This is a genomic window from Cylindrospermum stagnale PCC 7417 (genome assembly GCF_000317535.1).
Classification (GTDB): Bacteria; Cyanobacteriota; Cyanobacteriia; order Cyanobacteriales; family Nostocaceae; genus Cylindrospermum; species Cylindrospermum stagnale.
Window position 1 is genome coordinate 318,543 of record NC_020050.1, and the last position, 57,671, is coordinate 376,213.

At 41.4% G+C, this 57,671-nt stretch carries 46 protein-coding genes and 7 pseudogenes (1 of these 53 only partly in view); 14 read left to right on the plus strand and 39 right to left on the minus strand.

Features of this window, described 5'->3' with window-relative positions:
• Window positions 1-477: 477 nt before the first annotated feature.
• The 7 genes and pseudogenes from CYLST_RS30815 to CYLST_RS30840 form a co-directional block, all read right to left on the minus strand.
• A pseudogene (locus CYLST_RS30815) lies at window positions 478-1,873 on the minus strand (IS110 family RNA-guided transposase).
• A gap of 349 nt (window positions 1,874-2,222) precedes the next feature.
• Window positions 2,223-2,525 carry a tyrosine-type recombinase/integrase gene (locus CYLST_RS33900; protein ID WP_245587551.1) on the minus strand — a complete coding sequence of 101 codons (303 nt, stop codon included), beginning with the start codon at window positions 2,523-2,525 and terminating at the stop codon, window positions 2,223-2,225.
• A 97-nt stretch (window positions 2,526-2,622) separates the two neighbouring features.
• Window positions 2,623-3,123, minus strand: a complete 501-nt coding sequence (locus tag CYLST_RS30820; protein ID WP_085960646.1) for a transposase — start codon at window positions 3,121-3,123, stop codon at window positions 2,623-2,625.
• Between the two features lie 59 nt (window positions 3,124-3,182).
• A complete protein-coding gene (locus CYLST_RS30825; RefSeq protein WP_041234091.1) occupies window positions 3,183-3,569 on the minus strand; it encodes a helix-turn-helix domain-containing protein in 387 nt (128 codons plus the stop codon).
• Window positions 3,570-3,629: 60 nt separating this feature from the next.
• Window positions 3,630-3,881, minus strand: a complete 252-nt coding sequence (locus CYLST_RS30830) for a plasmid pRiA4b ORF-3 family protein (RefSeq protein ID WP_015328449.1) — start codon at window positions 3,879-3,881, stop codon at window positions 3,630-3,632.
• A 65-nt stretch (window positions 3,882-3,946) separates the two neighbouring features.
• Window positions 3,947-4,297, minus strand: a complete 351-nt coding sequence (locus CYLST_RS30835) for a hypothetical protein (protein WP_015328450.1) — start codon at window positions 4,295-4,297, stop codon at window positions 3,947-3,949.
• Window positions 4,297-4,632, minus strand: a complete 336-nt coding sequence (locus CYLST_RS30840) for a DUF5674 family protein (protein ID WP_015328451.1) — start codon at window positions 4,630-4,632, stop codon at window positions 4,297-4,299. The genes CYLST_RS30835 and CYLST_RS30840 overlap by 1 nt, the downstream gene beginning before the upstream one ends.
• Before the next feature lie 515 nt (window positions 4,633-5,147).
• Between CYLST_RS30840 and CYLST_RS30850 the strand changes: the two genes are divergently transcribed.
• Together CYLST_RS30850 and CYLST_RS35635 are read left to right on the plus strand one after the other, a co-directional pair.
• Window positions 5,148-7,538, plus strand: coding sequence for a TnsA endonuclease N-terminal domain-containing protein (locus CYLST_RS30850; protein WP_015328453.1), 2,391 nt, complete (start codon window positions 5,148-5,150; stop codon window positions 7,536-7,538).
• Window positions 7,539-7,566: 28 nt separating this feature from the next.
• Window positions 7,567-7,707 carry a hypothetical protein gene (locus CYLST_RS35635; RefSeq protein ID WP_216595265.1) on the plus strand — a complete coding sequence of 47 codons (141 nt, stop codon included), beginning with the start codon at window positions 7,567-7,569 and terminating at the stop codon, window positions 7,705-7,707.
• A gap of 9 nt (window positions 7,708-7,716) precedes the next feature.
• Here CYLST_RS35635 and CYLST_RS36900 read toward each other — a convergent pair.
• The 14 genes and pseudogenes from CYLST_RS36900 to CYLST_RS30910 form a co-directional block, all read right to left on the minus strand.
• Window positions 7,717-8,127, minus strand: a pseudogene (locus CYLST_RS36900) (hypothetical protein).
• Window positions 8,128-8,303: 176 nt separating this feature from the next.
• Window positions 8,304-8,489: a DUF4158 domain-containing protein gene (locus CYLST_RS36905; RefSeq protein ID WP_041234113.1), complete on the minus strand. Its 186-nt coding sequence runs from the start codon at window positions 8,487-8,489 to the stop codon at window positions 8,304-8,306.
• Window positions 8,490-8,491: 2 nt separating this feature from the next.
• On the minus strand, window positions 8,492-8,725 hold the full coding sequence (locus CYLST_RS35385; RefSeq protein ID WP_245587557.1) for a helix-turn-helix domain-containing protein: 234 nt from the start codon (window positions 8,723-8,725) through the stop codon (window positions 8,492-8,494).
• A 75-nt stretch (window positions 8,726-8,800) separates the two neighbouring features.
• On the minus strand, window positions 8,801-9,664 hold the full coding sequence (locus tag CYLST_RS30865) for a sulfotransferase domain-containing protein (protein ID WP_015328454.1): 864 nt from the start codon (window positions 9,662-9,664) through the stop codon (window positions 8,801-8,803).
• Between the two features lie 89 nt (window positions 9,665-9,753).
• Complete coding sequence (locus CYLST_RS30870) at window positions 9,754-10,659, minus strand: sulfotransferase domain-containing protein (RefSeq protein ID WP_051056213.1); 906 nt, start codon at window positions 10,657-10,659, stop codon at window positions 9,754-9,756.
• A 187-nt stretch (window positions 10,660-10,846) separates the two neighbouring features.
• On the minus strand, window positions 10,847-10,945 hold the full coding sequence (locus tag CYLST_RS33925) for an adenylyl-sulfate kinase (RefSeq protein ID WP_085960833.1): 99 nt from the start codon (window positions 10,943-10,945) through the stop codon (window positions 10,847-10,849).
• Window positions 10,946-11,276: 331 nt separating this feature from the next.
• Window positions 11,277-11,900: an aspartyl/asparaginyl beta-hydroxylase domain-containing protein gene (locus CYLST_RS30875; protein WP_015328456.1), complete on the minus strand. Its 624-nt coding sequence runs from the start codon at window positions 11,898-11,900 to the stop codon at window positions 11,277-11,279.
• A 101-nt stretch (window positions 11,901-12,001) separates the two neighbouring features.
• Window positions 12,002-13,126 carry an aryl-sulfate sulfotransferase gene (locus CYLST_RS30880; protein WP_015328457.1) on the minus strand — a complete coding sequence of 375 codons (1,125 nt, stop codon included), beginning with the start codon at window positions 13,124-13,126 and terminating at the stop codon, window positions 12,002-12,004.
• Between the two features lie 98 nt (window positions 13,127-13,224).
• The gene (locus CYLST_RS30885; RefSeq protein WP_015328458.1) at window positions 13,225-14,244 is read right to left on the minus strand and encodes a sulfotransferase domain-containing protein; all 1,020 of its coding nucleotides are present in this window, start codon (window positions 14,242-14,244) and stop codon (window positions 13,225-13,227) included.
• Between the two features lie 203 nt (window positions 14,245-14,447).
• On the minus strand, window positions 14,448-15,047 hold the full coding sequence (gene cysC, locus CYLST_RS30890) for an adenylyl-sulfate kinase (protein WP_015328459.1): 600 nt from the start codon (window positions 15,045-15,047) through the stop codon (window positions 14,448-14,450).
• Between the two features lie 83 nt (window positions 15,048-15,130).
• Entirely contained in the window at window positions 15,131-16,411 is a 1,281-nt protein-coding gene (locus tag CYLST_RS30895) for a pyridoxal phosphate-dependent decarboxylase family protein (RefSeq protein WP_015328460.1), read from the minus strand.
• A protein-coding gene (locus tag CYLST_RS33930) for an IS630 family transposase (protein ID WP_245587558.1) occupies window positions 16,372-17,326 on the minus strand; the annotation gives its coding sequence in 2 pieces (ribosomal slippage) (window positions 16,372-16,984 and window positions 16,983-17,326; 957 coding nt in all). Before CYLST_RS33930 ends, CYLST_RS30895 begins: the two co-directional genes overlap by 40 nt.
• A gap of 64 nt (window positions 17,327-17,390) precedes the next feature.
• The gene (locus CYLST_RS34995; protein ID WP_015328463.1) at window positions 17,391-17,552 is read right to left on the minus strand and encodes a hypothetical protein; all 162 of its coding nucleotides are present in this window, start codon (window positions 17,550-17,552) and stop codon (window positions 17,391-17,393) included.
• A 201-nt stretch (window positions 17,553-17,753) separates the two neighbouring features.
• Window positions 17,754-18,377, minus strand: a complete 624-nt coding sequence (locus CYLST_RS30910) for a GNAT family N-acetyltransferase (protein WP_015328464.1) — start codon at window positions 18,375-18,377, stop codon at window positions 17,754-17,756.
• A gap of 1,886 nt (window positions 18,378-20,263) precedes the next feature.
• Between CYLST_RS30910 and CYLST_RS30915 the strand changes: the two genes are divergently transcribed.
• Both CYLST_RS30915 and CYLST_RS30920 read left to right on the plus strand, forming a co-directional pair.
• Complete coding sequence (locus CYLST_RS30915; protein ID WP_015328465.1) at window positions 20,264-21,193, plus strand: pentapeptide repeat-containing protein; 930 nt, start codon at window positions 20,264-20,266, stop codon at window positions 21,191-21,193.
• A 15-nt stretch (window positions 21,194-21,208) separates the two neighbouring features.
• On the plus strand, window positions 21,209-22,570 hold the full coding sequence (locus tag CYLST_RS30920) for an AAA-like domain-containing protein (protein ID WP_015328466.1): 1,362 nt from the start codon (window positions 21,209-21,211) through the stop codon (window positions 22,568-22,570).
• A gap of 144 nt (window positions 22,571-22,714) precedes the next feature.
• On the opposite strand, the gene CYLST_RS30925 is transcribed toward CYLST_RS30920, so the two are convergent.
• The 12 genes and pseudogenes from CYLST_RS30925 to tnpC form a co-directional block, all read right to left on the minus strand.
• Window positions 22,715-25,798 (minus strand): TIM-barrel domain-containing protein, encoded by a 3,084-nt coding sequence (locus CYLST_RS30925; protein ID WP_015328467.1) that lies wholly within the window; start codon window positions 25,796-25,798, stop codon window positions 22,715-22,717.
• Between the two features lie 308 nt (window positions 25,799-26,106).
• Complete coding sequence (locus CYLST_RS30930; RefSeq protein ID WP_015328468.1) at window positions 26,107-26,820, minus strand: hypothetical protein; 714 nt, start codon at window positions 26,818-26,820, stop codon at window positions 26,107-26,109.
• An 805-nt stretch (window positions 26,821-27,625) separates the two neighbouring features.
• The gene (locus tag CYLST_RS30935) at window positions 27,626-32,662 is read right to left on the minus strand and encodes a TcdA/TcdB pore-forming domain-containing protein (RefSeq protein WP_015328469.1); all 5,037 of its coding nucleotides are present in this window, start codon (window positions 32,660-32,662) and stop codon (window positions 27,626-27,628) included.
• Between the two features lie 261 nt (window positions 32,663-32,923).
• The gene (locus tag CYLST_RS30940; protein ID WP_015328470.1) at window positions 32,924-36,466 is read right to left on the minus strand and encodes an AAA-like domain-containing protein; all 3,543 of its coding nucleotides are present in this window, start codon (window positions 36,464-36,466) and stop codon (window positions 32,924-32,926) included.
• A gap of 233 nt (window positions 36,467-36,699) precedes the next feature.
• Window positions 36,700-37,066 (minus strand): annotated as a pseudogene (locus CYLST_RS36910) (hypothetical protein); the annotation flags it as partial.
• Between the two features lie 16 nt (window positions 37,067-37,082).
• Complete coding sequence (locus tag CYLST_RS30945; protein ID WP_085960646.1) at window positions 37,083-37,583, minus strand: transposase; 501 nt, start codon at window positions 37,581-37,583, stop codon at window positions 37,083-37,085.
• A gap of 67 nt (window positions 37,584-37,650) precedes the next feature.
• The gene (locus CYLST_RS30950; RefSeq protein ID WP_041233187.1) at window positions 37,651-38,028 is read right to left on the minus strand and encodes a helix-turn-helix domain-containing protein; all 378 of its coding nucleotides are present in this window, start codon (window positions 38,026-38,028) and stop codon (window positions 37,651-37,653) included.
• A gap of 39 nt (window positions 38,029-38,067) precedes the next feature.
• Window positions 38,068-38,509, minus strand: a pseudogene (locus tag CYLST_RS30955) (IS110 family transposase); the annotation flags it as partial.
• A gap of 15 nt (window positions 38,510-38,524) precedes the next feature.
• A complete protein-coding gene (locus CYLST_RS30960) occupies window positions 38,525-39,643 on the minus strand; it encodes a ParB/RepB/Spo0J family partition protein (protein ID WP_015328471.1) in 1,119 nt (372 codons plus the stop codon).
• Window positions 39,643-40,428, minus strand: coding sequence for a ParA family protein (locus CYLST_RS30965; protein WP_015328472.1), 786 nt, complete (start codon window positions 40,426-40,428; stop codon window positions 39,643-39,645). The genes CYLST_RS30960 and CYLST_RS30965 overlap by 1 nt, the downstream gene beginning before the upstream one ends.
• A gap of 137 nt (window positions 40,429-40,565) precedes the next feature.
• Complete coding sequence (locus CYLST_RS30970; RefSeq protein WP_041234119.1) at window positions 40,566-42,272, minus strand: ATP-binding protein; 1,707 nt, start codon at window positions 42,270-42,272, stop codon at window positions 40,566-40,568.
• Between the two features lie 81 nt (window positions 42,273-42,353).
• Window positions 42,354-43,895 carry an IS66 family transposase gene (tnpC, locus tag CYLST_RS30975; protein WP_015328474.1) on the minus strand — a complete coding sequence of 514 codons (1,542 nt, stop codon included), beginning with the start codon at window positions 43,893-43,895 and terminating at the stop codon, window positions 42,354-42,356.
• Window positions 43,896-44,252: 357 nt separating this feature from the next.
• Here tnpC and CYLST_RS30980 point away from each other — a divergent pair, with 357 nt between their 5' ends.
• Window positions 44,253-44,996, plus strand: a complete 744-nt coding sequence (locus CYLST_RS30980; protein ID WP_015328475.1) for a tetratricopeptide repeat protein — start codon at window positions 44,253-44,255, stop codon at window positions 44,994-44,996.
• 297 nt (window positions 44,997-45,293) lie between these two features.
• The gene (locus CYLST_RS30985; RefSeq protein ID WP_015328476.1) at window positions 45,294-45,662 is read left to right on the plus strand and encodes a hypothetical protein; all 369 of its coding nucleotides are present in this window, start codon (window positions 45,294-45,296) and stop codon (window positions 45,660-45,662) included.
• Here CYLST_RS30985 and CYLST_RS30990 read toward each other — a convergent pair.
• On the minus strand, window positions 45,599-46,399 hold the full coding sequence (locus CYLST_RS30990; RefSeq protein WP_015328477.1) for an IS5 family transposase: 801 nt from the start codon (window positions 46,397-46,399) through the stop codon (window positions 45,599-45,601). The genes CYLST_RS30985 and CYLST_RS30990 overlap by 64 nt on opposite strands.
• Before the next feature lie 191 nt (window positions 46,400-46,590).
• Here CYLST_RS30990 and CYLST_RS30995 point away from each other — a divergent pair, with 191 nt between their 5' ends.
• Entirely contained in the window at window positions 46,591-47,754 is a 1,164-nt protein-coding gene (locus CYLST_RS30995; RefSeq protein ID WP_157162744.1) for an NACHT domain-containing protein, read from the plus strand.
• A pseudogene (locus tag CYLST_RS31000) lies at window positions 47,739-47,945 on the plus strand (sensor histidine kinase); the annotation flags it as partial. The gene CYLST_RS30995 and the pseudogene CYLST_RS31000, both read left to right, overlap by 16 nt.
• An 86-nt stretch (window positions 47,946-48,031) precedes the next feature.
• Here the strand turns inward: CYLST_RS31000 and CYLST_RS31005 are convergent.
• Window positions 48,032-48,256, minus strand: a complete 225-nt coding sequence (locus tag CYLST_RS31005; protein ID WP_051056216.1) for a hypothetical protein — start codon at window positions 48,254-48,256, stop codon at window positions 48,032-48,034.
• 327 nt (window positions 48,257-48,583) lie between these two features.
• A complete protein-coding gene (locus CYLST_RS31010) occupies window positions 48,584-49,456 on the minus strand; it encodes a hypothetical protein (protein WP_015328479.1) in 873 nt (290 codons plus the stop codon).
• A 132-nt stretch (window positions 49,457-49,588) separates the two neighbouring features.
• Here CYLST_RS31010 and CYLST_RS31015 point away from each other — a divergent pair, with 132 nt between their 5' ends.
• The gene (locus CYLST_RS31015) at window positions 49,589-49,807 is read left to right on the plus strand and encodes a hypothetical protein (RefSeq protein WP_015328480.1); all 219 of its coding nucleotides are present in this window, start codon (window positions 49,589-49,591) and stop codon (window positions 49,805-49,807) included.
• A gap of 644 nt (window positions 49,808-50,451) precedes the next feature.
• Window positions 50,452-50,796 (plus strand): DOPA 4,5-dioxygenase family protein, encoded by a 345-nt coding sequence (locus tag CYLST_RS31020; RefSeq protein ID WP_015328481.1) that lies wholly within the window; start codon window positions 50,452-50,454, stop codon window positions 50,794-50,796.
• Between the two features lie 194 nt (window positions 50,797-50,990).
• Here the strand turns inward: CYLST_RS31020 and CYLST_RS31025 are convergent, their stop codons facing one another.
• Window positions 50,991-51,491 carry a transposase gene (locus CYLST_RS31025; protein ID WP_085960646.1) on the minus strand — a complete coding sequence of 167 codons (501 nt, stop codon included), beginning with the start codon at window positions 51,489-51,491 and terminating at the stop codon, window positions 50,991-50,993.
• Window positions 51,492-51,558: 67 nt separating this feature from the next.
• On the minus strand, window positions 51,559-51,936 hold the full coding sequence (locus tag CYLST_RS31030) for a helix-turn-helix domain-containing protein (protein WP_041233187.1): 378 nt from the start codon (window positions 51,934-51,936) through the stop codon (window positions 51,559-51,561).
• A 158-nt stretch (window positions 51,937-52,094) separates the two neighbouring features.
• Here CYLST_RS31030 and CYLST_RS31035 point away from each other — a divergent pair.
• The 4 genes and pseudogenes from CYLST_RS31035 to CYLST_RS31050 form a co-directional block, all read left to right on the plus strand.
• Window positions 52,095-54,334: pseudogene (locus tag CYLST_RS31035) on the plus strand (AAA family ATPase).
• A 227-nt stretch (window positions 54,335-54,561) separates the two neighbouring features.
• A complete protein-coding gene (locus CYLST_RS31040) occupies window positions 54,562-54,945 on the plus strand; it encodes a hypothetical protein (RefSeq protein WP_015328482.1) in 384 nt (127 codons plus the stop codon).
• Window positions 54,946-55,116: 171 nt separating this feature from the next.
• On the plus strand, window positions 55,117-56,424 hold the full coding sequence (locus CYLST_RS31045; RefSeq protein ID WP_015328483.1) for a family 10 glycosylhydrolase: 1,308 nt from the start codon (window positions 55,117-55,119) through the stop codon (window positions 56,422-56,424).
• Window positions 56,425-56,453: 29 nt separating this feature from the next.
• A pseudogene (locus CYLST_RS31050) lies at window positions 56,454-57,170 on the plus strand (aldo/keto reductase); the annotation flags it as partial.
• 93 nt (window positions 57,171-57,263) lie between these two features.
• Here the strand turns inward: CYLST_RS31050 and ltrA are convergent.
• A protein-coding gene (gene ltrA, locus CYLST_RS31055) for a group II intron reverse transcriptase/maturase (RefSeq protein WP_015328484.1) crosses the window boundary here: on the minus strand, window positions 57,264-57,671 show its 3' end. It continues 1,266 nt past the right edge of the window; 408 of the gene's 1,674 nt are visible here — the last part of the coding sequence; the start codon falls outside the window, past its right edge; the stop codon is at window positions 57,264-57,266.

A 57,671-nucleotide genomic window follows, 5' to 3' on the forward strand; every position in this document is an offset into this window, starting at 1 on the left:
CCGACATAATTTTTGACTGGTTTCGACTTTTAAAACATCCTCTCATATTCTCAAAAATGGATAAAGTCGAGCCTAGAAGTAACTTATTAAATCTGTTTGCTACTATATTGTTTCAACAGTTAAATTTCTTCTTCAGCCAAAAGTTGTACTTTTAGCTCAGACATATTATTTCTTTAGGTGTAATTGGGGTATTGCAACGATTCATGAAAAATTACGCTATAGTGAGAAAATGAGTGTCAATTAACCTTGAACAAATAAAATTGCACAAAAAATATGAATGGCCAACAAGAAGAGGTTAAGATTAAAAACTTGGATCACTTGGGAATAGTAGCCGGAATAATTGATGATATAGCGTTTCCCGGTCTGGTGAGGTACATCTTTGAACCTAAAAGCTTTAACTAGCAAAGTCTGGATGTACCTCACTAGCATAGGAAACGCTATATAGGAATTGTCGAAAAGCTCAATAATATCCCTCTTTCAAGAAACACATTCGGTGGGGAGAGAAATAGGAATAAGTTCCAAACCAAGAGCCTGAGCTTTTTGTCGGAGGTTTTTGAGAATCAGTTCCTGGTATTTTTGCTCATAATAGTCCATACCAGGATCAGAATATTCTCCCTTCTTTGTCCAGAGTCGGTAGAACAAACGAGCCAATTTGTGTGCAGTAGCAGTTATTGCTTTGGGTGCCCCCAAGCGAGAACGTAAGCGGCGATAAAATGCACCCAAAGCAGAACGACTGTGAGTCAGGGAAAAAGCCGCCATGCGAAAAGCGTTGGCAGCGCGATTGACAACAGTACGAGTTTGAGAGCTTTTAACCTTACCGCCAGTGACCTTTTGACCAGGACATAAACCCAACCAAGATGTGAAGTGCTTAACTGTAGGAAAGCGTTTTGGGTTTAATCCCACCTCAGATAAAATGGTCTGAACAGTTAAAGCATCAAGACCATCAATGAGTATAAAATCTAACTCCTGCCATCCGATAGAGATACTTATGTAAATCAAAATTTGGGTGATTTGCAGTCGGTTTTTTCCGGCGTTTTCTTCCCTTTATTGGCGGTTCATCTAAAGTCTTAGGTTCAAAAGATGCTAAACATTTTTCGATTTGTGCGTCAACAGCAGTAATCTGTTGTTGGTAAACCTCATACAAGGTCAATTCTTGCTGGAGAACAAATAAATGTTCACGGCGGTAATCACCAGTTAAAGATGCAGCAATATCTGCTGTGCTACTTTTGATGTGTGGGTCTTTGAGGGATGCTAAAACTTGTGGGTCTTGTTCGCCAGCAACGATTGCTTTGATAATCTTCATTCCAGTCAAACCAGTCACATCGCTGATGACTTTGTGGAGATGTAAATTCATCTGGATGAGTGCTTTTTGCATCCGTTGTACATGGGCACTAGCACTTTTGATTAAAGTGTCTCGTTGACGGATATAACTGCGTAGAACACAAACTTGGTCTTCCGGACGAAAAGAACTAGACAGTAATCCATAGGTGTGTAACTTTTGTAACCACTGGCAGTCTAACACATCTGTTTTGCGCCCAGGGACTGTTTTCACGTGATGAGCATTAACTAATTTGACCTCAAAACCCTTGGCTTCTAAAATCTGAAACACTGGAATCCAATAAACTCCTGTGGCTTCCATTGCCACTGTATCTACGCGGCATTCCATTAACCAATCGGCCATTGCAATTAAATCAGGAGTAAAACATCCGAATCGGCGAACATTTTTATCTGCCCTATCAGTGGGGACACAAACCCAATGTTCTCCACTACCAAGGTCTATTCCTGCTGCGTTCTGGTTAATTTCTTCTAAAGTGGATGATACTTTTTCTACAGGGACAGGCTGGTTATTCCCTTGAACGAGTGGCAATTTCATGGCTGCAACTCTCATATGGTTATTATGGATATGTCCTGACCTGGGGATGTACTCATAGATAATCTTTCAAACGGGATAGGAAACTTTGTCCTTCACCAATGTCATAGCCATAAAGCCCCAGAACCATTCTCCTAATCAGGCTCAACACACTATTGTGGGTTCGGTTTTAACTGTCAGGATAATTCTAATGTACCCGTTCATTAGTCGCCTCAAAATAGTTTCTTTCATTCATAGCGGGTGGCAGTGCCGCCTGTGCAGTTGCTTCTAAGAAACCAGATTTTCTGAGGGCTGAGGAATAAGCACAAAACCTAATTGCTGCGCTCTTTTTTGGAGATTATTAACTGTGCGTTCACGATAGCGTCCCCTTTTGGACTCGCTTCACATAAATTGTGCCACCATTCCAGTCTATTTGCTCCCATCGTAAAGATGCTGCCTCTGCCACTCGCAATCCATGACGGTAGATCAACAAAATTAGGGTCGAGTCTCGATGAGCGTGGCGACACTTAGATTTTTTGATAGCTGACCGCATCGCCTCAACTTTTTCCGGTAACAAATGCTCCCTAGTCCTGACCTCGGAATATTTGCGAGAGTTAGGTGATTGACGTTTGACGTTTAAGTTTTTCTGTTTTACCAACTTTCGGTAGTCGAACAAGTTGTTTGCTCATGACCTGGCAATTTGTTTCATCACAGTAATTCGCATTGTGATGTGAAACTAACTGTTGCTGTTTTTGATACAGCGTTTCCGGCTATTATGAGGTACAGTAGCAGCAACTAGCAAACCAGTTTCTTAATTGTTGAGGATTTATTAAGTCGAGTGCAACTGAGATTAGTTTATCAACCATTTCCGTTGTAGTTGGAGCGAAACGGCGTAGAAAAGATTTAAGTTGTGACCACCATAATTCAATTGGATTAAAATCGGGAGAGTATGAGGATAAACAAATAACTTTCGCGCCTACAGCTTCAATCATTAGCACAATTGAATCTAGTTTATGTGCGGATAAATTATCCATGACTACTACTGCTCCTGACCATAAATTTGGCACTAAAAACTTCTCAACAAATAATTCAAATGCCCTGCCATCCATTGAATTATTCATTGTCATTAATGCAACTACTTTGTTAATACTAATTGCTCCAATTACTGTAACTTTTGAACCTCTATAGAAGGGGTTAAGAGAGTAAGCTCTTGTTCCCATTTGTGAACGGGCATGAGTCCTCGTTAACCCAAGTAGAACGCCAGTTTCGTCCAAAAATACTAAATTTTCTGGCTCTATATGTTTGACCTTTTCCCAATAATCTAATCTTAAATTTAAGACTCTAAGAGTCCCGGCTTGGGTACTCCGCTTTGTTTTTTTTTACGATTTAATCCTAATTTCTGTAAGGCCCGACACATTGCACTTCGACCCACCCAATTACCAGTCTTGTCTGCCAAGAATTCACATAACTCTATCAATGTTGCATCTGGATGTGCTTCAACTAATTCCCTTAACTCTACTTCCGCATTTGTTAAATGACTAAATTGTGGTTTCCCTCGCGGCTTTGGTTGTAAATTTCCTTCAAGTTTTTGTTGCTTTACAAGCTTTTGCACTAAACTCTTTGAGACGGAAAATATGTTAGCTACTTTCCTGATTGAGATGTTTTTTTGAAGATGTGCTGCAACTATTTTTTCTCGAAACTCGACAGAGTATGACTTCATTTAAAGGTATTTATATTTTAATTTAGTGTACCTCATAACAGACGCAAGTGCTGTATAGAGCTATTTGTTGATTAACTCACAAGCACGGTCACTAAATACTGTTCCACCTGGTTGGGTAATCCCGTACTGCTTACCGTGGATGATGAAATGGTGGAGGTGAATATCCTCCCAGCCTATTGCCAACTGGAGTGTGTAATGCAAGTCTTCTATTGTGCTGTCGCTTTTGACTTTTATGCGCCGCCAAATCATGGGGCTGATACCAAGCAGCACTATCTTTAGTTGGTAAATGAGTGGTTCAGAGGAATCGGACATTCAAGCATCTTACTGTGTTATGTACCCCATCTCCCCGAAGATTTTTCGCTCTCCATTACTTGAGACTATGCACTCATAGATTCAGAAGCTAGCAAACCCGACATCTCCAATACTCGCTGTGACCAAGTAGACGCAACAGATGCAATATCTGTAATTTCCATTGATTTGTCCGAAACATTGATCCAGTTTTGTAATAAGTCTTGGAGTTGATTTAATTCAACATTATTAATTTCACTTTTTTGTTGTATTAAAGACACGTACAACAAACTTTCTGACAACAATATTGGAACTAATTCACGAATTGCACTCTTTTGTGACCAGGCGTTAAGGCGTGCCAAACTAGCTGCCAATTCTCCTAATTGTTGTGCGTGGGGTTGATGTAAAAAACTCGCTTCAATTGCACTCCAGTTAGGCATTACAATCCTCCTAGCAATTGCTTGGTAATTTGGCTAACTTGTTCTCGAATTTGATTAGACTGTATTATCATACTACGGTTATTCTGGCTTGGGCGAATGTTGATGATTGACTCAAACACGATTTCCTGAGTGAAAACAGACCAATCCACACCCCAAATATCTCGTTGTCTGCTACCGTCTTTAAGTAACTCTTGTTCACATTCGTAATGGCGAACGCCACCACCTGCAAGAATTTTGCGTTCGATGTCTACTGCTATTTTAATGAATACATCCCAAGTTTTCACCATTTCGTCTATTTCTTCACGACTAGCAGGCTCACGGATTATTAAAATCAATTGAATTTAGTCCCAAGTAGCAATCAACAAGATCATTCCATAGATTAGTGAATCACGCCAAACAATTGAACATAACCTAAGTCAGTAATTTTATCTGTGGTGTTGTGGCAAGACATGGAGAATACACTCGTAAATATGACTTGAACCATAACTTGGGCTAAAATGTGAACCATAAAATGAGCCATAAGTAACGGCAAAATAAGCCTTACGGGAAAAAGTGAAATAAAACTTTGCATCAAATAATGAGCCAGAGTTGATTTTCTGCACCATAATATGAACATGAGTTGAAAAAACCCTAAAGGACAAAACCCCAAGCAAACAGCCAGCTTTTAGCAGCACAAAAATCAACTTTTGTCCCAAAATATGATTCAAAATCACCAATATCTGCTTCATCCCCCCGTAATCAGTAATATAGACTTGTGTAGTGAAACTCCAAAACTGTCTCTAGATATAGGGTTCTGGGGGGAGTCAAGAAAAAATGAAGCCCAAACACACACCTATCATCTTCTAGTTCCATGAACTCCTCTGAATTTGACCAATGGTGTTCCCAACAGCAACTAACGGCATCTTGCCTAGACCTAATTGCCACAATCAGGTCAGCCCCACCCTCACGCCGTGTACAAGGACGCGCCAAAAACGTCAGCGGAGTTTACCCCAGCCGGAAAATGGGTCAAACCATCTCCTTTGAAAGCCACACCGTAGAACTGTGGGCAATCTACCAAATGGAACACGACCCAGAGGTATTAGAGTTTTACGACCAGCCACCCTCCTTCCTCATCCAGTACCAAAACAAAACAGGACGCAAAATAGGTCACTACCATACCCCAGACTTCTTCGTGTTGAGAACTGATGGTGCAGCCTGGGAAGAATGGAAAACTGAAACCGAACTCAAACGACTAGCCGAAAAATACCCCGGACGCTACCAAAAAACTGCCGACGGTAAATGGCACAGCCCACCGGGAACAGCCCATGCCTCTTCCTATGGACTCAAATACTACATCCGCACCGATAGCGAACTGCATCCCATCTTCACCCAAAACCTCATCTTCCTAGAAGACTACCTTCCATTCAACATCAACATCCCCCACACCATCACAGAACAAATACTCACCGCAGTCCAAGCCAACCCCGGAATCACCATAACCGCCACACTGGCCTCAAGCCCCGGAATCAGAGCCAACGACATCTACGCCATGATAGCCACAGAGCAACTCTACGTAGACCTGTATGCAGCGCCCCTAGTAGAACACTGGCGAGTACAGCTATATCTAGACCAACAAACCCATCAAGCCTACACACATCTAGCCATAACTTCACAGCATCATCAACCAATACCCCTACCCACAGCACTCCTACCAAACACAGTCCTGCTATGGGACTCCAAGCCCTGGACATTAGTAAACAAAGGCGAAACCACCACCACACTCCTACCAGAAATTGGACAACCCATCCAACTACCAACAGCATATTTCCTGCAACTATTGGAAAGCGGCAACATCAAAATTCAAAACTCTGAAAAACAAGCATCCATCAATAATGCAGTGCAGGCACTCATGGATGCAGCCTCTCCAGCCGACCTCAGCCAAGCAAATCACCGATTTCATCTAGTACAAGCCTATATTCAGCACCACGCAGATATCTACAAAGATATTCCTGCCAGTACCTTGAAAAGATGGGTAAAACAGTTTCGAGAAGCCGAAACCAAGTATGGTTGCGGTTACGTTGGTTTACTACCACGTACAAAGCGGCGAGGAAATCGTCAAACCAAAGCACCAAACCAATCAAGGGAACTACTCGATAAATTTATTACCGAGCACTTTGAGACACCAAGGCAAGCACCAGCAGCTTCGGTATATAGGTTATACGTCAAAGCTTGCAACGAATTAAATATACAACCCCTGAGTTCTCGTACCTTTTATCACCGCATCAAACAGCGACCAATCCACGAACAAACCAAAAAACGTCAGGGAGCAAAAGCCGCATACCCAACAGAACCAACAATCTTAGAACTAGCCAAAACCACACCCCGACACGGAGACAGACCCTTTGCCATCGCCCACATTGACCACACCCAACTCGACATCGAACTACGCTCACAAGCCACAGGACGGAACTTAGGACGACCTTGGCTGACATTACTCATTGATGCCTATTCCCGTCGTATCCTCGCCCTTTATCTCACCTTTGACCCACCCAGTTACAGGTCTTGTATGATGGCACTACGTTCTTGTATCCAGCGATTTGGTCGTTTTCCCCAAGCCGTAGTCGTAGACGGAGGCAAAGAATTTCATAGCCTCTACTTTGACACCCTACTAGCACGCTACCACTGCATCAAAAAAACCAGACCTGGAGGCAAACCGCGTTTTGGTTCAGTCATAAAACGATTATTCGGCACAACAAATACCGAGTTTGTATACAACCTCTTAGGTAACACCCAAGCAAGTAAACAGCCACGACAGCTGACTCCATCCGTTGACCCCAAACAACAAGCTGTGTGGACATTGGCAGATTTGTATACCTACCTCATCGAGTGGGCCTACACCATTTACGACGCAAGCGAGCACGATTCCCTGGGGGCAACACCATTACAAGTTTATACCGACGGGTTGCTGATAGCGGGGGAACGAGAACACCGGCACATCGCCTACAACGAAGACTTCCTCATGTCCACACGCCCCAGTACAACCAAAGGAACGGCTTTAGTCCAGCCGGGACAAGGAATTAAAGTCAATTATCTTTATTACTGGAACGATGCTTTTCGCAATCCATCTGTTGAAAAAACCAAAGTTCCCGTGCGTTATGACCCCTTTGATATGGGTCACGGAAACGACACAAAATACACCCAGTTCTGTTACGGAGACAGCAGAAGTGCAAATCCAGCCCAAGAAGAGGCAAACTCGCTCTAAGAAGGAATCTGCCGTAGTCTCGGAGGAAATGCCACAAGATAAACAAAGTTCTGAGGCTTTTGTAATGTCTTTCACAACTGAGCCTGACAATGTTGAAGCAGTTCCCAAGAAAAATGGGCGTAGGAGTGTCGGACAACGCAAGCCACAACGAGATAAGGTTGGGGAGTAGGGACAAAATTTACAATCTTTTGCTCAATAGAGTGATGAATTGATTCAGAGCTTTTTGGGTTGTTTTGTATCCAGGGGCTTGTTTACCTAATTTTAGTTCCTGTAATACTTGGTCACGTAAAGCTTCAAGTTCTACCATGTTCAGCAGTGTCGGTGTATGCTCTTCAGCGATGTCAGGTTGTTGATCTTGATTTTCCTCTCCCCGTGTAATATACGGAAAAGTGTCGTCTTCTTTCCATGTATTACTTGGTAGATTGTCGCTTTTTACTATTTCTTCTAAATAATCTGCTCTTGTTAATCAATAGCATTCAGCAGCAATGCCCAATGCTTTCCAGGTGTCATCTGTTAGTCTCAAAGAGCGTACTTGACGGTAATCATCATTTTTCAGGGCAAATTTCCCTTGAATATCCCGTTTCAACATAACCCTTTCCAAGTAATACACCGTTAGGTTAACAGTTTTTCCGTGTATTACATGGAAGTTAGGTTTTTACTTTGACTGCTTTTTTGAAGCATAAAATGGACATCTGCTTTGTGAAGCATAATGTGAGCTAAAAGCCCATTTTTTCATTCAAGTCACAGTAAACTACTCCCACCTGCCTAACGGCTGAGGTGGGAGCTTTCAGAAGCCCTAAAAATATGCCGATACATTGTTTTGTTTTTTTCATAACCCAAAACAATCTCAGTTAGCATTTTTAAGCATCCACGAATGTGATTGACTATTGAATTAGGAATCTCAGAAAGTTTTGGAAAATATCCTAATCGCTGAAATGCTTTTAATAACACTATTAAGTTAAATATATTGCTTTGCCCCTTGGTAGCGCTATAGGCGAGAGCTTTGTTGGTGTTTGTTGTATACGTACCTTGGGAGCAATAGTTGCTTTGTCTCGATATTGTTTCAGCAATTTTTCCACAAAACTCAGAGCTACTTGAAATCGTTTTGCGATCTGACGCTGAGATATTTTGCCTTCAAAGTAGGAATCGATGATCTTCTGACGTAAGTCGAGTGAGTATGCCTTCATTTCTATTGGATAAAATGTACAACCTATTTATCAACTGTACCTCACTAGACCGGGAACCGCTATACGCTTGATTGACTAGAATTCAAATTGCAAGCCAAATTTAAGAAATCTCGATTCATATATAGCATCAAAGAGAAGATTCTCTTCTGAAGAAAAATGGTTTTTCCAATCTCCTATAATACCCTTACGCATATGTTTAGGAATACCTTCTCGCTGAGGAACCCAATCTAGATTAGCTTTCGGATTAATTGCCATTGCAGAAAATTTACTTGCCGCAATCACAGTATCTAGTAAATCAGACGTTAAGGGGATATCTATAAAATTAGCAACATTTGTAACTACTTGAGCTAAGTTTTTTGTCATGTCTTCATATTTAACAAACATGATATTATCTGAGTCCTGACTTACTTTCCACCAGTCCAATACATGATCAAATATTGAGCCATAACCGACCTTGCCCTCAATATATAGCTTAATAAATTCACTCCAATTACCCTCGTATCCCATTTTGCTGCGGGCATGATAATAATAGGAGACAGCATTGTCCTTTGGATTGCGAGCAACATAAATATATTTGGCTTTGGTTTTGCCAAACATTGGCATTAAAGACATAGGTAAATGACTGTGAAAGTAACGGCGATCTCCACTATCTCTGATGAGTCTATCTAAACCTCCATAACAAGTTGCTGCACCTTCTAGCCAAGGAACCGCTTCACTCAATATCTTGTCACCTTGCTCTCCATTGTTAGCAAGTAGGTGAACAATTTGCTCCATCCATGTTGTACCAGATTTAGGATAGGCTACTATAAAGGTATCCCAATCGCGAACTATAAAGCTATTAAGTGCACCAATTTCCCTCTGGGTAATGAAGATAGGAAATGAAATTAATCCCTCTGGATTCTTACCGTCCTTAACCAGTACCTGTTTGTATTCTGCCATTAGTAATCCTATTTATTAAAGAATGCCGCCTCTTGGGCTTTTGAAATTCGTTCAAATTTATCGGATTGAGTTTTGCTGGATTGTCAAAGTCAATCACAAGCTATAGGTAAAGCTCCCCCATGTTTTACCCAGTTAGCGCAGGCAGTACCTAATTTTTTAGCAATCATATCATCATAGTGCTTGATCTGTTGCTGCGTTAATAAATTTTGCCAGCGTCCATTGGTGCCTTTGTAAATGAATTGGTGCTTTTGAAATATTCGAGGTTCAAATTTTTCGGAATTCTCTCGCATATACTCTAGAGAAGATTTATGTAAGATCATCTCCTGGCACTCGGCATCGACTTTGATATCTAAAAACTTGGCTATTTTTTCAACCCAATTAGGTTTATTTTGAATCAAATCAGCATAGTGGACTAGTAGGACATTCGGAAGATTTCTGACCTGCCACCAACTGTTAATAAACTCAAAAAAATCCCAGTAAGGCTTTCCTGTTTCTAGCCATCCCTCCCAAAACTCTGCAAAATTAGATGAGATGTTATAAAGTTTAAGGGGAGACGTAAGGTAGATTTCTGGAATAATCGCATGAAGGTGATTCAAAAGAGACACTGCAACATCTCTGCCGTCTCTTACCAGACAAATGTATCTCCATTCGGGATAATAGGGTAGAGCATCAAAAGGCAGGTGGCTCTTTAAAAATCTTCGATTTTGCAACTTTTCTATAAGCTCAATCTTCTCGTCTAGCGGTGCGCCCGTATACTCTAACCACGGACTTAAGTCATGGAGATACTCAAAGTTATCGTGACCGTTAACCAAGAGATTAACGATTTGTTGAGTTAAAGTAGTCCCAGACTTGGAATAAGAAGCAATGACAATATCGTCCGGACGATGTGTAATGCAATCCCAAATACTCGAATCGCGAAAGTCATCTTTGACTGTAACTCTTTTGATAGTAAACACCGATTGGTAGACCTCAAAGAAAGTGAACGATATTGCCATCCATAACCTGACTTTTCACGGTAAGTCTTCAAGCCCCGAAAAAGCGTGGCTTTTTCCACAAGCTAATTATCAATAACTCTGAGTTAATGAGAATAGTAACGGAGGAATAGGGCTTGATAAACTCTCAAAATAACCTTTTCCACATCCCGTGAAAAGTCAGATCCATAACCACTAGTAGAAGCTCGCGTTACTTTAATTCGCTTTCTAATTCTTTAGCGATCGTACTTTTGCCAGATCCACTGAGTCGGGTCAGCCAGATTATAAAACCTTTATTTTTCCTTTTCATCGTTTCTATTTTTATCTTATTTTGCCCTCAGACTGAAATTGGACGGATGTCCAAGTTTATGTACGCAATCCAGTTAATGTGAGTCCCAACTGGGCAGATTTGCTCACGTAAAGACCGATTAATCTCCTTACTTTTCACTGGATGTGGAAAACCTCTCTCTAAACCTCTCTCCAAACCTCTCTCCTACAAGGAAAGAGGCTTTGATTTTTCCCTTTTCTCTTGTAGGGAAGGGGGTTAGGTTTTTTGTGGACTTTTCCACATGAGGTGAAAAGTCAGATTACTCTCAACTAAGTTTATGCGAGTTATGCGAGAAATTTAGTGAAATAAAAATTTAACGAGAAACCCGCGAATCTGCTTTTGGGGGTGTCCCTACTTCATTAATTTCTATACCTAGCTCAGTTTTTCGCAATGCAATTAAATCGGATGTTACCCAATCCATAATGATATGAATTCGAGCTTCGTCTGATAAGTTTTGCACCCCATGTTGGCGTTGATTATTAATTTCCCAAAGCTCTCCATTTTTCAAGTTTTTAGATTCTCCCCCAACTTGAAAAATAATCGCATCATTAGTTTTAACTGGCAGATGAATCCGATGTGCATAGGGCAAGGAAGAGCCGGTATCATAATGAAGTGGAATCTCCGACTGTGGGTTCATACGAACAATAATCATTCTGATAAAATAGCCTGTTCGATCGCCGTAATACTCTTCCATAAAAGATCTCAGGCTTTTAAATTCGTCATCAATGGTGTCAATCGTAGAATGACGAGTTGGATTAATGTGGCGAAAATCGCTATCAAAAAGTATCGGAATCGTTTGAGTACAACTATGCTCCTTACCTCGTCTTTCTTTCCAGGACATTTTATGCCATTCTGTTTCATCAAACGACGATATTTTTTGTTGTAAACCTGTTACATTAAATTGTCCCAATAACTTAAAGCTTCCATCAAATTTCATAATCTTTACCTTTCAAGTTTGCTACTTGGATTGTTCTACCAAAAAGTCTTTCAAAAATACCATCAGTAATCCGTTTTTTTGCAACTACTTTGAGAAAAAACCTAAAGCCAAGGTATCTCTTCTGGAGCGTAGCGAAAGGCTCGGAAAACCGAATTATATTCCCCGCGCATCAGTGTTGTCTCTGCGCTAAGAGTTCGCCTCCCAAAATAAGGATTGACATACTCCCAAACCACTTCCCCCGCTGCCGTTACTTCAAATAGGCGGCCAAAACTTCCCTCTGCAATCAAAGTGTTCCCATTGGGAAGCCGCTGCGCTCCTGACAAGTAAGGACTATAAAAACTTTGCGCTGGATCGTCTTTGTACTCCCAAACAATCTCTTTTGTTTGCCGATCTATTTCAATGACTCGGGAATAATTTACTGCCTCGTTCTGGCGGTGCTGTCCGTTGTCGAAAATTAATAAATTCCCGTTCGGCAATTCGTTGGGAACGTGCGGCTGTGCGAGTACATTATGCCCTAGCTTCCAGACGATCTTCCCAGTTTGCCTGTCAATAATGACAACGGTAGAAATGTTACGGAAACACGCGACAATATTGCCGTCAGAAAGTTCGCCCACTGTATTGCCGTGAGTCCATTCCTGTCGGTGTTCTTGCAATAATATAATATCTGTTTCCGTGTCGAGGTGTTCCCAGGCGTGCCAAGTCCAAATAATTTCGCCCGCTGGATTTAGTTCGTAGAGTACATCAGCATACATATCGCCGTCTATTTCCGTTCCCGGAACGCCGCCTTTAACCTGGGGAACGAGCCAGCGCGGTATCTTTTCAATACATAGCACCATCGTATTGCCATTCCGCAGACGCCGCGCGTCGTGGTGGTGATCCGGATGGTAGTATTCCCAGACAATTTTTCCGCTAGGTTCGGCTTCCAGCACTACACCGCCTTGAAAAAGCGACCACAAGGGAAACCGACTGGGACTTTCTGGAATTTGACCGTTATAAAGGAGGTTCCCATTGGGCAGGAGATAACCGTACTGTGCAGGCGAATAGGGCAGTTTCCACTGATGGACTACTTCTCCTTCCATGTCGATTAAATAAACTGTGCTTTGCCCGACAAGCGGTGCAAAAAGCGTATATCCGCGAAAAGCTTTTTCCGGATTGTAAGCCCTCAAGCCCGTGCCCCGGCGGCGAATGGTATTTTGGTCAACGGCAGTTTGTGTTGTTTTAGTCATGGTAATTTTTTAGCAAAAACCAGGTTGTATCTGGTTGAAATCAAGCGGCGCGATCGCTCTTTTTCATCAATTTTTAATCAATAGATATCTTGCAAAAGTCATCGGTTGACCTCCCTGGTGTCCCCCGAATATCGGGGGCAAGCAAGAGAAATCTGGCTTTTTTCCGGCTTCCTCCTCGTGGACGGGGAGGGTTGGGGAGGAGTATAAATTATCTTTGCAAGGGTTCCCCCATTTTTGACCCAGTTGGTGCAGTCCGGCTCTATTTTTCGAGCGAGTAGATTGTCATAGCGCTTGATCTGCCGAGCGCTTAACAAATTTTGCCACCGCCCATTGGTGCCTTTGTAAATAAATCTGTGCTTTTCAAAATCTTGATGCTCAAATTTTTCAGCATTTTGCCTCATGTATTCCATCGAGGTCTTGTACAAGATCATATCTTTCTGATGGCTGTCAAGCTTTATCTTGAGAAAGCGAGCAAGTTTTTCAAGTTGAGTGGGCTTATCATTAATCAGGTCGTTATAGTGAATTAGCAGGACATTGGGAAAATGCCTGACCAGCAGCCAACTGTTGATAAATTCAAAAAAATTCCAATAAGGCTTTCCAGTTTCTATCCATTCATCCCAAAACTCCCCAAAATCCGATGAGGGTTTGTACAAATTAACGGGAGAGGTAAGCCGCGCTTCTGGAGTCAGAGCGTGAACGTGATTGAACAAAGACATTCCTACATCTCTGCCGTCTCTAACCAAACAAATATATTTCCATGTAGGATGATAGGGCAAAGCCTCAAAAGGCAGGTGAGTTTTGAAAAATCTTCGATCCGGCAATTTTGAGATTTGCTCAATTTTTTTATCCAGCGGATCGCCCGTATGCTCTACCCAGGGGCTTAAGTCGTGCAGATGATCGAAGTCGTCGTGACCGTTAATTAACAGATTAACGATTTGTTGGGTTAAAGTCGTCCCCGATTTGTAACAAGAAGCGATCGCAATATCTGTTTTACGATGAACAAATGAGTTCCAAATACTGGAATCGCGTAAATAGTCTCTTACGATTAGCCTGGGGTAAATAGTTTCTGAGTTCAAGCTAGACTTATTGGCTTGAGCAATTGAAAAACATTGATTCATTACTTTTAGTTTTCCATATTGACAAAAATGTGCTTTTCCGGATTTTTTGCTTCTGCCTTACCCCAGCCAAGATCACCAAAATCTAACAAGAACCTTAATCCTGGATCATTATGCTCCTGACAGCGGTTCCTGCTGTTATGAAGTACAGTCTCTCCGCCTCGACACTCCCTCCTTTTCGACCCTTTCAGCACTAAACACGTACCTCACGATAGCGGGAACTGCTGTATTGCAGGTCGAAGCGTTTCTTGTTGCTGGCTCCTATGCTTATTGGCAATGTAATCTCTTGACTCCAGAAAAGCGGTGATTCTGGTAACGCTTTCTTGGATCGTCTCTTCTGAGGTGTAGCAAATAATGTCAGGGGTGAGGGGAGCTTCATAAGGAGCGTCAATTCCCGTAAAGGATTTGAGTTGCCCAGCCCGTGCCATCGCATAGAGTCCTTTTACATCACGGGCTTCGCAAACTTCAAGCGGAGCATTGATATACACTTCTATAAAGTTTGTGATTGTCCTCTTTAACTCATCTCTCACGTCCCTATAGGGACTAATCATAGAAACAATTACCGGAACTTCATTTCTGCTGAGGAGATTGGCCACAAAACCCACGCGACGGACATTGGTGTCGCGGTCTTCTCTGTTAAAGCTCAATCCTTTTGAAAGGTTCATTCTGACAATATCGCCATCCAAAACCTCTACCAGAAGAGCGCGTTCCTTTAATTCGCTTTCTAATCTTTTAGCGATCGTACTTTTGCCAGATCCACTGAGTCCGGTCAGCCAGATTATGAAACCTTGATTTTTCCTTTTCATAGTTTCTATGACTAGTAGTTCGTCAACTGAACATACATTAAGAGCGATATGCTCAAATTCAAGTTTTGCCCTCAGACCCTAAATCAGCGGAATGTGGTTGCTAGGTCAGCCACAAATTGATCGACATCATCAGCAGTTACGTGCGGCATTAAATAAATAGGAAATATCTCCTCCGGACAATCGGAAGCGCTACGAGACAACCAATCAGGATAAATGCGATGTCTTCCTAGCATCTCTCGCGCTTTCGAGGCACTGCTTGCTTTGTCGAGCAAACGCAAGGTCACCAGATTAACTGGTGCAGGTGGCAACAACTCTACTTCAGGAAGATTTTCCAAGGCGTGGCGTAGGCGCTCTGCTGTTGTCATACAGTGCGATACCATCGCCTGAAACCCCTCGTAACCCATCACCTGAACAACCGCCCAGCAAGCTGCTGCCATTGCTCCCGATCGCGACCCGACTACAGTGGTATCAATTCCAGTCATGCTGTAGGCGACGGATCGCTGCACATGGGCAAGCAGATTCTTCCGGCACAGGAATGTTCCTGCTCCGTAAGGTACCAAGCCCATTTTGTGCCAGTTCAGGCACAAACTTGCAACTTCCGGCCACTCGCTCCAGTCCATAGAGTACTGACTGTTTGTACCAGAATTTTCCTGAATAAAAGGAAGTACCAAGCCTCCAAACGCCGCGTCGACGTGGAAATGGCTTTTGATTCCGTAGCGATCTTCGGCTAATCGCAGCAAGGCACACATATCTTTAATCGGATCGACCGAGCCAGTAATCGTGGTTCCTACGGTAGCGATTACCAATACATGCCGTACTCCTAAAACGCTAAGTTCTCGAAGTCGTTGCTCGAAAGCATACAGGTCAATAGCAAAGTTATCATCCACATCCACTAGCTGTAGACCACTTCCATCAGGAGCCGACACGAATTCGTGCGAATGGCCGCACTTGGGACACTGACGCCAATAACCCTCACCCAGTCCCAACAGATTGCAAACCTTCCGAACTGAGTAGTGAGCAGTGCGTGCAGCAATGACCGCTATCGGCACAGAGGGACGTAAACCGCTCTCGTCGGAGACATCGCCTAACAAAAGGTTGCGACCTATCCAAAGACCAGCCAAATTGCCTTCCGTACCGCCGTTGGTTACATATCCATCCAGCTCTGTTTTGGGTAGGTTATACAGATCGGCCAACATACCAATCAGTTCTCTTTCCAGTTGCCGCGTGGTATCCCAAGCACTGGTGCGCCCCTTGGCTAAAGGATTGGTAGTCTCTCGCGTATGAATGCCACTATTATTAGGATTAACAGTGCTTATAGCGTTTCTCAGTCTAGTGAGGTACAGTAGCAAGAATGGGTAAACCAATTATGAATCTCATTTAATGAGACTTGACTAAAAGCAGTTTCAATTGCTTTTGCTAAGTCCGGATAACTTCTAGCTCCAATAGAACGTAGTATATTTTTAATTTTTGACCAACAATTCTCAATTGGCGAAAAATCAGGAGAATATGGTGGTAAATAAATCAATTTAGCTCCAGCAGCTTCGATTAATTTCTCAATCTCTCCACTTTTATGAATTGAACAATTATCCATAATTACATAAGCACCTTTCCACAGGTTTGGAACTAATTTTTGAGAAATATAAGCCTCAAATGTCAGTCCATCAGTTGCTCCTAAAATACTATATTGACTAATCACTCCTTGAAGAGCGATCGCACCAATGATGGAGACATTTTTGCAACGTTTTTGAGGTCGTGAGCCATGCGCTCTTTTACCTTTTTTAGAACGAGCGGAGTGTCTTATTAAAGATAGATTAGCTCCTGCTTCGTCAATAAATATCAGGTTTTCCGCCGATATTCCCTGAAGTTGAAGCCAGAATTGTACTCTTAATAATTGAACTCTTTCTGTTTCTTTTTCTGAGGCGTGCAATGTTTTTTTTTAGACTTATTTCTATCCTCTGTAACATCCGGTCTACCGTAGAGATACCAATTGTTATTCCTGTTTTTTCTTTGAGTGCTGAGCGAATTTCTGATAAAGTAGCATCATTCTGAGCTTCAAGTATTTCTTCGAGAATGTTAAGTTGTTCTTTATTTAGCTTTGGAGGAGTTTGTTTCGTCCTAACTTTAGGAGCAATACTTGTTGTTTCTCTATATTGCTTTAGTAATTTCTGAATAAAACTTAAACTGACACAAAATCTTTTTGCTAATTGACGTTGTGATATTCCATCTTCCAAGTATGTATCAAATATTTTTTGGCGAAAATCTAGGGAATATGGTTTCATTTTAAACCTTTAGTAGATGCACAGCTTTAATCTTAATCAGTGTACTTCATTAGACTGGGAAACGCTATAACTGAGACCAAATGTCTATAGCTAGCTGATGCGGATAGATGTCTGGTTTTCCAGGTAATGTTCCAGCAAAATACTGCTTGATATAGTCTTGAATTAACTTAATTTCGCTTCTGATTGTTGCCTCGTCTCTGCCGCTCGAAGGAAATTTTAGACTCATCTAGCAACTCCTGCTAAAACTAAAAGAGCAATTAATTCTGATATTCAAATCTAAGATATTCAGCTATATAGCAATCCTATTTGAATGATAAACTCATGGGACTCTTGTCCTAAAGCTGTAAGGGTCGGGTATATCGATGAAGAATTTCAGTATGTACCTTGTTTGTAAGTAATTTAGGATTGCTATAGCACTACAATTGTTTTATTTTGATGTGTTTGGGCGAAACATCATGAAAGTTTCCATGTTGTTTATCTTCAACTGTGCCGTTGTGTGATAACCAAAGCGTTCGTAGAACGACACAATTCTCGGATTTCCTGTATCGAGGTATACCCCCGTTGATAGCGGATGCGCTTCTGAACGCGCATGAAGGGCTTCAAGGAGAGTACGAGCATATCCCTTCCCTTGAAAATCTGGATGTACACCCAATGGAGTTAAGTAGTAATGAGGCTCCGAAGGATGGTATCGTTCCAAAATTATTAAATTTCTCCAGATGCGCCAAGCTACAAGAGGACTGATGCCGAAAATTACTTGTAGTAAGCACCGAATCTGTTCCCAAACAGGGAAGTAACTCCCTGGTTCTTGGAACACTGCCACGCTGATCACTTGAGCATCCTTTATTACACCCAACATCGGCTGGTTAGCTGCTACTTGCATGGCGATGCGGGCTCGAAATAGTAGGTGCAGACGGCGACGAAGTTCTTTACCTTTAGCTTGGCAAATTTGGCTAAGAACGGCGCTGTTCTCAAAGGCGAGTGCAAGCAATTGTGCAATTTTATCGACTTGTGCTGCATCAGGTTTAATAATATCAACTTGTGTAGAAGACATCCCTTGTTTTTTCACGCTTTTAGTTTATTTTGGCAGTGGGCTGGACAATATTCTCTAAAGTTCAGATACTTTTACATCTTAAATAGCAATCCTAAATGAGTTACAAACGAGGTACATATTGATGCAATGGAAGGAATATCAAATTTTAAGTCCGAATGCTTCGTCAACATTCATATTAGTGATTCCATTAGAGTAGTATGCACACAGCAAGGAACGCTCTAGATTATTCTGCTCCCATTGACAAGCGGTTAAAACAAGAAGGCTTTAATGCAGATACCTCCAGGACAGAAGGACAAGGGCTGAATTCCTGTAAGCACACTTTCATCAAAAACTTCACTATCTATTATTCAGTTCTTTAGCTCAACGAGAAATAGATAAAGTTAGTATGTTTGTGTAAAGTTATATTGCCATTAAGCGCAAACCCACAATTAGCTGCTTTTGTCAATATACTAAATTGGTGAATTAATTCCCCAACTAGTACCGCCGTCAATCCAAAATTCAAAATTCAAAAAGAATACATCCTAAGTGTTTCGTTGATTTTGGATGGATGGTTTATTTACGCCGTGCTGTACTAGATATAATCCGTCAGAGTTTAAGGTAAAGCGCATTTTGTTAATTCAGTTAAAATACGCAAAACTTTACTTATGATACGAATCCCCAAAAAAATCAAAAAAACTGTATTCCAAAATACGGTTTTTGAATTCAAACAAGCTGATTGAAGTCACTACCCTAGAGCGATACCTTCTGTACGAGACGCTGCGCGTAGCTTGCTTCCCGTTCGCCCTTGGCGTCCCGTAGGGAAGGGTACGCTAACGCAGAAGTTTTCGGTCTACTGAATATAGGAAAAGTAGGAGAAGCAGAAAAAGTAGGAAAAATTACAGTTTGTACTTTGGAAGTTTTTATTAATATAAATAGGTGGGCAAGAAAAAACTAATCTATGTAAAGATAATTAAATACGAAGAATATATCTACTTACAGCACATTTCATCTAAGTGAGGTACAGCAGGGCAGGCATCTTGCCTACCCTACAAGAGTTTTATTATTTATATCCGTACCTTATTTAACTGCAATCTGCTGTATGTGAGGAATGATATGGGCGCTCGAAAATATTGCTCCCAAATGAAGCCAATTGAGTTGGACTGGCAACACCTCAAGAAAGATGAACTATGTGAGCAAATATTTGATGATGAACTCAACAAGTGCTTATGCCGTAATTGATGGCGGTGAACTACTCTGCCGTAAGACGGACAGAGCTTCCCAATTCATCGGGAATAGCCTCAAGGACTCCGTAGTTCTATTGGTCTAACATTCCCTCCAAGGGCAGGAGTCCTGGTTCCCAAGACCCAAATCTTTTTACTTGCGACACTTACCTATCAGCTTGGTTTTCGCTTACGGCATTGGTGGTCAAGGCATGAATATCTTACCAGAAAACCTGGGGATTCGTCATCCATCTGATATTTGTTTTTGCTGTGCAAAAACAAATATCAGATGCAATCCTCATCCCCCGCTCACAATCCCCACCTTATGAGTACATTGAAGGTGGGGACTTCCGCGTTCCATTAAAGCTAGGGGAGAAAGGGGAAACTACAGTGCGTAGTGTGTTAAAGTTTACTTTACTCAGTAGAGTTAACTTCTCGCCACATATTTTGAAATTTTCCTGCCCAGTTACTTAACGCTCTTCCGTCACTCTGGGGTAAAACCTTAATTTTTCGTTGGCTGAAACGGCGAAAATTCGTTAATTTTTCCAAGACTGATGGAAGAGCGTTAAATATTGGCAACGAGTGAGAATGAAGTATCAGTAGAGATAAAAAAGGTATGAATACAGATCTCACAACCAAGCTTGCTCAAAAACAATCGTTAAGCCGAGCAATGCCTCGTTAACACAGATGAACATCATTAATGCCAGTGACATTGTTAAGCATTATGCCGACCAAGAACGAAATTTTCAAAATCTTGACCTTAGTCGAGTTGACCTGAAGGGTACTAACCTAAAGTCCAGTGATTTTAGTCATGCCAACCTCAATAGTGCTGATTTGAGTTATGCAAACTTAAGCGGCACAAGTCTGATTTGGACAGATTTGAATCGAGCCAACTTAAGACAGGCAAACTTAACTCAAGCTTGTCTGCTCCGCAGCAGCCTTTTTTGGGCGGATTTACAGGAAGCCACATTAGTTAACGCCAACCTGAGTAATGCTCTCTTAAATCATGTAAATCTAACTTCTGCCTGTTTAAAGGGTGCTGATTTGAGTGAAGCGTCTTTAGAAAGCGCTTGTTTGGTTCAAGCAGTTCTTAGTCGAGCCAATTTATTCAAAGTTAGCTTGAAAGAGGCGGATTGTACGGGAGCCAACTTCGATGAAGCCAATCTGCGTCAGACAAATTGGGAAGGTGCCATCTTAAGCCAAGCCTCGTTGCAGCGAGTTGACTTGGAAAAGAGCCAGCTTAATGAGACAATTCTCAGGAGAGCTGATTTGACCGAGGCTGATTTGGTTGAGGCTGATTTGAGATATGCCGATTTGACAGAAGCAATTTTATGCCGAGTTGCCCTAGAGTTAGCTAACTTAGTCGGCGCTGACTTAAGCCGTGCAACTCTAAAACGAGCCTCTCTATTTCGAGCCGATCTAGAGGGAGCAGTTTTACAAGATACCAATCTGGTTGAGACCGATCTCAGATACGCTAACTTTAAAGATACTCAGCTAATGGGTTCTGATTTTTCTGATTCCCGTGTCAAAGGAGCCTGCTTTACAGACGCTCAAGGGTTAACTTGTCAACAAAAGCAGTGGCTTAGAGTTAATAAAGCTTTGAATATCCCAGCCTAGCAAGTTGCCACTTGAATGAAAAATATTGAGAAAATTGTTGAGTTTGCGCTCCAGTTAATTGCTACAGAAACAGGGTCTTCGCTCAACTATATTCAAAAGGTAATCCTGCGAGAATCTCTACTTGGAAACAAAAAAACTTACGCTCAACTTGCTGAAGAAAATAGGTACTCTGAAAGCTATATTAAGTTTACAGTTGCGCCTAAACTATGGCTCTTAGTTTCACAGGCTATCGGTGAAAAAGTTAATAAGACAAATCTCCCGACGCTGCTAGAACAACAGTTAGAAAAATTTGCTGCTCAGGATAATTCTCAGACGAGCGAGACAACAGCAGCAATGCCGACGGTGGGGTTGAATACGAAACGCTACGTTCTAGAATCTCCAGAAGGACAGGTTCCCCTCGCTTCTGACCTGTACATTGAGCGCTCGACTATCGAATCAACCTGTTATCAAGAAATTCTCCAACCTCGTGCGTTCATTCGCATTAAAGCACCTCGAAAGATGGGGAAAACTTCCCTAATCGCACGAATTTTGGATTATGGGAGCAGTCAGAATTACTACACAGTGCGACTCAGCTTATATCACGCTGGAACACAGGTGTTTGTTTCGAGCGATCGCTTCTTGCGCTGGTTTTGTACAAATGTCACTCGGCAGTTGGGTTTGGAATCTAGATTAAATGACTACTGGGACGAGGATATGGGAGCTTTGATTAACAGCACGATTTATTTTCAGGGCTATCTCCTCAAGGAACTCTCTAACCCTATGGTTCTAGTACTAGATGGCATTGACCAATTATTTGAGTACCCAGAAGTCGCGGGTGATTTTTTTGTCCTGTTGCGTTCCTGGTATGAGGAAACAAAAGACATTTCAGTTTGGCATAAGTTACGAGTTGTGATAGCTCATGCGGTTGAAGTTTACATTCCCTTACCCACCCATCGCTCTCCGTTTAATGTGGGATTGGTGATCGAACTCCCAACCTTTAGCCAAGAACAGGTACAAGATTTAGCCGAACGTCACGGACTTCGACTCACGAAGCTTGAACTTGAGCAGTTAATGAAGCTCACAAGTGGCTTTCCGTATTTAATTCGACTGGCATTGTATCAAAGTGCCCACTTTAAGATGCCTCTGCAAACTGTACTGCAAGATGCTACGAGGAATAGCGGAATCTATCAACAGCATCTTCAGTATCAGTTGTGGAATCTTCAACAGCATCCTAAATTAGCTCACGCCTTTCAACAGGTTGTAACGGCTCCAATCCAGTTAGAGATTGAGGTGGCGTTTAAGTTAAAAAGTTTAGGATTGGTGCATTTTATCGATAGTCAAGCAACTGTTAGCTGTGAGCTATATCGAGAGTACTTCCGCGAATGCTACGCTCATTAAGGCTTTTATCTTCCTACTTTTCTGACTTGATTTTATATTACCAAATAAGCTTTAATACTAATGAAACTTAATAGCAAAAGCCGTCCCAAAAACGGCTGTTGCAAGACTTTTATAAAAACTCAGTTTTTGAGCTTTTATGAAAATTTAGGCATTGTATTCTGCCTGGATTTTGATCGACGGATTATTATCAAATACCTTGACGAAACTGATTTTGATGTTTTCGTTGTAGTACCAGGAATTTCTGGAAGAACCACTTAGCTTATACGACCGTTCTCCAGCATCGCCGCCTGTAATTAAGCCAATCTCTTGCCCGTCTATTGTTACCCTCTTCAAGGAGCCTGAATTGCCTGTGGTTTCAGAGGGATCGTGCAGAATCGCCACAAAGAAAAAGTCTTCCTTGGGCTGATAGTTGTCATGTTTACGATCCACAATAATCTGGCGTGTTGAACCAGTTTTGTTGTGGGTAATCAGTACCTCACGATATTCGCTGTTAGCCAGGTCATCATTATCGTATATAGCCGACTCCTTGGGTTCAGAAGCACGGCTAATGCCATCATCCAAATACATGGTGTATTTCCCACTTTCACCAGGATAGATGTTTAGTGTTATCGGATTGAGCAGACCTTTGCTGTTGCGCTCTCCCACATATTGTTCAACCTCTATAGTGGGTATGATCGCACCTGCTCGCACGAAGATGGGAACAATAAAGGGAATGTGCTTCGGGTCGCCACTCAGGCTTGCATCAAAACCACGTATAGTAGTGCCACCATCGACAGTAGCATCAAGCGGCTGTTGGTTGTCTTTAAAACAATACCAATTGCTGCCTGTGGGAAGATAGATATCCCGTTTGCCGTAGCCGTTTTGATCTGACTGCGGATCTAGAAGTGGAGCAACGAGGATATCATGCCGGAGGAAGAACTGGTCGTCGAGGAAAGCGATTTTGTCATTGTAGAGCGCCTTGTCTTGTGGGTCGTTGAGAAACATGGGACGGCAGATGGGCAACCCATCAAATGTGTTCTCAAACATAGCGTCATAGAAAACCTGGAGGAGACGATACCGCAATTCAATGTAATACTTGCAAGCCGGCAAAACTGCACGGTATAAATCTTGCGGTTCCGGCAGATGGCCACCTCTATGATCCTTAAACCATTCTTCGTACATGAAGATTTCTTGGAACTCTTTCCGGCCTTTACGCATGTAGTGGTTGCGATACCAAGGCAGGAAAGCTCCCGCAGCGACCCAGCGGATCATGAGTTCTGGACCGACCCAGTGTTGCTCGTCGTTCTCTTGTTCAAAGCCGCCGACATCTTGCCCACAGATGGTAACACCGGTCATGCCGAGTGACATAACTTGGGCCACGTTCATCCTGAGGAAATCCCAGGTCGAAGAGTTGTCGCCCGTCCACAAGGCGGCAAAGCGGTGCGCCCCGGTGAAACTGCCGCGCCCGACGATGAAGTTACGATCCGTGCGCCGCTGTCCTGGTTTATCTGACTGCTCTGAGTATACAAGGTTGTTCAGACCGTGGTAGGTGGCTTTGTGGAGATTGTACGAATACAAATTCCACACCTTAATGGCCGCTGTCAGTTTGGGTTCCTCTCCCGATATAGAATCGTCGGTAACCAGTAATCGGAAGGGGAAGCCCCGCATATCCCCACGGCGGGAACGGATAGCAGGTGTCGTCATGTCCTGCCAAACCATTTCCAGACCCATATCAAAGAGATATTGATATTGCTTGCCCCACCAATCACGCACCTCTTGCCGTCCGAAATCGGGGTAATGACCGGAGGTCCCCATTTCCGCTCCTGTAATTCGGTCATTTCCGTAGTAAACTTCCCCGATATAAGCTTCACCCTTATTGGCGTTGTGTTCTGGGTCGTATGCGAAGAAAACACTTTCCTTCCCTGGAGGATCGAAATTCTGGTAGCTGTAACCCTTATTCAGGTCTTCAGGGTTGTTCGGATTGAGATCGTCGAAGAAGCGCTGATCTAGTACAAAATAGCCCTTATCCCGACCTTCTGTGTAGGTTGTGTAATAAGGCTCCTTGCGGCTAATAATTGGGGTAATGTTTGTGCTGCACTTCACACCCTGCTCTTTTAAATAAGCAAACATTCCTTTCGGATCGGGAAATTTATTTGTATTAATGGTGAAGGTGTGGTAGTTATCCTGTACGTCTACATCCACATGGAGACCGTCGAGCGGAATTTGGTACTCGCGATGTTTGCGAACAGTCCATTCCAGAGCGCCCCGATCTTCATACCCATAGCATCCTTGGTGATATCCCAAGGCGTAGCGGGGTTTTAACCTTGATCGTCCGACAATCTCAGTAAAGCTGTCTATAAGCTCTGCCGGAGTGTCTGCCATGAAGAAATAATAGTCAAGGTCGCTAAATCGCGTACCGACCATATAATAGTTGGAGTTGTAGAAGCCAATATCCATCAGGACTTGACCGCGATTGTCAACGTACATCCCGGTGACGCAATCTTTTTCAGGAACGCCGTTAAATTCAATGAAGAACGGTTCCGAGTGGTAAAGCGGTTCCCGTCCGTCTAACGGACCGTAGTTATAAACCTGCCGGTACCGCATGTTATCAAAATTGAAATAGTTTAGTTGCCCGCTATTGCGGCACAGTGACTTGCCACCTTGTTCGCCAAAGCCAATAAACTTGGCTGGTGCAGGTTTTTTTACAGCCTGGATAATGGCATAGTCGTCTTTCCCGTTCGGAGTGAATAATATGCCAGGTAATGATGTCTCCCAGACTTGAAAGCTGCTGCCGTCGGGTTCGCAATTGATCACTTCGATCTTGAATGGATCGTTAGTGACAATCACCTTCATGAGAGCTTCGTCATTCTGCTTTTTTTTCGTAGTTAGTTCGCAGCCCTGACCACCTTTGTCTTGGTAGTCTATGTAGAACTGTTCATCTCCCTGCTGCGCTTCCTTCTTTAACTCAGAGAAGGTGTCATTGACTAGCGCACGAGTATTGTTATTGGTGTAATCTTCCTTGTTTTTTTTGGGGTTGAAACGAACCCGGAAGGTGTCATTCTGGACGAACTGAAGCAGCATGGCACAGACACTACCATCGCTCTTTTTAAACTCAAGCACCAGCGTTTGTTCTTCGTGCTTGTATTGAAGAGAAGAGACTTTCTTCAGGGTCTCCCAGCTTTTGATATCGTTGAAATATTCTTCGACTGTAACGAATTTGTAGACATCGGATAAAGTTGGACCTGACATTAATAAACCTCTTGTGATATGGAATGAGTTTCTGTGCAGACTGACTGGTATTAGCGATCGCCATGTCAAAATTTGGCGTTGCTGATTAAGAGTATGATTTTGTTTCACGCAGAGGCGCAGTGAACCAGCGCTGCAGGAGGGTTAGCCCGACCCAGGCGACTGGTGTATCCCTTACGGGAGCCGGAGGCATCACCCGAAGGGAGTCACAGAGTGTAAGAGTTTGAAATCATTGATTTTTCAATTTCATACTTCAGTTCAGCAATGCCCAAAATTTAGTTGGCGATTTCCCTCAAATAGAGTTACTGAGTTTAAGCTTTAGCCAACGGGTGATACTCTATTGCCATCCAAATGCAATCTGTATCTGCGTAATATTGGTGCCACGGATAAAGATATTTGCTGTTTTCTTCAACTTGACAAAATGGCACAAAAGTTGTGAAACCCGGACTCATCAACTGATCTTCATAGATAGTGGCGTAATCTTGAGCTTTGAACTTCTGCATTCTGCCCCTACCAAATATCTGTGTGTGGGTTTCGATAAAGTCGTGCTGATTGTGGATAGCACAATCGGTATGAGAAGGAGCAAACCATAAGTTAACTTTGACGGAAAAATTTTCTTTTTGATGGTGTGTACTCGATTGTCTTGTCATCAAATAGGGATCGAGATTGACGATTCCTGCTTCATCCTGAGGAGAACGCCATAGTGGTACATCTTTGGGAAAGCCGTCAATAAGATTACCTAATAAATCCCAGTTTTGCTCAAAAATGATCTTGCCAATGTTGTTAGTTTCAACTACCTCAAGCAAAAGTAAGGATTCTGCTTTTTGGATGATGGTATCGTTAAGAATGGTGGATGAGAAAGAGGGAATAATACTGGCAGGAGCTTCGCTGAGGTGAGCATCTGAAGCTTGGGTATTGACGACGACAGTACGCTTTTGAATTGGATAGTTTTCGACGTTTTCCACGTACTTCGCATCTATGTAAACACCCGAAAAGTTCAGCCGTTTGACTTTGTTGACTTCCATCAGTTTTTGAAGTTAAGTTAAATGACTAATTGAAGAGAATTTAACTGAATTGTTTGCGCGATGGCGATGGGCTTCTCTCCGAGACGCTCCGCGAACACCCCGCCCGAAGCGATGGCGCAAAGCGCCCGCCAAAGGCGATTGCACAGTTTCAAGCTCATCTACTTTTTTACAAAATTATTGTATTAAACAACAATACCGTATCCCAAGGGTAAATTGTGAATCATTTAGTCATTTTGATTAAGTAGGTGGGCATAAATAAACATAAAGGCTACCAACATAAATGCTAAAAAACAAGCTCACTATTTATTATTCAATTCTTTAGCTCAATGAGAAATAGATAAAGTTGGTAAATTTGTGTAAAGTTATATTGCTGTAAGCCACAAAAAACACAATTAATGATTTTTGTCAATATACTAAATTGGTGAATTAATTCCCAACCAGAAGTTTAGGTTGGTTCCAAGAAGCACTTCGACTGTCGAGAGAAGCGATCGCACCCTTGATTTTCCAGCCATATCATCAAACACGGTCGCGATCGCACCCTCAAACCCAATTTATACCTGACTTTTCACGGAAAGTCCTCAAACCACGAAACTGCGTAGCTTTTTTTCACTGCTTTATTCTCAAAAATGGTGGATTAATGAAAATTATGAATGAAAAATCAGGGCTTGGAAAATCCTTAAAATGACCTTTTCCACATACCGTGAAAAGTCAGAGTCGACACTTGATGAAACTATTGATAGTTAAGGATTTCAGGTTTTTGAGGTTTTCTTAGCGTACAAATTACCCGTTTCGGCACAGTCTAGCCCTAATTTAGTAAACTAGCTACTACTGGTCTTAAAAGTTCGTGTAAAAAATCTTTTTCAGGCTTTTCTAAACTTTCAGACAGTTGTTTTAATCGTTGGAGTTTTTCTGGTTCATCATACATTAATATTTGATTAACGTCACATGACAAATCATCTAAACGTAGCTGAGATTCTTCATCCTCGTGATTTTGAACGGAAGCACTGACAACTGCATTTATATAGTCGAAAATCAGACCACTTTGTTGTCCACCAAGCCACTCCCCTAAAAGATGATAAATTCCTTCCTTTTCTTCTTCAGTTAGTGATACTTTCTCAGTATAAGGATCAGGAAGTAAATGAGCAATAAGGGGTTTTAAAAGTTCTCGTAGAAAAACTTTTTCCTGCGTTTTTAAGATCAGAGAGAGTCGTTTTAATTTCTCTAATTTTATCGGATCTTCTGCCTCGATTAATTCCCAACTAACCTGGTGTGAATCCATATCTATTTTTTCCTTGACTTGCTCTGCAAGTTGAGGGCTTTCAGCGGCTTCACAAACAAGGTTTATATACTCGTACAACGTATGAGAGTAACCATATTCTTCCTCCGTCCACTCCTTTAAAAGATCATAAATTCGGATCTTTTCTTGTAGGTTTAAGGGAACATTCTGCTCTTGGTTTAAAGAAACATTCTCTAGTTGATTTAATGAGACATTAACTTCTAGGTTTAAGGAAACATTCTCATTATCAGGTAGAAGTAAATTAACCACAGGAGTCTTTAGCAGTTTCCGTGCAAAAATTTGTTCTTGAGTGTTTAATTCCCCATAGAGTTGTCTTAATCGTTCGAGTTTTACGGGGTTATTACTTAATTGCGAACTAAAATCTTGTACAAAGTGATCTATTTCCATCTTACGTTCCCTGACAAGTTGAGGATCTTGAGAAGCGTAAAAAACAAGATGTATATATTCAGACATCAAACCATAGTCAGCAAACTCACTTTGAGTCCAATCTAATAAAAGATTATAAACTTGCCTCTTTTGCTCTTGATTTAAGGAAACACTCTCATGATCAAGTTTTATAACTTCTAAGAGTAAATTAGACACTGGAGTCCTTAAAATTTGCCGTACAAAAATCTGTTCTGGTGTGTTTAAAGCCTGATAGATTTGTTTTAAGTCATCGAGTTGTCCAGGAAGCTCTTTTAATTCTTCAGTGATCTCATGCGACTTTATCTCTATTATTTCTTTCTGTTCCTCGGCAAATTGAGGATTTTCATCAGCTTGAAAAACAAGGCGTATGTAATCATCTATGGTACGATAACCACCTCCAGTCCACTCCCGTAAAAGATCATAAATTCGTATCTTTTCCTCTAGAGTTAATGATACATTTTCCTCTGGATTTAAGGGAGGAGTAACACTAGAAGATTCAGCAAGTAAATTAGCGAGGGGACTTCTTAAAATTTCCTTGACAAAAAGTTTTTGCCGAGTTTTGAAATTTTGATACAGTTCTATTAATTTTTCGAGTTGTTCTGGTTTATCGTTTAATTTACGATTAACCTCTTGTGCATATACATCTAGGTATAGCTGATATTGATCAGTCAAATACTGAGGTTTTTGATAGCAATCAAAAATTAGTGAGATATATCTTGCTATAAAATTGCCTTGAGGATTATTATCCTCACTATACAATAAAGCCCAATCTAGTAAACGGTATTGAACTACTTGCCTTTCTTTTGGGTTTAAAGGTATATCATCCGGTATATTCTCCTCTTGATTTAAGAGTATTTCATCGATTAGATTTTCTTGTTCGTTTAAGAGAATTAGATTTTCTTGTTCGTTTAAGACAAGCTGATCTACTAAATTCACTTCAGGCACTTCAGGATTTAAGGTTAAAATTGCATTCTCGTCATAAACTTTGGGCAGTAAATTAGCTACTGGGCGTTTTAAAATCTTTCGTAACCAAAATTTTCCACAGACTTTTAAAGTCTGATCAAATTCAATGAATTCGTTCAGTTTCCTTTGTCCAGGTTCATTGATTAATCGCTGACAAGTAAGTTCTGCATAATACATTGTCTCTTCTATCCATTGCTTGTCATATCTATCATTAAGCCTAGGGCTAGTAATACGATAATGATATCGTTGTATATCAGAGAATATACCTTCCGACCAACTCCAATTGCTAACAAAGTCACTAATTAATCTTGCCGAATAAGAAAATGGCTCAGATTGATAGACATAGGCAATATTTGGTAGATTATCCGGTGGAGAAACTGATATTTGTAAAGAAATTCCTGGTCTTAAAAAAGCCTTGAGATAGTCCCTTTCGAAGTGTGTTGCTAAACTCCAATAGATTTGGTTTAATATTGCCCGTTTTTCGTTGCCGTTTTCACTATTGTTGAATTCCTGAATAACTTGTTGTGAAAGTTGTTGTATCTTTTGCTTTACTTCAGATTGTTCAGCATTATAATTGCTTTCGGAAGCCTCGATAAGAAGATTGATATAGTTAGAATATACCTCATTGCTGTCGCTACTCCACTTCAATAAAATAGCGTGAATTTCTTCCACATTACTTGCTGTTAAAAGATTTGAGCGATAATAACGAGTAAACTGAAAATTACAGTCTAGACAACGCAAGGGATCGCTATAAATATAATCTGGATGATCTGGCGTATATTCTATATTGCCCGAACCACAATTTGGACAACCATCTTTTAAGATTCCCTTCCGTGGCGATGGTATTTTACCCGTTATTAAGTAGTCTAAAGTTTGAGAATGGGGTTCGCCAGAAAATTCAATTTTAAAACTACCATCATCCTTTTTGACGTAGTAATAAAAGTCTTCGCTAGGTAAATTTGGATTATTAGTTACTTGCTGGCGAAGCATGACTTGATCTGGTAAACATTTAATAACGTTTAAACTACTTGGTAATTGGCCAGGAGCATCTAAAAACTGGATAGCATTCTTGTTCCGGAAATAAAAACCATAAGAACATCTTGTAGAAGGTTTTGTCTGGTAATGTTTGGCAGCATTTCTGATGGGAATCGTGACAGTAGAATCGATAGAAGGATGGATATTTTTCCCAGTCATCAGTTCCTTTTCAATGGACTTATTAGTAGCTTTGTGATATAACTCCGAATCAATCCAAAGAATTTCCTGAGATTTGGCAGAAAAATTAACTTTTAGGCATTTTCCTTGGTTGTCAAGAATGATAATTTGATCAATGGGCTTTTCCCCTTGTAGGGGGTTTATGGCTACCCAGTTATTATTATCAAAATTTATTTTACGTTTTTCATAATCTGGATCAAAATTATCAACTGCTGAGAAATTCAGCAATAAACTAGCATCTTTTCCTAGAGTGATTTGATACTTGGCATATTTAGATACGACAAGCATACAAGAACCTTTAGATTTCTCAATGTTATAAGTCAATAGATTTCTAATCGCACGAATAAAATTATTAGGCTCAATTGCCTCCGAAACTGCCTCCACAATAGCTGTTCCCCAACTGGCAGCATCAATTACGTCTAAGGCTTTCTCTTCTAGGGAGGGAGTTATTAAAATATCACTGCCGTCACTTCCAATAACTTTTACCGTTGTTTCCAAATATTCTATCGGTCCTCCGACACGGTTAGTAAATCCAATTTGATATCCAACACCCAAGAAGCCCCAAGAAACCTTTGGGCTACCAGAGAGCTTTGGTAATGCCATTATTTCTTTATCATGGCGGTGATACTTCGTCCCAGTTCCCATCTTCTCTATATGGATTTTATAGTGTGGAAGGATAGGCAGAATAACTTCTTCGACACCCCCATTGAACGTTTTGGTCAGAGGTAAATCTTTTCCAGTAAATTTTTTATAATTTACTTCCCATGGATCACCCTTATCAGTTCCTACACTAAATACAGTCATTGGACTTGGTGGGTAAAACTTGGGAAGCCAAGGAGTCCATAATTGCACTTTTCGAGTTTTTAAATTAACCTCACGTACAGTCACATAGCTATCAATTAGATTAAGTTCTGTTCCTTGATTTGACTTTAGAAAATCATCATAACTTCTTTCCAATTCTAAGGTATATTCCCCAAGACGCCTGCATCTTTCCCATTGCGAATCCGTTATTTGTATTAAGCCTCCCAAAGCGATGGCCAAACCTGCAAGAGGAACGGCTAAACCTCCGGCAAAAGAACTAGCCACAGATCCACCAAAGATAGAAACTAATCCTAAGCCAAGGGAAATGACATTAAAAGATAAGCTCATTACGGAGCTATTGAATCTCGGATCTTTTGGATCTAACTTAGCAAGGGCGATACTATCTATAACGATACTAAAAACTCCAGTGGCAATAGTCAATGAATTAGAGACAATTTTTCCCATTGCATTGAGGGCCGTTTTCTTTAAGCCGTCAGCGCCTTTAGCAGCAAGTAAAATTTTATTCCCTATCTTTTCACTGAGAGATATAAATTTATTTCCGGCTAGATCGCTCATTACTTGAGTAATTGAGAAAACTCCTTGTCCTAGAGTAAGACCAGATTGAAAAAGTCCATAATATGCCTGTATTTGTAAAGTTGTTGTTAAAGAAGAAATTTCTTCATCACTATTAGCGTATTCTATAAATGCTAAAATAGCTGTTCCCCAACTGGCAGAATCAATTACTTCTAAAGCTTCTATTTGTAATGATGGTCCTAAAGCTCTAGTTGAGCGAGTTGGTTTTTCATCCTGGGTTATGAGTCTAGCCTTATTTAAAGCAGTATTGAACGTCTCTTTAAATGAGTAAAAAACAGGATCATTAGTCTCAACTTTTCTAGCCACTTGTGAGCCGATTACAAAAAATTGAAGTTCATATGTATCGCCAATTTTTTTCGTATTCTCAAGAATGAGATATGACGTTTCTAAATTAATATTTTTCTCGAGTGCAAGTGTTTTAAGAGCTTGTTTAAATTTTTTGTACTCCAGTGTAAGAATTATAAAATCTTGATTAACTGTATTAATTGTATTAATTGTAGTGGCTGTTTCCGCCTGTGATTTTTCGGTTAAATCAAATTGTGTTTGGTTCGATGAATTTGACAATGACATTTTTTTTCCTCAAAAATAATTGAAAAGCAATTAACTGCTTTTCTTGAATATATGATTGTACTATGCAGTTTTTTACCTCAATGAGCAATAGATAAAGTTGGTATGTTTGTGTAAAGTTATATTGCTGTAAAGCCTTTCATTCACAATTAATGGCCTTTGTCAATATACTAAATTGGTCAATTAATGCCCCAACTAGAGCTAAAAGTTGGTTCCAAGAGGTGCGATAGCTTCGCTGCTGCCCTTTGGGCAGATCGCGAATGACTATTGACAAAGTTGCCTGTCTTTCTGTGCCAACTCTGCGTTAGTCCGCAGATAATCTCGCACCCAGTCGCAACCCGCCGCTACCACCTGATCTAGCTCAACAGACTGCTCTAAATTCCACAAAATTACTGTTTTGTCCTCAGCAGCCGAGGCCAAAGTTTTGCCGTCAGGAGCGAAAGCTAATCCCTTCACCCCACCACTATGTCCAATTAGATTTGCCAGAAATGTGCCATTACTCTTCCAGAGTTTAATCATGCCATCATTACTGCCTGTAGCGATCGTCTGGCCCTCAGGGCTAAACGCTACACTCCAAATCCCAGAATCATGTCCCTTAAAAGTATGCAGTAACTTGCCGTCACGACTCCAAAGTTTAGCCGTCCTGTCTTCACTCACCGAAGCAATCAATTCGCCATTAGGGCTGAAAGCTACGTCAATGACTGTACTATTATGACCTTGAAGAGTCTTGATTAAGCTATCCTCACTTGTGACCTCCGATCGAGAATCTAGCTCACGCTTGCGATTCAAAACCGAAGCCAAACGCCAAAGCTTAACTGTCTTGTCACCACTGGTCGATGCAAGTGTCGAACCATCGGGACTAAAAGCAACCCCCCAAGTCCCAGCCGTGTGTCCTCTAAAAGTAGCGATTTCGCTACCATCGACGCGCCAAAGTTTGATTGTGCGATCGCTACTCGAAGATGCAACCATCTTACCGTCAGGGCTAAAAGCGATTTTCCTAATACTACCCAGATGCCCTTTGAGACTATGAAGCAATGTACCGTCTTTCCTCCAAAGCTTGACCGATTGATCTGCACCAACATTAGCGATCGTTTGACTATCTGGACTGATAGCAACTGAACTCGACCGAGGGCTTGGTCCTTTTAAGCGCCGATAGCTACTCCCGTCCTTGCGCCAGAGGATTGTCTCCTTCGGACTCGATGAAGCGATTAACTGTCCGTCGGGACTAAAAGCGACTCCCCAAATTCCCTCCGTATGTCCCCGCAGAATGGTCAGCAACCGATTGCGTAATTTCCACAGTTTTACAGTGCCATCCAAAGATGCAGAGTATAGTGTGTCGCCACTGGAACTAAATGCCAGATCTAGAATGCCACTATCATGACCTTTAATGGCATTCAACAAAGTACCGTCCTTGCGCCAAAATTTTAGCATCTTGTCATCAGAGCCAGAGACGACGATCTGCCCATTCGGGCTGAACGCTAGGGCGTTAATTGCCGCGTCGTGTGCGGTGAAAGTCTTTAACAAACTGCCGTCACGCTGCCACAGTTGCAGCTTGCTGTCTCCATCGCCGGTTGCCATGGTTTTGCCGTCAGGACTAAAGGCAATTGAGAAAACAGGAGATGGAATACCTGAAAGTGTTTTCAATAACGTGCCATCTGGTTGCCAGAGTTTTAAAGTGCCGTTGTCAGCAGCCGAGACTATCAGCTTTCCATCTGGGCTAAAAACTACTGGTGTGTTGATTACGCCATGCTTCATGGTCTTAAGCAATCTGCCATCGCTGCGCCAAAGTTTTATCGTACCGTCCCCACTAGAAGAAACAATCAGTTTTCCGTCAGGACTAAACTTAACTTTGCCAGCTGCTGCTTTAAACCCTGTCAAAGTTTTTACGAGAATGCCGTCACGTTGCCAGAGTTTGACGGTTGTGTCTCCGTTTGATGAAGCAATGATCTGACCGTTGGGGCTGATGGCCACGCCTATAACTGGACCTTCATATCCTTTAAAGGTACCCAGCAACCTACCATCGCGCTGCCAAATTTGGACACTATTTCCGATTGTTGCCACAGCAATCATCTTGCCATCAGAACTGATATCTAATGCGTTTTTGACAGAGGCATCACCCGAAAAGCGGTTAGATTCAACAGCTCCATAAATTGACCGTCGCAAGGCTAACTCCACCATTGTTTCTGTCTGCGGGTCGCTTGGTGCCAAGTGTTTGAGTTCTCTTCTAGCCCTAAGCGCTTCAATTAAAGCATCTAACCTTTTATCTAAGGCAAAGAGGGCTGCCGAATATCTAGCCATTCCTTGAATTTTTTCAATTTCTTCATTGCGTTGGCTGGCGAGGGCTTTCTGGTACTGGGAAAAAGCGAAGATTCCGGCTGCGATCGCGTTCACTAAAGCGAAGGAAAGTGCAGCGATAAAATAAGCTTGGCGTTTGGCATTTTTTTTCTTGAGTTCCAGCCTAGCTTCTACTTCCTTAAGCCGTTCCGCTTCTAAAAATAATTGTAATTCTTGTCTGTCTACGTCTTGGCTAGCTGCTAAAAACTGATAGTCCAAATCGCTTAAACTTTTGCCCTGCGCCCAGGTTTGAGCGTCTTTTAAGGCTTGTCCGCGCAAGAGGCGAGATTTATCCTGCTGCCCTGAAGCTACCCAAGCATCAAACGCCTGGGAGTAAGGACGCAATGCTGCTAATCTTGTTTCAACCCATTGCTGATTAAATACTTGTTGATAGATGCGATTTTTTACCTTTAATATTCCCTCGTGTCTAACGACTAAGCCACTGAGTAACAATTCAATCTGTTCTTGACTATCATCACTTTTGATTTCAATATCTTGCAAAACTTTTTGATAAATGCCGAGAATTCTGCCAGCCCGCTGACCGTTACGTTCAATGCGATCGCGTATCGTTCTCAGGTGTTCCGGTTCATCCTGCGATTCCCAACGCTCAATGATGCGAGTTTTGAGCAAGTTCTCAATCCACAACGATTCCATACCTGGTGGAATGGGATCTAAGCCACCGTGCCCCATTGTCCCCTGACTCAATTGCACGACTAAATGACACAACTTCTGCGTCAGAAAAGGTTGTCCAGCCGTCCAGTCTAAAATCGCCCTCACAACCGACGCAGGCTGTGACACGGTCTTGTCCAGCCCTGCAATTAAAGGAGTTACTTCCTCCCACTCAAACCCTTTGAGTGCGATCGCTTGACCTATATTGAACGGTGTCTTCGTTCTGTCTCGAATTAGATCCGAGGGAGTTGCTACCCCAAAAATGGCAAAGGTAATGCGTTGATATTCTGGGTTGATTGCCCGTTGGTTATAGCAGAAGCGAATTAAGGCAAAAAAGTCATCAATCGAAAAGTTAAGGCCCAGCAGACTGTCGATTTCATCAACAAAGATAAATAACTGTTGTTGGGGAAACTGCACCAGTAGCAATTCCTCAATAAACCACCGCAGCCGTTGCAGTAAACCGAGATCGTTGCGTTCTTGCCACCAAGTTTTCAGGTTCAAGGTTTCCAGTAGCCCCAACTGTCGCCATAAGTCACCTACGAATCCCTTGTACCATTGCAGTGGAGTAATTTGTTCGCTCCCCACTACACTCAAATCCACGGCAGCGCAGTGAAAGCCTTCTTGCTCAAGACGATGCTTGGTTCGCACCAGCAGTGAGGATTTGCCCATTTGCCGGGAGTTGAGGACATAGCAGAACTCTCCTCGCTTCAGGGCTCCATACAGTTGCCAGTCGGCTTGCCGCTGTACGTAACTAGGTGCATCAATGGCTAAACTACCGCCGAGTTGATAGTTATATTGGGTCATAAAAAGTTGATTATTAAAGTCAGTTATTTTAAAGGTAGAGTAGTTTTGATTATCTCTTTTTCCGCAAGGCAAAATTTGAAACCTTTATTTTACAAGGCTTTTAGCCATTTATTAATATTTCAAAATGTTCGCCATATTTTGTTAGTAATAAAATGTTGGAACCTTTACCCTACCTATCTGAAGAGAGAAAATTAGGAAATTATTTTTGTGATTCCCAGTTTGACGAAAGAAGGTTAGTCGTCTCCAGATGTCCAAGGTCGGTAGAAAATTCGTGCCAACTTATGAGCAGTAGCAGTGATAGCTTTGGGTGTACCCAGGCGAGAACGTAAGCGACGATAAAAAGCACCATTAGCAGAATTGCTCTCGCCAGCTGTTTGTGCTGCCATTCGGAAAGCATTGGTAAGTAATCGGACAAAATTAATTACACAAACATCTGGGCTGAAATCCTTGACTGGCAAAGAATTGGTAAATAACCAATATGTAATTAATTCTGTCCAGGTACTTAGCAGGGTTGACTACAAAGCGAGTTTGAGAACTTTTAACTTTACGGCCAGTGATGCGATTGCAAGGGCAAAGACCAAGCCAAGAAGTAAACTGCTTACAGCGTTTCCGGCTATTATGAGGTACAGTAGCAGCAACTAGCAAACCAGTTTCTTAATTGTTGAGGATTTATTAAGTCGAGTGCAACTGAGATTAGTTTATCAACCATTTCCGTTGTAGTTGGAGCGAAACGGCGTAGAAAAGATTTAAGTTGTGACCACCATAATTCAATTGGATTAAAATCGGGAGAGTATGAGGATAAACAAATAACTTTCGCGCCTACAGCTTCAATCATTAGCACAATTGAATCTAGTTTATGTGCGGATAAATTATCCATGACTACTACTGCTCCTGACCATAAATTTGGCACTAAAAACTTCTCAACAAATAATTCAAATGCCCTGCCATCCATTGAATTATTCATTGTCATTAATGCAACTACTTTGTTAATACTAATTGCTCCAATTACTGTAACTTTTGAACCTCTATAGAAGGGGTTAAGAGAGTAAGCTCTTGTTCCCATTTGTGAACGGGCATGAGTCCTCGTTAACCCAAGTAGAACGCCAGTTTCGTCCAAAAATACTAAATTTTCTGGCTCTATATGTTTGACCTTTTCCCAATAATCTAATCTTAAATTTAAGACTCTAAGAGTCCCGGCTTGGGTACTCCGCTTTGTTTTTTTTACGATTTAATCCTAATTTCTGTAAGGCCCGACACATTGCACTTCGACCCACCCAATTACCAGTCTTGTCTGCCAAGAATTCACATAACTCTATCAATGTTGCATCTGGATGTGCTTCAACTAATTCCCTTAACTCTACTTCCGCATTTGTTAAATGACTAAATTGTGGTTTCCCTCGCGGCTTTGGTTGTAAATTTCCTTCAAGTTTTTGTTGCTTTACAAGCTTTTGCACTAAACTCTTTGAGACGGAAAATATGTTAGCTACTTTCCTGATTGAGATGTTTTTTTGAAGATGTGCTGCAACTATTTTTTCTCGAAACTCGACAGAGTATGACTTCATTTAAAGGTATTTATATTTTAATTTAGTGTACCTCATAACAGACGCAAGTGCTGTAACAGTTGGGAATCGGCTAGGATCTAAACCGACCTCAGAAATAATGGTTTGCACTGTCAGGATACCAAGACCATCAATGGCAGTGAAGTCCACGCCATTAATTCGGTAAAGATGAGTACGTAAATCAAAAGCAGGTTCATTGCCTTGAGGTTTATTGCGGGGGTGCTTTGGTTGAGGAAGCGGAGATTCGTTGAGATTAACTTTGTCGCTAAATTGAGCCAAGTACTCCTGTATTTGGCGGCCGCAAGCTGATATCTGAGTTTGATAAACATCGTATATCTGTAGTTCTTGTTGGAGTACAAAGACATGCTCACTACGATAATCTTCATTCAACGCTGCAGCAATTTCTGCTTCAGAACGGTTTAGCGCGGTAATGCTTTTTGGCAGCTAAAATTTGTGGGTCTCTTTCTCCAGCAGCGATCGCTCTTTTTGCCCCAAAAACTTATCTTATTAACTTACAAATTTCATTTAATTTCTGTGACAAGATTTCTTGTAAAGATTGAAGTTGTTCACGACTAGCATTAGCTAAAGTCATCTCAGATAATCCACTACTGATTTTTTGAATAATTCCTTTTATTTCTTTTGATTCCGATTGCTCTGATGTTAAATACTTAGCTTTAATGCCCTTAATTAAATCGCGTGTCTCCGGTACAGTTAAACTTTTTTTTAACACCTGCTCTGTTGCTTTTATTCGTTCTATAGCTGCCTCTTGTTCCGAAATTTTTAATGTTTTTGACGACAATGTTGCTAATGCCAATGCGTGAGCGCCTTTCAGTTCTTGATGACGAATTGCTTTTTTTAAATCTTCTGGCAAAGATAACATTGGTAAAAGATTGGACTTAACAGAAGCAGGATTCAACCCAAATTCTAAGAACACTAAAAATAAAGCTTGCTCCTCGTTCATAATACCCAATACTTCTAAACCTTGTTGTTGCTCCTCACTACTAGCAATTAATAATTTTGTTAATTCCTTGACTTGATTATTACGTTCAAGCCGCTTAAGTACAGCACCAAGAGTTGTAGCAACCTCATCAATTTCTAAACCAGTTGATTTGGTGATCTCTTTAAATATTGCTTCTGCCTTATCCAGTGGGTTTAAATCTTCAAAACCTAAAAAAGTCAATAACGATGATTGGTCTAAATCCTGTGGCTGAGGTACGATTAATGCCCGAATAGTCTCCCATCCTAATAGCTTTGCTCCTGACCAACGTAACTGTCCGTCCAAGAGCATATAACGACCGTTATCTTGAGGAACTAAAATTACTGGTGTAATCTGCCCATGTTTTTTTAGTAATCTCGCTTTTGCCTGAATAGACTCTTGTGTAATTGTTTGTCTTGGCTGGTTAGGGTTAGGGTCAATTAAACCTGTATCAATGGCAATCTCACCTGTTTGTGTTTGCAATTGTTCACGCAGTTTGGCGATTTCTGTCTCTAATTCTGGCGATCGCAATGCACGTAACCTTTCAACTTCAGCTTGCAAATCCGTAATTCTTTGCTCTTGATCGGTTTTCTGTACTGCCCCTTTAAATTTATCGCCGATCTGCGGTAATACTTTTGCCATTATTTTTCCTTAATTAATGCAATTACATCATCAACAATTAACTTGAAATCTTTGCAAGCAGGATGCTTGGGACGATACTTGTGCAATGGTAATCCATAGGCACTAGCATTTTTAAACTCGTTAGAACTCCGGATTTTTGGATACAACTTTATCCCTAATCTCTCAGCAATTGCAGGTAACTGTGCCAGGTATTGCCTGTGCATAGCTACTACTCCGTTATACATACTGGGAACAAATCCTAAAATTGGTGGACGTGGTTCCAGTTGTAACTCGTCACTTGTGGAAATACACCATTCAACTAACTCTGCCGAACCAGAAATAGCTTTCATCTCTAACTGTACTGGAACCAAAACATGAGTAGCAGCGGCTAAAGCATTGACATTTAGCATACCCAAAGTTGCAGGACAGTCCAAAATAATTAAGTTGTGAGGTAATGAATATTTATTTAGTTTGTCCGCTAGACTATATTCTCCACGTTTTCTGATAACTAGTTCATTAGCTATTTCAGCCAACAAGGGATGTCCTTGACACACCTCAACTTTGGAATCCCAAACTGGTACTAATGACCAATCACCTTTAAAATCCTTAGAAAGTAACTCTACTGTAGTTAAATTGGCTTCGGCTGGTGACAAACCACAAAACACATCCAATGACCGTTGGGGGTCTAAATCTAACATAGCTACTGTATAACCCCGCTTACTTACTTCATAGGCAATGTGTGTGCTGATGGTAGACTTACCTACTCCACCAGCATTAGCCAGGAGCGCGAGAACTATCTGTTTCATAAAAATTACTTAAGCTTAGTTTCACTATATCAATTCTTTGTCGAATTTTAAAATCCGACAAAAATAAGTTTGAGAATTTTAATAGATGTCGGATTTTAAAATCCGACAGGATATGAATCTCAAAAATCATATTCGGATCACCCAAACAACTCCTGATGCTGATAAGCAAATCGAGAAACGTCCTCACTCGACACAGGTTGAGCATAAATAGCCTGATTGCGAATAGCCTGTATCTGTTCTGATTCTCGCTCCATAGCAGGTGTAAATTCTTGTCGCTGTTTCAGCAAATTCTCAAACTCAATTACCCCTGGTCTACCTTGATAAAAAGCCTCCTCAGCACAACGACGCACAGCATTACCAATCTCAGCCGGTGTACAAATTCTATACTCAGCCAACAGCCTACGCCATTGCTCATCACTCCAAGGTGAATTATTGTCTCGAAATACTGGAAAATACTTAGCTAAATGTAGATTGAAAACTTCATATCTTGCCCCTTCATGGGGTAAATCCACAAAAAAGATATCATCAAAACGACGCACTAATTCCGCAGGGAGCATTTCTAAGCGGTTGACAGTACCAACGGTATAAACTGGCTCTTGATGCTCTTGCATCCAAGTCAACAATGCCGCAGACAACCGCCGTGCTACACCTCCATCTGCATTGGAGTCCCAGCCAGCAAAACCCTTATCAAAATCATCCCAGTAGAGTACACAGGGAGCAAGGGATGTCACCAAAGCAATAAACTCTTTTAATGCTCTGTCAGGGTTAGGGCTACCCAACAGTACACCCCAATTAGCCGCTAACAATGGCAATCCCATTTTCTTAGCAGCTAACTTAGCAGAGAGACTTTTACCCGTCCCTGGTGGCCCCCATAGCAACATTCCCGTGGGGAACTTCAAGTTATATTCTTGCGCTTCTGGTTGCAGTAGACAGGTAATAGTTGCCAACCTTTTTTCCAGTAAATCTAAACCCCCGGCTGAAGGTACATCCGGTTGTGCAATGTACTCTAAACCCCGTCCCCGCAGTTTGTTAACTTTATGAGCAAGCACTAATTGGGCGATTTCCTCAAGCTGCTCTGCAAAACCCAAACATTGCTGTAATAGCATATTTATCTCGCCTATGGGTAAACCCTGACAGGCACGAAAGAGCAATCGCAATGCTTCTGTTTTTTCTGTTGTCTTTAACCAAGAATTGCGATCAGCTGCGCTGTGCCGTAGGCGATCTGCGCTTCTGGTGCGTCCGCTACGCGAACGCAGCAGCGCTGAGTGCAAAGCACACGCTTCGCGAACGCTATCGCACTTTGCATATTGCTGAAGCTGGGGATGGCTATAGGCATCGCAAAACTGCTGTACAACCAGCTGCAGCTGCACCTGCTGTTGGTCTGGAAGTGGATTAGACAGTACAGGAATAAAAGGCTGTAATTCTAGAGGTAGTTGAACGTAAGTTTCCAGTAACACCCAGTAATTATCTTGCTGAATCCAGAGAGCTTGATGACAGGCATTAAGTAATTGATAGCTACGTTTTTGACTAATTTTGCTACCATCACCCTCATTTAGCATTCCCTCCAGTAAATAAATACCCGGTTGATATTCCTCCAGAAGATACTGAATAATGTCTTCGTCTTTACCCCTGTCCGTTGACTGTAAGATGTACTGACCTTGATGCTGAATCAATTGCTGTAGTCCAGCGTAACCAGGATTCCAGACAAAAACTGACAAAGACCGCTCCTCACCCCAATGGTAAAACTGTTGTAATATCTGCATTCTGTCAGGCGTATAATACTCCACAGCCACAATTGCCGTATTTTGGTCAGCCAGAGCAGGCCAGTCTGTCATCAATTTCATAAACGTGACTTTAACCATTTACGTAACCGTTCAGGGGGTATAAAGAAGACGAAAAACCATCCTCAAAATCAAGCAATAAAATTAGGCCGCATTCAACAAGTCAGAATCATCAGAACAAGTAGCAGTTTCTGGAAGTAAAGAAGGTGCAGTTTTAGCACCACGAGCCGCAACAACAGCCTGAGTCATAAACTCCAAAACATTGCGCTTTTGGGACTTGAGAGTTGTCAACACAGTTAACATCCGAGCCACAAAAACACTACCAGCCTGAGTTTGAGAGCCAAAACTAGTCCGTCGCCAGATTACAGCAGGACGAATAGCTCGTTCAGCAGCATTATTAGTGGGTTCGACACTAACAGTTGTCACAAATAACCACATCGCTGACTCAACTTTGAGCAGTTGACGACAAGTGCGAACTGTTTTTGCCAAGGGTGTTTTTTCCCGTGCTGTAATCTGGTATTCGTCAGCTTCAAGCAACGTGGCTCTGATGGATGAGCGAATCTCCTGAACCAACTCCACAAAATCACCACGAGATAAAGTACCATCTCGGACTCGATGCCAAAGTTCAAACAACTTCTCTTGTTGTTTCACCAGAATTGTTCCCAATTCTGCCGAGACTCCAGAACGTTCCGATATTTTGATAAATTCCCGACGCAGATGCGCCCAACACAATTGCCGTCGTTCTAAATCTACCCAGTTGTAAGCCCCATGACGGTCAGAGTTCAAAATTCCCCTGAAGTTTTCACCCAATAAATTTTTTGCCCCTTGGGTACAACGGGTCAGGGCTATTTCAAAAAATGTAACTAGGGGGGTGACTGCAACCCATAACCAGGCTCTTCGTTGTTCAGGATTAAAGCCGTCAATATTTCCTTGATTAAAGCTGGTTTCATCCGCTCCGACGATGTTTGCGTTTTGAATATATAGTTTGGCTTCATCTACACAGGTTGCCACGGCATTACTCGCTTCCAGCCGCAGTCTGTTGACGGTTCCCAATGATATTGAGATTCCAAATACTTCTTGCATGGCACTTTGTACCATTCTTTGACTATTGCGGTACACTCCACTCAGAAGTGCCACTAGTGCTACTACTCTGACTCCGTAACCACTTAGGTTCACATCTTCTGGTAATATGGCACGGGTCTTAGTGCCACATCCTATACAGGTCAATTGATGCAAACGATGCTCGATGACTATGGGACTAATGGGTGGAATTTCTACTATCTGATGCCGATAGGGGTTTGTGTCAACTCCCGTAAGGGTGGCTCCACAATTACCGCATTCTTCTGGATGATGATCTATTACTGAGCTACATTCTTCGATTGGGTACAAGTCCCGACTATTTCCTTTGTGACCGGGCTGACCCCCTCGCTTTTTACCGCTTTTTGTCTTTTGCCACTTTTTTCCAAATCCTGGTGGGTCACTTGAGGGTGGTGATGATGAGTTAACGGAAGTCCGATTGATTTTTTCTAATAATTGTTCTTGAACACTCAGGACTTCCGTTAGTTTCTTTGACTGTTGTTCTATTTGCTGCGCCATCTCCTCCACCAGTTTTTTGACACTGGTTGGAGTCTTTCCCCAATCTTCTGCGGGTATCTGCTCTACATGATTTAGGCGCTTTTGTTCCATATCTCTGAATTTATCAGATTTTGGGGTCATCTTTAACGATCGCTCTTCTAACCCCCTGAACGGTTACCCATTTACTTTCCCCTTTTACAGCAAATTGATTGCTGGCGTCTGAACCAAAAGGACAATGGTTAGTAACCACTTGGCTATATTTATCAACCTCAAATTAACGGTTGTTTCGAGTTCTGGTGCGATATCTTGTGTTATTTCTCTTTACCAAATATTATGCTAAGGTTAAGAACGACAAAATCAACACTTCTAATCAACTCTTTATAGGTACGACTTGAGAACTCAAGTTACTCAAGCAATTGACAGAGGAATGAAAGAACAAAAGCAAGTCGAGTATTTAATATTAATCTGATGAAAAAATATTACGCAACTAAAATATTAAGCTCTGTACTGATAGCGACGATTTTAAATTTGACAGATGTAACATGGCTTAATTCCAATAATTTTAGTCAAGCACAAGCACAAAGACAACAAACTCGCCAAACAGAAGCAGATAAACTTCGAGAATTAGCTAATAAATATTATGAAAATAATCAAACTCAACAAGCATTATTTACACTACAGAAAGAATTAAAACTTCGCCGTCAAATGGGCGATTCTCTAAAGGAAATATCGACCTTAAACTTTATAGGTATGGTGTATGACAAACAGGATAAATATCCCCAAGCAATGGAATATTTGCAATTAGCTCTGACAACACTTAAAAGAGCAAATATTTCTGCTGATATTAAACCTAGTATACAAAGTGAAATTCTTGTTGGTGTTGGATTTGTCTATGCAAATCAAGGAAAGTACGATCAAGCTTTAGAAATTGCAAGGCAAATTAAATTAAATAGCGCTAATCGGATTCAAAGCCTTGGGTCTGAGAAGACAAATCCTAATAATATATCAAGCCTAACACAATCAACATCAGATATTAAAGCTGACGCTGATACACTTTATAATATTGCTATTTTCCAATATCAACGTGGCAAAATAAAAGAAGCATTAGGCACTGCTGAAGCTGTTTTAAAGATGCGTGTAACAACCCAAGATAAAACAGGAGAAAGGGAAGTTTCTACTTCCATTAATGCTCTTCGTCAGCGACTAAAGTAACGCAATTGAAGAATTTAGCTATCTATTCAGTAGTAACACAATTGAAGAATTTAGCTATTAAGTTCTATTTCCAATAAGCAGACATTTAAGCAGACATTTTATCAAAAAGGTTCGAGGACTATAAAACTTATACAGCAATCACTTTAGCCCCCTTGTGACCCCCTCACCGTTGCACCATCTCTTCCATTGCATTTTTTGTAAATCATAAATTTACAAAAAGAGAAAATAGAAATGGATGTGAAAGCCGCGATTGCGGCAAGGACGTGAAAAATTCACTTGATTAAAGGAAGCTGTAAAATGGCGATTGCCAAAACTCGTGCTAATAACAATACTCGCAACGCAGCTAATAGTAAAGCATCAGCGAAAGCAAATAACACTGCCAATGCAACTAAATCAAAAGAAACTAATGCTTCACCACAACAAGAAGCATTAGCCATATTAAAGGAATTGCGGAATTTAATCTTCAAAGAATACGGGATTAAACTACAGCTACGGGACTCAAGAATTTCTACCAAGGTCGGTCATGCAGCCCGTGAAAAACTCGGACTTGATATTGCTGCCCAAGTCAAAAAGAAAGGTGGTAAGAGGCTGTTTGTAAAAGATTATGAAGCACGAGAACGGGACTTTGAAAGCCGTTTTAACATCAAACGAATCATGACGGTGTAAATGATAGACTCGCTGATTTCTGGTAAAAGCTCGTAATCTTTGCTCAAACGACGGTATTGATTCCACCATCCGAATGTACGCTCCACAATCCAACGCTTAGGTAATACCTGAAATTCAGGTGATTGACGAGAAACAACATCAACGTTGGCATCACATAACTGTTGAATTACTCGTGCGAAGTTTTCACCACTAAAACCAAGGTCTACCCAAATCACAACTAAATTTTCAGCGGTGGCTGGGTCTTCCATCACCAAGGCCGCACCTCCTAAACGCTCTGGGCAGTTAGCTTCCATCACAATAGTTGCTAACACCAATCCCAAAGTATCAACCAGGATAAAGCGTTTACGTCCTTTAATCTGTTTTCCACCGTCATAACCGTATACTTCCCCCTTTTTTTCGGCTGTCTTCACCGATTGGCTATCAATAATGGCAGCAGTAGCATCTTCTTTTTTATTCATACTTTTACGAACTTGATTTCGTAATTGTGTATGGATTTCCTGCCACACTCCTAACTGTTGCCAACGTCTAAAGTAGTTGTATACCGTTTGCCAAGGTGGTAAATCATGCGGTAATGCACGCCATGTACATCCCTCATGTAAAACATAGAAAATTCCGTTGATGATTTCTCGTAAATCTACTTGCCGGCGACGACCAATAGGTTTTGAAGCTGGAAGCAACGGCTCGATAATTCCCCACTCTGCATCATTTACATCACTGGGATATGGTTCGCGTGCCATGTTTGACACCTCCATTCTTTCGCCCCATAATCTATTTTCTTTTGTTCTTTTAATCTGATTCCCAACCCTTTACATTTCTTTAGGAACAGCCTCTGAGTGAAGCAAGTAAAATTGAACATGGCAGAGCAGAGCAAGCAGAACCGCTACGTGAAAAATTAGATGAGCCAAAGTATAAACGCATTCGAGATTTGGTGAAAAATCCGCTGAGACTATCAATGTTGTGTCAGGCTTGGTATTTTAAACCTGGCAATTTACCAGAAACGAAAGCCGCACTTTATCAACAATTTGTAGAAAATTTTTATCAGTGGAAACCAGAAATTCAACCAAGTTGGGAAGAGCGTCAGGAATTAGAGATAAAGTTAGGAAAACTAGCACTAAAGGCATTAAAGCGAGAAAAATCTAGATTTGGAATTGAGAAAAGCTTTGCTTGTGAGATTATGGGCGAACCGTTGTTTAGGTTAGCTGAAAAACTGCACTGGTTGATTTTTGTTCACAGAACTGTTGAAACTAATGAAGAGATTTATGTGTTTTTTCACCCTACTTTTCAAGAATATTTTTCAGCATACGCGATTTCAAGATGGGAATTTTTCTTGAACCACAATAATCAAGAACCCAATCCTTTTAAGGAAAATCATGGCAAAGATTGCGTCTATCGAATTTTTGACCCACATTGGAAAGAAGTAATCTTGCTATGGCTAGGGCTTCCAGAATCAAAGGTTTCGAGGAGCCAAAAAGAAGAATTTATTTGTGCATTAGTTACATTTAACGATGGGTGTAGAAATTTCTACTGGTATAGATCACTTTTTCTAGCAGCGCTTGGTCTCGCTGAATTTTCTGGCTTTAGCGCAACCTACGCAGTTATTGCATTGCTTATTTCTGAATGCTGCGTTGAACATATTAGCTTGGTTGAGGAAGAAGCTAGAGAAATTTTACTAGCTACAGACCACAATGCTGCTATTTTTAGCTTAACTATTCTTTGTGTTTTAGGAAGTAGCACTTACGTTAAGTATAAAGCTGCTTATCTCTTAGGTCAAATTGATTCAGGAAATAAAATAGCAATTTCTACTCTTACTGAGCTTATTCATGACACAGAACATGAATCTCTTAAATTGACTCTAGCTAAGAAATTGTCTGAAATTTCTTCAGATAATTTAGTATCACTCAACACTTTGCTTGATCTAAGTCAAACTGCTCAAGATAACCTGACTCGCCGTGTATCTACATACTGCCTTGAAAAATGTACTCAACACAGACAAGATATTATTTCTCACTTTATTCGGATGATTAAAACATTGGATGATAAAGCATCTCTTCTACAAGCAGTACATTTGTTAGGTGCACAGGTATTGGCATGAGTGAAGAAGAACAATTACTTTTATTTGATCGTTTTCGACAGGGCAAGCATCAGCGTCGGGGTAACGGTTTAGGATTATATTTGTCCCGTCAGATTGTAGAAGCCCATCAAGGAAATATCTCCGTTTCATCGACTGTAGGGAAAGGCAGTATCTTCACGGTTTATTTACCTGTGCAAACAACTTGCTGCTGATGTTGCTTATCTAGCCACGTCTACAGTGTACTTCAGTAAATACTCTTGCTTTAGGCACTTTATGGGTAACATAGTGTTGCTGTTGTTCAATCTAACCTACTGTTAAATCTTGCTAACAATTCCCCACAGGATAACTGTAGATACAGGCGAGTATATTCCTCTGGCGGTAACTGTAGTAGGGGTTCAATTACTCTAGACAATTCTTCATCTAAAGTACCAAATCGCACCTTCAACAAATTTTCTAAACCCAACCGCTGTCCTTGCTGTAAAGTTTTTTGTTCCCATTGCTGATAAGCTTCTGATAAAGCCATAATTAACTCCTGGTCTTTTTCGGTTAAATTTTTCTGTTCGACTGTGATGACGCGCCAATTAGCAATAATTTTTTGTATCTCTTGGCGTAACAGATTATTCTCAGGAAGTTCTAATAATTCTCTAAATATTGCTTTGCAAATTGGTCGTGAGGCTGTCTAGTCATTGTTTTTTGCTATATCTTGATAATTAAACCTATTTTTAAGCTGATTTATTTAATTTTTTTATTACTGCATTTCATAAATCCGTGGCGAATTGAAAGAGCTACCGATAGGGCGAAAGCGGCACTCAATAAGATTACGAACTTGTAAAATCCTGTACTTAAGCAATTAGATCAGCCCACACTCTTCTTCAACAATAGCCAGTAACTTTTCTTGCAGTGGAGTCAAAAATGGTTGCTGTCGCTTACCTAAACCAGCCAATAACCAACCCACAGCAGCATCAAGATTACCCACCTGATGCAACCTGACAAGACGCTGACACAATTGCTGCATATATTCGCACTCAGCATCAATACACTCCAGGGACTTGAGGTTTTCTATCTTGACCGTATACTCGCCATCCCAGGTAGTAATCGTGCAACTATAATCACCCAGATGAGTGACAATTCCCCAACAGCCACTTTTGCCCTTGAGTTCGGGATTATCTTTGGGTAAGATTTGGCAGACTTCTCCCAGACGATAGGGGTTAGGTAGCTTAGTTCTTTCGCGAATTTTGTCCACGATGCTTTTGACAATGCGTCCTGATGGTACTTTACCACCAGCCGACTCTACTGCCTCCTGCCAACAGGTAACTTGTTCCTCTGCTTCCAGCTTTGTCAGTGGTCGTACCTGTCCTTCGGCGGTTGGCAAAATGTCCACAATTTGTGGACATTCTTCCAGGTTGTCCACAACAAATGCTGCGTCGATGAGTTGGTACGAACGGGAACGGTTGTAACTAAACCTGTCTTTACAGTATTCCTCAAAAGTTTTATGAGTGTTACGATATAGCTTTCTATCTCTCAATTGTCTCAAAGCTTTACCAGCTTCGTAGAATGCCCTCTCTACTTGACGCTCTAAATGCAGGCGATCGCGCTCTTCTTCCTCAGTTAGTTCTTCAGTAGCAAATATTGCGATTGTATTAGCAGCATTACTCTTTGTAGCATCAAGAGCCAAATTTTCACTGTTGGGGGTGGCAGTCAAGTCAAGCGGCGCATTAATCATCTCACTTGCGCTCCCGGTCTGGATATACTCACCATTATAATGTAGTACCACGCAATTAAGGTTTCAGATTCAGAAATATTTGCCTGATGCCAGTTGCGATATAATTAGATTGTCGTTACAAGTGTGGAACTAATGGCGAGACCTGGTGGCAATCCCGATTTTGGAACCAAGTATCGCTTTGACTATGGCAGAGATGAGCCGCTCTCAGAACAGGTGAAGGTGCTGATGCATCCGCAAATGAAGCAGCATCTCAAAAACTTGGCCGAGCAGGAAAAATGCACAATACCCGATTTGATTCGCGAAGCGGTCGAGCAATATTTGGTTGCTAGAAAAACTACCCAAGTAAGTTAATTGCAACTTAGGTACAGGAATTATTTATTAGATAAGGTGTAGGCTGTAGTCAAAAATTCAATATTTTTCCTGGCTGAGGAGCATTTTGAGAACTTGAATTTTCCAAATGGAGTTCAATTTTCAATTGTAAATTCAATTTCCAACTGTAAATTCAATTTCCAACTGACCAGGGGATATATTTCCCCGTCCAAATCGATGATAGTAGAGGTGACAACCACTGCATAGAGGAGCAAGATTTTCCGGTCGATTATCAGATGGATTTAGGTTCCAATGATGCACTTGGAGAGTGTGAGAACGGCGCTGAGATTTTGTCCAATGAGGATTTTTTTCTCCTGGCTTTAGCAAAGGTTATCGCATTTTTGACAACGCCACCCAACTGATTCTTTGACTGTGTTGGCTATTTCTTTCCAATTAGATGAATAGCGATTCTTGCTCATTTATAGGTCAAATTATATATACAGCAAATTTCATCTGAGTGAGGTACAGAAGCGCAGGCTCTTCGTCCTACCCTACACGAGTTTTATTATTTATATTTGTACCTCATTTACCTGCAATCTGCTGTATTACAGTTGTTTAACCTCAACTAATTTTAGCGTATCCCTTGAATATGCAGTTGTAATTATTATTCAACTCAGCTACCTCTGATGAAACAAGATAACACCAAGATCACTGGTTTTCATGCTCACATCTACTTCGATACCACAAGTCGTGAAGAAGCGGCGCGTATACGCGAAGCATTAAGCGCTAGTTTTGATGTACAGCTTGGGCGTTGGCATGATTTGCCCATCGGGCCCCACCCAAAAGCGATGTATCAAGTTGCTTTTTTACCGCATCAGTTTGATAAAGTCGTCCCCTGGTTAATGCTCAATCGCGAGGGTTTGGATATTCTCGTCCACCCTGAAACAGGTGATGATGTGGCAGACCACACGGATAATGCCCTGTGGTTAGGAGATAAGTTAGAGCTTGATATTCAGCGCCTCCGACGTTAGCTTAAACCGACTGAAGCCGCACACTATAACTGATATTTAACTCTCACCAACCAAGTACAAGTTCTAGAAATCTTTTTAGGACTTACGCATCAATCACGACGAAATGTAGGGGCAATTGATGAATTGCGCCTACGGTAAATCAGGGATTTTACGTCATTTTTGCGTAAGTCCTGCCTTTACAGCGTTTCCGGCTATTATGAGGTACAGTAGCAGCAACTAGCAAACCAGTTTCTTAATTGTTGAGGATTTATTAAGTCGAGTGCAACTGAGATTAGTTTATCAACCATTTCCGTTGTAGTTGGAGCGAAACGGCGTAGAAAAGATTTAAGTTGTGACCACCATAATTCAATTGGATTAAAATCGGGAGAGTATGAGGATAAACAAATAACTTTCGCGCCTACAGCTTCAATCATTAGCACAATTGAATCTAGTTTATGTGCGGATAAATTATCCATGACTACTACTGCTCCTGACCATAAATTTGGCACTAAAAACTTCTCAACAAATAATTCAAATGCCCTGCCATCCATTGAATTATTCATTGTCATTAATGCAACTACTTTGTTAATACTAATTGCTCCAATTACTGTAACTTTTGAACCTCTATAGAAGGGGTTAAGAGAGTAAGCTCTTGTTCCCATTTGTGAACGGGCATGAGTCCTCGTTAACCCAAGTAGAACGCCAGTTTCGTCCAAAAATACTAAATTTTCTGGCTCTATATGTTTGACCTTTTCCCAATAATCTAATCTTAAATTTAAGACTCTAAGAGTCCCGGCTTGGGTACTCCGCTTTGTTTTTTTTACGATTTAATCCTAATTTCTGTAAGGCCCGACACATTGCACTTCGACCCACCCAATTACCAGTCTTGTCTGCCAAGAATTCACATAACTCTATCAATGTTGCATCTGGATGTGCTTCAACTAATTCCCTTAACTCTACTTCCGCATTTGTTAAATGACTAAATTGTGGTTTCCCTCGCGGCTTTGGTTGTAAATTTCCTTCAAGTTTTTGTTGCTTTACAAGCTTTTGCACTAAACTCTTTGAGACGGAAAATATGTTAGCTACTTTCCTGATTGAGATGTTTTTTTGAAGATGTGCTGCAACTATTTTTTCTCGAAACTCGACAGAGTATGACTTCATTTAAAGGTATTTATATTTTAATTTAGTGTACCTCATAACAGACGCAAGTGCTGTATTCAATCGGTAAAGTGATACAAGGAAATTTTGCCCATGCTTCCGAAAATAGCAATCGAGCAAAGTCTATTCATCACCTGACAAAATTTGCACCATCTCACTGTATGGATTTATTCGACCAACATTTGATTCAACTAACAGAAATGGAAGCACCACTTGCAGCGCGGATGCGTCCCCGAACCTTGGATGAATTCATGGGTCAAGACCATATCATCGGACAGGGACGACTGCTGCGACGTGCCATTAGTTTAGACCAACTATCCTCACTGATTTTCTATGGGCCACCAGGTACTGGTAAAACTACACTTGCCCGTGTAATTGCCAACACCACCCGCGCTCATTTTATTGCTATTAACGCTGTACTTTCTGGTGTTAAAGAAATTCGCGCTGCCATTGAAACTGCTCAACAACAACGCAAGTATCACAACCTGCGGACTATCCTCTTTGTGGATGAAGTCCACCGCTTCAACAAATCCCAACAAGATGCCCTACTACCTTGGGTAGAAAATGGCACAGTCATCTTAATCGGAGCCACTACAGAAAATCCTTACTTTGAAGTCAATAAAGCACTCGTCAGCCGTTCGCGTATTTTCCAACTAAAGCAACTAAACGCTCAAGACTTATACCGTGTAGTTGAGCAAACACTAACTGACAAACAACGCGGTTATGGCAAATTAACAGTACAAATTGAAGAAGACGCTTTGGCTCATTTAGTCAACGTTGCTAACGGTGATGCTCGTTCGTTATTGAATGCTTTAGAATTGGCAGTAGAAACAACAGCAGCAGATGAAACAGATGCGATTCATATCACATTAGCAGTTGCAGAAGAATCAATTCAACAGCGAGCTGTTTTATATGATAAAGAAGGTGATGCCCACTTTGATACTATCAGCGCCTTCATCAAAAGCCTACGTGGCTCTGACCCAGATGCAGCACTGTACTGGCTAGCAAAAATGGTCTATGCCGGCGAAGACCCACGTTTTATCTTCCGCCGAATGTTGATTTTAGCCAGTGAAGATGTGGGACTAGCTGACCCACAAGCAGTTGTGGTTATTAATGCCTGTGCAGAAACTTTTGACCGTGTGGGTATGCCGGAAGGACGATACCATTTAGCACAAGCGGCACTTTATTTGGCAACTGCACCCAAGTCTAACAGCGTCATGGGTTTTTTCGATGCTTTGGCAGCAGTTGAGCAAGAACGAGAGGCAGAAGTTCCCAACCACCTCAAAGATGCTAATCGAGATAAAGAAGGATTTGGGCATGGGGCTGGTTATCTCTATCCTCACGCTTACCGCGACCATTGGGTGGCGCAACAATATCTGCCAGCTAGCTTGCAGGGACAGGTATTTTACCAACCCTCAACCCAAGGTTTTGAGGGTGAAATTAATATGCAGGTGGCACGTCGTCGGGAAGCTCAACTGGCTGCTTTATTAGAAGGTGTAGGCGTTTTCCCTGTAGAAGTGCTGATCTATGGAGCTACTGACCGAGCTTCTGAGCGTTGGTTACAAAGCACACTTTCTCAAGTAGGTACGCATTTGGCAGCAGTCCGAGATCGCATTTTCACTTTAGCCCAATTACAGCGCCATCATGTCGTGTTAGATATCAATGCAGGCAGTGGTTTATTGACCTGGGAAGCAGTTCGCCATGTCCCGGAAGGCGGCGTTTATGCCTGTGTTCATAGCGAAAGCAATGCCCAAGCTTTAGTGGAACAAGCTGCGGCGCTCTCTGAGTTGAGACGGCCAATGGTGGTAAATGCAAAGATAACTGAGTTACCTGTTGTGTTAGCGTCCCAAGCGCCAGGTGTGCAATTTGACTGTATTATTGGTCGGAATGCGCTATTAAATGAGCCTGATAAAATGGCTGCTGCCCAAGTTTTAGCTCAATTATTAGCCAGTCAGGAAGACTTGTACTTGCAGAGACTGTACCACGCCATACACAAAGGCTTTACCGTTTGCTTGAAGAGCAAAAGCTTGATAGCAAGTTGTGCGATCGCCTAGTGACGGCGGAGGAAGCTATGTATACTGATTCATCAGACCCAATGCTGAATTGGGACGCTGAGGATTTGCGAACGGCTTTTGAAGTGACAGGTTTAATAGTGGAAGTAGTTTTGGAGCAAAGTTCAACACAAATGCACATTACATCGGCTTTTCTCAATCGTTTGTTTACTACGGGAGCAAAGCGACCAAGTTATGTTGACCGTTTAGCTCTTAATCTGAAACCACAGGAATTAAAAGCTATAAAGAAGATATTTACCCAGAATTTGCTCAACCAAACAGTAAATTGGGAAAGTAGTATTGCTTTTGTGCACGCTTGGGGGAAGTTTGGGCAAAACGTAACCATTTAGCCGTCAAACAATTTTAGATTTTAGACTGTCCTGGGTCACGCTACGCGTTAGCGTTTGCGGAGCGTGGCGTTAGCCATAGCCTGCGCTTACGTCGTGAGCGCTACAACGACCGGCTCAGTACAAGTCAGTCGAACGATTTTGAATCTTCAATCCAAAATTGAAAATCTAAAATTCGGTCAGCTAATACCTAACAGCAGGCACTTTCAGCTTTCGATTTGGTAAAAAATATGCAATTATCAGATTTATCACCAGAAACTTTAGAAAAAATTAAACTAGTGAGGTGGGATAGAATTATCGAGAAACATGAAGGTCCAGAAGATTGGGAATCTGTTTTGAAATATGAGGAACCGGAATTTATGGAAATTGATGGGTGTCCAGTATTATTGCCTGTGGATAAATCTCATCACCCAAATATTTCTATAATCCGTGCTATTTGGAGTGAAGGTAGAAAATCACTCACACTATTTTTATCTGATACTACCTATGATGACGACCCCTTCTTTTCTGGCTTTATGGCAGTTTGTGACCGCATGAGAGATGAAAAATTCTTTTTAGCAATTTTGTATCACGAATGGTTCATTATTGAAAGACCAGCAATTTTTGAGACATAGCTATAGCAATCCAAATTTAAAACTGAGAAAATACGGTGATTAAAAGTACATATTTCCCAGGATTTCAGCGGTTTTGTTGATCACGAATGATTTAGTAGAATTGCTATATCGCTATCTGATTTTTGAGAAATTGTATATAGATCAAGATTAACAGCCAATCATTATATTACTATGTTGCCCCAAAAGAAAGAGCCAAATGGATGTGGATGCACCAATATTCCGTTCTCTATAATCATAGCTATTTTAGGAGGTGGTTATTGGTGGTTCAGCCAGAAAGGAAATTTAGATATCAGCAAATTTTTACCTCAGTGGCAACAAATTACTATTCCTTTTTTGAATCCTACGCCGATTGCTTCTTCCCCTACTCCTTCTTTATCAAGCACTGCCAATATCGCTCCTAATCATAAACAAGCTTCAATTAAAACAATCATACCTCAAACAACACCATTATCTCAAACAACACCATTATCTCAAACAACACCATTATCTCAAACAACACCATTATCTCAAATAACACCATTACCTCAAGCAACGCCATTACCTCAAACAACGCCATTACCTCAAACAACGCCATTACCTCCAACTCCTTGGGAGAAAAAAGTCATTAGAGGAATTTATTTAAGTCGCTACCAAATCACTAATAATGCCGACGAACAAACAATTCGTCAAAGAGTTCGTTACTATCACTCTCAAGGATTTAATACAATTATTCATGGTGTTTGGGGTAATGGGTGTACGATGTACAATAGCAAGGTTATGCAGCAAATGCTAGGTTATAAAAGTTGTCCAAACCTGTTTCAAGAGCAATGGCTAAATTGGCTGATTGATGAGGCGCATAAACAGGGAATGCAAGTCCACGCTTATTTTGAGAAAGGTATTAAAATAGATAAAAATAGCCCAATTTTTGATTTAGCAATTTCTCGGAAATGGATTGTTCCTGGTGTGGATAAAACATATCCTGGCATCGATCATTATGTCCTGGATGTAGAGATTCCTGAAGTTGCTAATTTCTTTAAAAATATCTTAGTAGAGTTCGTCCAGAGGTATCCAAAGATTGATGCTGTGCAATGGGATGATTATCTAGGTTATTATGCTGAATTACCAGGCAAAGTAGATCGCACTGCTAAGTTAACTACTTTTTTGCAGCAAATCATAATTGGGATGAAACAAGCTAATTCTTCAGTTAGTTTTGATATTTGTCATCATAATCCTTATTGGGCTAAACGATATTTCGCAGCAGATTGGCAAAAATGGAATGTTGATAGAGTGTTTATTCAAGCTTATAACGATGCTAATTTCCAAGAGGAACTAAATTATGCTAAAAATTATGCGGGAGTTGCTATTACTGAGCGACAATTCCATCGATTAAAAGAATTAGTAGATAACCCTGCCATCAAGAGTATTTTAGTTTTTCCTGGGTCTGGAAAACCAGAAGAAACAGCTTCCACCTTAAACAGCTTGATGCAAAAAAACAACTAGAATGGGATGGGGTATCTCGTGGAAAAAAGATGAAAACCAGAAAACTTGGTAAGCAAGGGCTAGAAGTTTCAGCACTGGGACTGGGTTGTATGGGAATGTCAGAGTTCTACAGTGGACGTGATGAGCAAGAAGCAGTAGCCACCCTGCACCGCGCATTGGAAATCGGTGTTAATTTCCTCGACACCGCAGATATGTATGGCCCTTTCACCAATGAGCAGTTAGTTGGTAAAGCAATCAAAGACCGTCGAGATCAGGTGATACTGGCGACAAAGTTTGGTAATATGCGAAGTGAAGATGGTGGTTTTCTAGGTGTCAACGGTAAACCAGAGTATGTTCATCAGTCCTGCGATGCCTCTCTAAAACGGCTGGGGGTTGAGGTGATTGACCTCTATTATCAGCATCGGGTTGACCCCACTGTGCCGATTGAAGACACCATTGGCGCAATGGCAGAATTAGTGCAGCAGGGTAAGGTGCGTTACATCGGTATGTCAGAAGCAGCGAGCGCAACAATTCGCCGCGCAAATGCTGTTTACCCAATTACAGCATTACAAACAGAGTACTCCCTTTGGAACCGTGACCCAGAAGATGAAATTTTACCCACTGTGCGGGAATTGGGAATTGGGTTTGTTCCCTACAGTCCTCTAGGGCGTGGGTTCTTATCAGGTACTATCACCAGCCCTGATGACCTCGCATCTGATGACTATCGCAGATTTTCTCCCCGCTTTCAAGGTGAGAACTTCTACAAGGCGTCACCGTGGTCGGGTAGCAGGACTATATCGCTATAATCCCGCCCCCTCAGAACCGGACTTGCGCCTTGCAACGCATCCGGCTCAAGCAAGTCATAAACTACAAATTGTTCCAGAATGTATTTGCTGATGGCAGTACAGATGTACGAGTTGTAGGTTGCCGTAATTGTCACCACCACCCTGAGATTTTGGCTTTTTATGATGAAGATGTAACTCCTCATCATTTAATAAAGATTCCCCGCATACAGGACAGACATATTGTTGCCTTTGGGCTATCTTCTGCCTACTTTTGATTAATTCGGATTTAGTTTTAGCTTCTTGCCGTTTAATCCAATAGTCCCTTAATTTTGGGTCATCGGGTGATGATTTACCTTTAATAAGAATGTGCCTTTCAATCTTGAACCAGGCAAATTTTAACATATAGGCTCCGGTTTGTTTATTACCAAAAACCCATCGGTCAAATGGTCTATCAAGATTTAGATTTCCCCAGTATTTAGCCTT

Excerpts from the sequence above, each read along its gene's own strand:
- CYLST_RS30825 (WP_041234091.1), bottom strand. The coding sequence starts at position 3,569 with ATGAAGTCATACTCTGTCGAGTTTCGAGAAAAAATAGTTGCAGCACAT.
- CYLST_RS30830 (WP_015328449.1), bottom strand. The coding sequence starts at position 3,881 with ATGTCCGATTCCTCTGAACCACTCATTTACCAACTAAAGATAGTGCTG.
- CYLST_RS30835 (WP_015328450.1), bottom strand. The coding sequence starts at position 4,297 with ATGCCTAACTGGAGTGCAATTGAAGCGAGTTTTTTACATCAACCCCAC.
- CYLST_RS30850 (WP_015328453.1), top strand. The coding sequence starts at position 5,148 with ATGAACTCCTCTGAATTTGACCAATGGTGTTCCCAACAGCAACTAACG.
- CYLST_RS35635 (WP_216595265.1), top strand. The coding sequence starts at position 7,567 with ATGCCACAAGATAAACAAAGTTCTGAGGCTTTTGTAATGTCTTTCACA.
- CYLST_RS35385 (WP_245587557.1), bottom strand. The coding sequence starts at position 8,725 with ATGAAGGCATACTCACTCGACTTACGTCAGAAGATCATCGATTCCTAC.
- CYLST_RS30865 (WP_015328454.1), bottom strand. The coding sequence starts at position 9,664 with ATGGCAGAATACAAACAGGTACTGGTTAAGGACGGTAAGAATCCAGAG.
- CYLST_RS30870 (WP_051056213.1), bottom strand. The coding sequence starts at position 10,659 with ATGGCAATATCGTTCACTTTCTTTGAGGTCTACCAATCGGTGTTTACT.
- CYLST_RS33925 (WP_085960833.1), bottom strand. The coding sequence starts at position 10,945 with ATGAAAAGGAAAAATAAAGGTTTTATAATCTGGCTGACCCGACTCAGT.
- CYLST_RS30875 (WP_015328456.1), bottom strand. The coding sequence starts at position 11,900 with ATGAAATTTGATGGAAGCTTTAAGTTATTGGGACAATTTAATGTAACA.
- CYLST_RS30880 (WP_015328457.1), bottom strand. The coding sequence starts at position 13,126 with ATGACTAAAACAACACAAACTGCCGTTGACCAAAATACCATTCGCCGC.
- CYLST_RS30885 (WP_015328458.1), bottom strand. The coding sequence starts at position 14,244 with ATGAATCAATGTTTTTCAATTGCTCAAGCCAATAAGTCTAGCTTGAAC.
- cysC (WP_015328459.1), bottom strand. The coding sequence starts at position 15,047 with ATGAAAAGGAAAAATCAAGGTTTCATAATCTGGCTGACCGGACTCAGT.
- CYLST_RS34995 (WP_015328463.1), bottom strand. The coding sequence starts at position 17,552 with ATGAGTCTAAAATTTCCTTCGAGCGGCAGAGACGAGGCAACAATCAGA.
- CYLST_RS30910 (WP_015328464.1), bottom strand. The coding sequence starts at position 18,377 with ATGTCTTCTACACAAGTTGATATTATTAAACCTGATGCAGCACAAGTC.
- CYLST_RS30915 (WP_015328465.1), top strand. The coding sequence starts at position 20,264 with ATGAACATCATTAATGCCAGTGACATTGTTAAGCATTATGCCGACCAA.
- CYLST_RS30920 (WP_015328466.1), top strand. The coding sequence starts at position 21,209 with ATGAAAAATATTGAGAAAATTGTTGAGTTTGCGCTCCAGTTAATTGCT.
- CYLST_RS30925 (WP_015328467.1), bottom strand. The coding sequence starts at position 25,798 with ATGTCAGGTCCAACTTTATCCGATGTCTACAAATTCGTTACAGTCGAA.
- CYLST_RS30930 (WP_015328468.1), bottom strand. The coding sequence starts at position 26,820 with ATGGAAGTCAACAAAGTCAAACGGCTGAACTTTTCGGGTGTTTACATA.
- CYLST_RS30935 (WP_015328469.1), bottom strand. The coding sequence starts at position 32,662 with ATGTCATTGTCAAATTCATCGAACCAAACACAATTTGATTTAACCGAA.
- CYLST_RS30940 (WP_015328470.1), bottom strand. The coding sequence starts at position 36,466 with ATGACCCAATATAACTATCAACTCGGCGGTAGTTTAGCCATTGATGCA.
- CYLST_RS30950 (WP_041233187.1), bottom strand. The coding sequence starts at position 38,028 with ATGAAGTCATACTCTGTCGAGTTTCGAGAAAAAATAGTTGCAGCACAT.
- CYLST_RS30960 (WP_015328471.1), bottom strand. The coding sequence starts at position 39,643 with ATGGCAAAAGTATTACCGCAGATCGGCGATAAATTTAAAGGGGCAGTA.
- CYLST_RS30965 (WP_015328472.1), bottom strand. The coding sequence starts at position 40,428 with ATGAAACAGATAGTTCTCGCGCTCCTGGCTAATGCTGGTGGAGTAGGT.
- CYLST_RS30970 (WP_041234119.1), bottom strand. The coding sequence starts at position 42,272 with ATGAAATTGATGACAGACTGGCCTGCTCTGGCTGACCAAAATACGGCA.
- tnpC (WP_015328474.1), bottom strand. The coding sequence starts at position 43,895 with ATGGAACAAAAGCGCCTAAATCATGTAGAGCAGATACCCGCAGAAGAT.
- CYLST_RS30980 (WP_015328475.1), top strand. The coding sequence starts at position 44,253 with ATGAAAAAATATTACGCAACTAAAATATTAAGCTCTGTACTGATAGCG.
- CYLST_RS30985 (WP_015328476.1), top strand. The coding sequence starts at position 45,294 with ATGGCGATTGCCAAAACTCGTGCTAATAACAATACTCGCAACGCAGCT.
- CYLST_RS30990 (WP_015328477.1), bottom strand. The coding sequence starts at position 46,399 with ATGGCACGCGAACCATATCCCAGTGATGTAAATGATGCAGAGTGGGGA.
- CYLST_RS31005 (WP_051056216.1), bottom strand. The coding sequence starts at position 48,256 with ATGGCTTTATCAGAAGCTTATCAGCAATGGGAACAAAAAACTTTACAG.
- CYLST_RS31010 (WP_015328479.1), bottom strand. The coding sequence starts at position 49,456 with ATGATTAATGCGCCGCTTGACTTGACTGCCACCCCCAACAGTGAAAAT.
- CYLST_RS31015 (WP_015328480.1), top strand. The coding sequence starts at position 49,589 with ATGGCGAGACCTGGTGGCAATCCCGATTTTGGAACCAAGTATCGCTTT.
- CYLST_RS31020 (WP_015328481.1), top strand. The coding sequence starts at position 50,452 with ATGAAACAAGATAACACCAAGATCACTGGTTTTCATGCTCACATCTAC.
- CYLST_RS31030 (WP_041233187.1), bottom strand. The coding sequence starts at position 51,936 with ATGAAGTCATACTCTGTCGAGTTTCGAGAAAAAATAGTTGCAGCACAT.
- CYLST_RS31040 (WP_015328482.1), top strand. The coding sequence starts at position 54,562 with ATGCAATTATCAGATTTATCACCAGAAACTTTAGAAAAAATTAAACTA.
- CYLST_RS31045 (WP_015328483.1), top strand. The coding sequence starts at position 55,117 with ATGTTGCCCCAAAAGAAAGAGCCAAATGGATGTGGATGCACCAATATT.